Source organism: uncultured Oscillibacter sp., from assembly GCF_900546705.1.
Lineage (GTDB): Bacteria > Bacillota > Clostridia > Oscillospirales > Oscillospiraceae > Oscillibacter.
Map to the genome: position 1 here is coordinate 1 of NZ_URDP01000011.1, position 51,732 is coordinate 51,732.

Here is a 51,732-nt window from a genome sequence, read left to right on the forward strand (position 1 = left end):
CGGGCGCGGCGGTCTGGGAGTGGAAGCCGTGGTTGATGACGGCGCAGCCGTTGTGGCCGGTCTTGTAGATCTCGCCGTTGGCAAAGCCGGCGCCGAAGCCCTGGGGATAGTCGAAGCGATAGAAATACACCTCGGGCTGAGGATGATGGTGCGGCGGATAGGAGGACCACTTGCCGGGGTGGTTCAGCACTTCGCCCAGCACCATGTTGGAAAAGGGCGCGTTGTCGTGGTCGAAGAAGGTCTTGATCTCCCGCTCCATGCAGCCCAGCAGCTCGCCGTTGCAGCCGGCGTGCTGGGTCTGGACGGTCTCGGGGGTGTACATGACCGCCTCGTAGTCACGCTCGTTGACGGTCTTCTGGATATAGAGCTCGCTGTGGTCGTGGGCGGTGAGGGTGATCTTGGTGCCCCGGGGCGCCAAAAGGCAGAAGGCCTCGTGGTGGAAGCAGTCGGGCCGGTCGGCCTCGCAGGTCTTGCCGTTCCACTCGTAGGTGACGCTGCCGGCGAACAGCAGCACGGCGATCTCCTTTTCCGCCTCTTCGAAGGTGAAGGTGTCGCCCTTTTCCATCAGCAGAAGGCCGATGTCCATCTGGGTGCCCATGTCGTCCACGGAGGAGTCGATATAGGCGTTGTACCCGTTTTTCAGTTCCTCGTTTTTGTTAAAATAGGTCATCGGAAACATCTCCTATTTTGAATTGCGGTGGGAAAATGACTTTGCCGCGGGAGCCTCCGCCCCCGGACGGGTCTTACAGGCCCGTGTGCTCCCGGATGTACTTGCGGCCCTTCATGGCGTACTCCAGAGGATTGGCCTTGGCAGGGTCCTGCTCGGCCTCCACCAGCAGCCAGCCCTGGTAGCCGGCGTCGGCCAGGACCTTGAACACGGGGTCGAAGTCCACGTCGCCGTCGCCGGGGACGGTGAAGGCGCCGTTGCGGACGGACTGGAGGAAGGACCAGTTGTTCTTCCGGGCCTCCTCGACTACCGGCAGACGCATGTCCTTCAGGTGGACGTGGCCCACCCGGTCCACATACTTTTTCAGCATGGTCAGGGGGTCCTCGCCGGCGAAGGTGAAGTGGCCGGTGTCGTAGCAGAGGAACACGTACCGGGGATCGGTGTTGGACATCATGCGGTCCGTCTCCTCGCTGGTCTGGACCACGGTGCCCATGTGGTGGTGGTAGCAGAGCTTGAAGCCCCGGTCAGAGGCGATCTTGCCCAGCTTGTTGAGGCCGTCGCAGAAGCGGTCCCACTCGGCGTCGTTCATGACGTGCTTGTGGCCGCCGGTGAGGATGGGGGTGTCCACCTGGCCCTGGATGGAGTAGCTCTGCTCGCTGACGTTGATGTGGTTGGCGCCCACGGCGGCCAGGAAGTCCAGGTTGGCGACAAAGTCCTTCTCCTCCTCCTCAAAGGGGCGGGTCAGGATGAACGAGGAGTACCAGCGGCTGGCGATGCGCATGCCCCGCAGGTCCAGGGCCTTTTTCAGCTCGGCGGGGTCGGTGGGGTACTTGTTGCCGATCTCGCAGCCGGTGAAGCCCGCCAGGGCCATCTCGCTGACAATCTGCTGGAAGGTATTCTCCCCGCCCAGCTCCGGCATATCGTCGTTGCACCAGCCGATGGGTGCGATACCAAGGAATACGTGGTTCTGATCGAACATGGGAAACGTCCTCCTTAATCATGATGATTTTCAGATTCGGCGGCCGCGGAGCGGGCGCCGTGTCCCAACGCTCCGGCACTCTGTGTCCGTTCACACAAATCCGCACACAAAAGGCAAACGCCGCAAGCGTTTTCACTTACTAAAAAGTATCATCGTCTCGTCCAAAAATCAACGCTTTTTCCGGCCGGCGGCGGATTTTTTCCGATTTAGCCAAAGGGCTTCCCCATTTTTTTATGGATATGACAGTCCCCCGTCATTCCCCGGGCTATGGGCAGGCAGTCGATTACCTGTCCTTCATTGGCGTACAAGTGTACGTATTTTTTATTCACCGGCGGCGGTTGTGTAAAATGTGTGTAAAATTTGGGCTCTGTTTTTGTGCCTCCTTTCAGGAAGCTTGTGGTATTACCCAAAAATGCACAACAGCTTTCTGTGAGAATCCACATAAATTGTGCAACCTATTGACTTGAATTTCCGTTTGATGCTACAATCCATACAGATTTACCGGACCGGCCTGTCTGTTTTTTATGCATCCCGCCTCCGGAATTTTGAATGAAAAGGAGAAAGAAGTACATGAAGAAGTTTTTTGCTCTGGCTCTTGCACTGGTCATGGCGCTGTCTCTGGTAGCCTGCGGCCAGAAAGAGGACACTCCCGCTGAAGAAGAAACTCCCGCCACTGAAGAAGAGGGCGGCGCCACCAGCGACATCGAGGTCGCCGTCGTTCTGAAGACCCTGGCCTCCGAGTACTGGGGCTACGTGGAAGCCGGCTGCAAGGCCGCTGAGAAGGACCTGGGCATCAAGGTCACCGTGGTCGGCCCCGGCGCTGAGAGCGACATCGAGGGTCAGGTCGCTATGATCGAGCAGCAGATCGGCGCCGGCTGCGACGCCATCGTCTGCGCCCCCAACGACGCCGGCGCTGCCGCCGGTGCCCTGCAGGCCGCCCTGGACGCCGGCATCCCCGTGCTGTCCGTGGACACCAACGTGGGCATCGAGGGTCAGACCTCCTTCGTGGGCACCTCCAACGTGGACGCTGCCAAGCAGGGCGGCCTGTGGGCTGCTGAGCAGGTCGGCGAAGGCGCCAACGCCGTCATCATCTACGGCCAGGAAGGCGACAACACCTCCAACATGCGCCGTCAGGGCTATGAAGAGGCCTGCGAAGAGGCCGGCGTGACCGTCCTGGCTGCTCTGTCCGGTCAGAACACCACCGACGGCGCCACCAAGACCATGGAGGATCTGCTCAACGCCTATCCCGACCAGATCGACATCGTCCTGTGCCACAACGACGACACCGCCATCGGCGCCATGAACGCCTGCAAGAACGCCGGCGTGTCCGACATGACCATCGTGGGCTTTGACGGCAACCAGTCCGCCGTGGATCTGATCCTGGCCGGCGAGATGGTCAAGGCCACCGTGGCCCAGCAGCCCTATGAGATGGGCTATCAGGTCGTCGAGGCCGCTGTGAAGGCCATCAACGACGAGGATGTGGAAGCGACCATCAACGCCCCCGTTGAGGTGGTCACCGCTGAGAACGGCCAGGAGTACCTGGACAGCCTGGCAGCCATGAAGGGCTAAGCGCTCTGCTTTGAAAACTGCATTGTCGCTGCATAGCTGAAAACGGATAAGATATGGCGGCAGAATCGTTTCTGCCGCCATATCTTCGTCTCCCCCGCCCCAGGGCGGGGAGGTGCACAAATCAGGAAAGAAACGAGGTAATTCCATGAGCGAGTATGTCGTCGAACTGAAAAATATTACCAAACGTTTTCCTGGTGTCGTCGCATTGAAAAATATGTCCATTGGCATCAGACCCGGTGAGATCCACGGTCTGATCGGAGAGAACGGCGCGGGCAAGTCCACCCTCATCAAGGTGCTCACCGGCGTCCACACTCCGGAGGAGGGAGACATCTTCGTAGACGGCCAGAAGGTCGTTTTCAAGAACCCTGTTCAGTCCCGGGAGGCGGGAATCGCCTGTGTGTACCAGGAGCTGAACATTGTCAAGCAACTGCCTGTTACGGATAATGTTTTCATGGGGCGCGCCGTGAAAAAGGGCCTGCTTCTGGACTATCCCAGAATGCACCGGGAGGCCGCCGAGGCCCTCAAAACCCTGGGTCACCCCGAGATCGATGTAAAAATGGAATGCGGCAAGCTGGGCGTTGGCCAGCAGCAGATGGTGGAGATCGCCAAGGCTGTTTCCCTGGACGCCAAGCTCATCATTATGGACGAACCCACCTCCTCTCTGGGAAAAGAGGAGATCGAGCAGCTGATGGAGACGGTCCGGGGCCTGAAGGCCAAGGGCGTGGCCATCTTGTTTGTCTCTCATAAATTGGAAGAACTCTTTGAGCTCTGCGACCGTGTCACCGTCATGCGCGACGGCGAGCACATCGTCACCAAGGACATCGCCGACATGACGGAGGACTCCCTGATCACCGCCATGGTGGGCCGGACGCTGGATAACCTGTATCCCAAGGAATTCGGCGTCAAGGGCGACGTGTGGCTGGAGGCCAAGAATCTCAACGAATTCGGCGTCCTCCACGACGTTTCCTTCCAGGCCCACGCCGGCCAGATCACCGGCTTTGCCGGACTGGTGGGCGCAGGCCGCACCGAGACCATGCGGGCCATTTTCGGCGCCGACAAGCTCGACAGCGGCGAGATCTATGTCAAGGGCGAAAAAGTACATATAAAGACTCCCAAGGACGCCATCAAGAAGAAGATCGCCTTCCTGACCGAGGACCGCAAGGGCCAGGGCCTGGTGCTGTCCCTGGACGTGCGGACCAACCTGATCCTGGCCAACATGAAGGGCTTTTGCAACGGCCCGTTCCTGGACAAGGCCCGCATCGAGAAGGCCGGACAGGACAATGTGGATTCCCTGAAGATCAAGACCCCGTCTCTCGACGAGGTCACCGCCCAGCTTTCCGGCGGCAACCAGCAAAAGGTGGTCATCGGCAAGTGGGTCAACACCGACGCGGACATCTTCATCTTCGACGAGCCCACCCGCGGCATCGACGTGGGCGCCAAGATCGAGGTCTACCACGTGATGAACGACCTGGTCAAGGCGGGAAAGTGTGTGATCATGGTCTCCTCCGAGCTGCCGGAGATCCTGGCCATGAGCGACCACGTGGTGGTCATGCGGGGCGGCCGGGTCATGGCCAACATCGACCGTGACACTCCGCACTTCAACTCTGAAGACATCATGAAAGCGGCCTGGGGAGGAGAGTTAGACTGATATGAAAAAGAACAATTCCGCAAAAGAGCTGCTGCAAAAGCTCAGTACGCTGCTGGCGCTCATTATTCTGGTGGCCATTTTCTGGATCGCCATGCCCGACAAGTTCCCCCGCATCTCCAACATCATGAACATCCTCAAGCAGGCATCCATCAACTGCCTGATCGCCTCCGGTATGCTCTGCGCCCTGATTACCGCCGGCATTGACCTGTCCGTGGGCTCCAACTGCGTGCTGTGCACCTGCACCATCGGCGTGCTCATGCAGAGCTTCGGCATCACCAACGCCTTTTTGCTGGCCGTCTGCGGCCTGGCGGTGAGCACCTTCGCCGGCTTCATCAACGGCACGCTGCTGACCCGGCTGGACCTGCCCCACCCCTTCGTGTCCACCATGGGCATGAAGAACGTGCTGCTGGGCATCGCGCTGGTCATCACCGGGTCCAAGTCCATCGGCTTTACCAACCAGGGCGTGGACACCCTCATGTGGATCGGCGGCGAGTCCCTCTTCAAGACCTATGACGCCGACGGCAAGCTGGACTTCCCCGGCATCCCCTTCAGCTTCATCCTGGTCATCGTGGTGTTCATCCTGTTCGACATCTTCCTGAAGAAGTCCGCCCTGGGCCGTCAGATCTACTGCTGCGGCGGCAACCCCGAGGCGGCCCGCCTGTCCGGCATCCCCTCCAAGAACGTGCTGACCTTCGTGTACACTCTCTCCGGCTTCATGGCAGGTCTTGCCGGTGTCGTGTCCGTGGGCCGTCTGGCCTCCGCCAACGCCAACGCCGGCTCCACCTACGATAACGACGCCATCGCCGCGTGCATCGTGGGCGGCGCCTCCTTCACCGGCGGCAAGGGCACCATCTGGGGCACCCTGATCGGCGCGCTGCTGATGGCCGTCATCCGCAACGGTCTGAACCTGGCCGGCGCCTCCAACGATATCCAGTACATCGTCATCGGCGCCGTCATCATCCTGGCGGTCACCATCGACGTGGTCCGCAACAAGATGGAAGCCAAGGCCCGCAAGATGGCCGCGGCCTGATCCCCCACATACGAAAAGACCGGCCTTCGGGCCGGTCTTTTTCTGCGCTGATTCCGGGCCGCGCCCTGCCTGCGCTCCCCTTCCCGGACGGGTCCCCCGCTCCCCGGGCAAAAAAAGCGCCGGCCCCGGCGGGCCGGCGCTTCGCTGATTCGATCTCCGGGCGGCGTGCCCGGGGTTATTCGATCTCCAGGTGGACGCTCTGGTGATACACCGGCTCCACCAGCCCCGGGATGGACACGGCGTCGGTGAAGTACAGCTCCTGGACGTACTCCCGCAGCAGGGAGATGATGTAGGGGTGGGGCCGCTCGTCGGGCCGTCCCGCCGCCACGGACACCACCGCCGTCTTGGGCCGCAGCAGGTTCAAAAGCTTGCGGGTGGTGGAGGACAGGGACGCGTGGTGGGGCACCTTCAAAATGTCGCAGGGGGTGGACGTGTCCGTCTCCCACATGTGGGCGTAGGCGTCGCCTCCCAGGACGACCTCATGGCCGTGGTAGTAGAGCCGCTGGCGCAGGCTGGACACGTTCATGGACTTGCCCCAGTGCACCAGGCCGTAGCCGTCCCGTGCCCCGGCGAAGGCGGCGTCGTAGAGGGATCGCTGCCGGGGGTAGAGGGCGGGCTCCCCGAAGAGGATGTCCATGCGCAATTGGGGCGTCAGCTGCCAGCACTCCGTCCGCCGGCCGGAGAGCTCCGTGCAGTGGCCCACCCGTCCCGGGTGGTCCGCCAGGGCCCGGGCGTACATCTCCACGCACCGCAGCACGTTCCGGGCGGCCTTGGGAAGGCCGTTGTCCCCGTCCGGGTCCAGCGGTGCCGGGCACAGGGGCGGAATGTAGGGGGCGGCCAGCTCGTCCACCGTCACCCGGTCCAGAAGGCGCCCCAGGCCCCCGATGTGGTCCCGGTGGAAGTGGGTGATGAGCAGCAGGTCCAGCCGCTCCACCCCCAGCCCCGCCAGGAAGTCCCCGGCGTAGATCCGGCAGGAGCGCGCGTCCCCCACCGGCGGATGGTCGTCCCGCTCCAGGGCGTCGTGACCGCAGTCCACCAGCATGGCGTACCGGGTGACGCCGCCCTCCATCTCCCGCACCAGAATGGAATCGCCGTTGCCCACGTTGATGAAGTCCAGTGCCAGCATGTCCATCCCCCCTTATTTGGTTGCTTTTACGATACCACAACCCCCGCCCCCGGGCAACGGAAAGCGGGGGCGCAGGGTACAGATTTTTACCCTGAATTTTTGTGAAGGTGCCCAATTTTTTCCACAGCCCGCCGGGGATTTTTCGGGCAAACTTGATTTATTCACACTTTTCCTGTATCATGGTTGCTATCTTTATGGATCGATCACGGAAAGGAGATGCTCCATGCCCTTCGTATTCAACTTCGGCGGCTTTTCCGGCGGCTTCCGCCCCGGCGCCGACGGTACCCAGCAGCCCCAGCGGCGGCCCCGCAAGGCCCGCAAGCCCATCGGCAACGCCTTCACCCGCACCCTTTTGAACCTGGCGGTGACGGCGGTGTTCGGCCTGGTCTACTTCTACGCAGAGCTCCCCCCCATCAACCTCCACGCCGAGGAGTTCTACGTGTTCCTCTTCCTGCTGTGCGCGGTGTACTGCGTCACCGCCGTCCTCACCTCCGGGTTCCAGGGGGAGGGGGTCAAGGGATACGTGGGCTTTGTGAAAAAGCAGTGCACGGTGCCCTTCTTCGTCTTCATCGCCATGATCGCCGTCATCGCCGTGGGGTCCCTCTCCTCCTGGGTGGTGCTGCGGGCCGGGTCCTACAGTAAGCTCCTGCCCATCGAGAGCGGGGACTTCACCGCCGACATCGAGGAGATCTCCTACGACCAGATCCCCATGCTGGACGCGGACTCCGCCGCAAGGCTGGGCAGCCGGAAGCTGGGCGAGCTGAGCGACATGGTGTCCCAGTTCGAGATCCTGCCCACCTACAACCAGATCAACTACCAGGGCCGGCCGGTGCGGGTCACCTCCCTTGCCTACGGGGACCTCATCAAGTGGTTCACCAACCGCTCGGAGGGCCTGCCCGCCTATATCGTCATCGACATGGTGACCCAGGAGGCGGAGATCGTCCGGCTGGACGAGGGCATGAAGTACACCACCGCCGAGCACTTCGGCCGCAACCTCTACCGGCACCTGCGGTTCCACTACCCCACCTATATGTTCGACGAGCCGGTCTTTGAGATCGACGAGTCCGGCACGCCCTACTGGGTGTGCTCCCGGCTGGTGAAGACCATCGGCCTCTTCGGCGGCACGGACGTACAGGGCGCGGTGCTGGTCAACGCCGTCACCGGCGAGTGCACCTACTACGAGGAGGTGCCCAGCTGGGTGGACCGGGTGTACTCCTCCGACCTCATCATGGAGCAGTACGACTACTACGGCCAGTACCACAACGGCTTTTTGAACTCCATGTTCGGCCAGCGGGACGTGACGCTGACCACCGACGGGTGGAACTATATCGCCATCGACGACGACGTGTACATGTACACCGGCGTCACCTCCGTCACCTCCGACCAGTCCAACATCGGCTTCATCCTCTCCAACCAGCGCACCAAGGAGACCCACTTCTACCCGGTGGCCGGCGCCACGGAGACCTCCGCCATGGCCTCGGCCCAGAGCCAGGTCCAGCAGATGCGCTATGAGGCCACGTTCCCCCTGCTGCTGAACATCGCGGACCAGCCCACCTACTTCATGGCCCTCAAGGGCGACGACGGCCTTGTGAAGATGTACGCCATGGTGAACGTGGAGCAGTATCAGATCGTGGAGACGGGCCAGACCCTGGCCGCCTGCGAGGCCAACTACCGCCAGGCCCTGGCCCACGCGGGCATCATCGCCGCCGGCGAGGCCTCCGTCTCCGGCGGGGAGGCGCGCACCCAGGACGGCGTGGTGGCGGAGATCCGCACCAGCGTCATCGACGGCAACACCCACTTCTATGTGCGCATGCGGGACTCCCTGGGCTATCTGGACTTCGACGCCGCCGAGGTGCCCCGTGCGGTGCTGCTGGACGTGGGGGACCACATCTGGTACGACTTCACCCTGGAGGGCGCCCAGTTCCCGGAAAACGGCATCGTGCCCGCCACCGGCTTCCGGTTTGAGGGCGAGAGCGCCGACGCATCCGTTGCCGGCGCGGCAAGCGACGGTGCCGACGCCGCAGATACCGGCACAGCCTCCTGAGAGAAAAAAGGCAGTCCCGCGGGGGACTGCCTTTTTTTGGATACAACGTCCGTTGACAACGGTTTTTTCCCGTCCTATACTGGATTTCATACCATAAAGGAGCGTGAGAGCCATGAAGCTAACAATGAACAACGCCGTGATGAACGTGGAGCTGTCCGGCATCCGCCAGTTCACCTACCTGGTGCAGGACACCCCCGGCGCCTGCGCACTGACCATCGGCGAGCCGGACCTGGACACCCCCCAGGCCATCCGGGACGCCGCCAAGGCCTCCCTGGACGCCGGCGACACCCACTATCCCCCGGGCAACGGCTACCCCTACCTGCTGGAGGCCATCTCCCGCTTCGAGCGCGAATCCCACGGCCTTTCCTACGACCCGTCCCATGAGATCATCGTCACCGTGGGCGCCACGGAGGGCCTCTACGTGAGCCTGACCGCCATCCTCAACCCCGGCGACGAGGTCATCATCCCCACCCCCGCCTTCGGCCTGTACGACTCCCTGGTGCGGCTCAGCGGCGGCGTGCCGGTGTTTTTGCCCACGGAGGACACCCACTTCCAGATCGACCCGGCGGCCCTGGCGGCGGCCATCACCCCCCGGACCAAGGCCGTGGTCCTCAACTCCCCCAATAACCCCACCGGCTGCGTCTACACCCGGGAGACGTTGGACGGCATCCACGCCGTGCTCCGGGACAAGCCCATCTTCGTGGTGTGCGACGACGTATACCGGACGCTGGTCTACGGGACGGAGTATCACAGCTTTGCCGAGTACGCCGACATGCGGGACCGGGTCATCGTGGTGCAGAGCTTCTCCAAGCCCTACGCCATGACCGGCTGGCGCCTGGGCTACACCATGGCCGACGCCCCCGTTATGGACCGGGTCCAGGTGTTCCACCAGTACGCCGTCACCTCCGTGCCCGCCTTCGTCCAGAAGGCCTGCGTCACGGCCCTGAACACCCCCACCGAGGACGTGCGGGCGCTGTTCCAGAAGCGCCGGGACTACGTCTACGGCCGCCTCAAGGCCATGGGCCTTTCCGTGGAGGAGCCCCAGGGCGCCTTCTACATGTTCATCGACATCCGGCCCTACGGCATGGACTCCACCACCTTCTGCACCCGGATGCTCAAGGAGGGCCTGGTAGGGCTGATCCCCGGCGTCCACTTCGGCGCCGAGGGCTTCATGCGCCTTTCCTACTGCTACTCCGACGCCGACCTGAAAGAGGGCCTGGACCGGATCGAGCGGTTCATCCAGTCCCTGTAAGCCCACAGCAAAACGCTCCGTACCTTTCGGTACGGAGCGTTTTTTTGCCCTCAGGGAAGCCGGGCCAGCTGTTCCAGAAACGCCGCCCCCGCCGGCAGCACGGCCCCGTCGTCAAAGTCGAAGTCCGGCGCGTGGAGGGGCGGGGTGTCCCCGGTGCCCAGGAAGAAGAACACGCCGGGCACGTACTGCTGGTAAAAGGCGAAGTCCTCCGCCGCCAGCACCGGCTGGGGAAGGTCGGCAGGGGCATGGTCCCCCAGTTCCCGGCACACCCGCTCATAGAGGGACTCGTGGTTCCACACGGCGGGGTTGCCCTCGCTCAGCTCCACGGATACGGCGCAGCCGCTCTCCGCCTCCACAGCCCGGGCGATGTCCCGCAGCTGGCGGCCGCAGAAGGCGAACGTCTCCTGGCGGTAGGTGCGCAGGCTGCCCTCCAGCACCGCGCTGCCGCTGATGACGTTGCGGGCGGTGCCGGCGGTCATTTTGCCGAACCGCAGCACCCGGGGGTCCTTGGGGGGGAGCTGGTCCATCATGTCGTAGGCCCGGCGCACGTATTCCATGGCCGCCAGCAGCGCGTCATGGCCCTGGTCGGCCCGGCTCAGGTGGACGCTTCTGCCCTCCACCCGGACGGTCACCTCGCTGGAGCGGGCCATCATGGGCCCGGGCCGGGACCACACACTGCCCGCCGGCAGGCCCGGCCACAGGTGCAGCCCGAAGATCCGCCGCACCCGGTAGCGCTCCAGCACGCCGCACCGGCACACGTCCCGGGCGCCGCCGGAGGTCTCCTCCGCCGGCTGGAAGATGAGCAGCACGTTCCGGGGAAGGCCCTCCGCCCCGGCAAGGCGCGCCGCCAGGTCCAGCACCATGGCCGCGTGGCCGTCGTGGCCGCAGGCGTGCATGGCCCCCGGGTGGGTGGAGGCGTAGGGGGCGCCGGTGGCCTCCCGGACGGGCAGGGCGTCCAGATCCGCCCGAAAGGCCGCCGTCTCGCTCTTCCCCGCGTCAAAGTAGGCACACACGCACCCGCCGATGGGGGAGAACACCTTGCACGGGCGCCCGGCGAGCGCCTCCTTGATATACTCCGTCGTCTTGGGGAGCTGCCGGTCCAGTTCCGGGATGGCATGCAGCGCCCTGCGATGAGAAACCACGTCCATGGTCCTCCCTCCTTTTTCCCATGATGTTCCATTATAGCACATTTGTCCGCCATGGAAAGAACTTTTTTCCCTTGGACTCGCGGCGTCCCTCTGATAGGATGGCTTCGACGCCGGCCGGACACGGCGGCGGGGACATGCCGGCCCTTTATTGTATGCATCCGCCGGGCCGGAAAGCAGGAGGGACGCCTATGAAATTTTCGCATCTGCCCCCCGGGCGGGGCCATGGTTTTTGGAAGGGGGGCGGGCCGCCGTGCGGTATCTGCTGATCGGCCGGGGGCGCATGGGCCGGTGCGTCCGGGACGCGGCCGCCGCCCTGGGGGACCAGGTGGAGGGCATGCTGGGCCGGGACGACCTGGAGCGGCTGGGGCGCATGGGCCGCACGGCGGACGTGGTGGTGGACTTCTCCCGGCCGGAGGCCCTGGCGGAGCTGTGCGCCTACGCCCGCCGCACCGCCACGCCGGTGCTCTCCGGCACCACCGGCTTTACGGACCGGCAGCTGGCGCAGCTGCGGGCCCTGGGGGCACACGTGCCGGTTTTGTGGAGCCCCAACTTCTCCGTGGGGGCGGCCGCCCTGTTCCGGGCGGCGGAGGCGGCGGCGGGAATCCTGGGCCCTGGGTTCGACGTGGAGGTCACGGAGCTCCACCACCGGGGCAAGTCCGACGCCCCCAGCGGCACGGCCCTGCGGCTGATGCGGGCGGCGGACCCGGCGGGCCGGCTGCACCCGGTGTACGGCCGACGGGGAGAGTGCGGCCGCAGCCGGGACGAGGCGGGCGTCCACGCCCTGCGGGGCGGCACGGCGCCGGGCACCCACAGCGTCTACTTCCTGGGCTGCGGGGAGGAGCTGGTGCTCACCCACCGCGCCCTGAGCCGGGACATCTACGCCGCCGGGGCGGTGCGGGCGGCCCGGGCGCTGCCGGGGATGGCCCCCGGCTTTTACGATCTGGAAACCGTTTTGCTGGGAGGGTAAGCCATGGAAGAGCGAAACACGCGGGAGATCATCGACGCCATTGCCGGCGGGGAAAAGCGGACGCCGGTGAAGGTATACGTCAGCACCGACGCCCCGGTGGACTTCGGGGCATCGCAGGTGTTCGGCGGCGCGGGCAGCTATATCGTCTTCGGAGACTGGGACGACCTGGGCCCCATTCTGGAGGCCAACCGGGAGCGCATCACCGACTGCGTGGTGGAGTGCGACCGGCGCCGCTCCGCCGTGGCGCTGCTGGACCTGAAGGACCTGCCCGCCCGGGTGGAGCCGGGGGCGGTCATCCGGGACGGGGCCGAGATCGGCGCGGGGGCCGTCATTTTGATGGGGGCCGTCATCAACCTGGGCGCCCGGGTGGGCGAGGGCACCATGGTGGACATGGGGGCCGTGGTGGGGTCCGGGGCCGCGGTGGGCCGCAACTGCCACATCGGGGCGGGGGCGGTGCTCTCCGGGGTGGCGGAGCCCGCCTGCCCGGTGCCGGTACGTGTGGAGGACGGGGCCTTCATCGGGGCCAACGCGGTGGTGCTGGAGGGGGTGCGCATCGGCGCGGAGGCGGTGGTGGCCGCCGGGGCGGTGGTGACGGCGGACGTGCCGCCCCGGGCGGTGGCGGCGGGGTGCCCGGCCCGGGTGGTGAAGTTCCGGGACGCGGGGACCGACGCCAAGACCGCCCTCACCGAGGCACTGCGGCAGCTGTAAGGCCAGCGCCCCCGCCGAAAGCCGGTACCGTCCCGGGTCCGCGCCGCCGGACGCCGGAGCGCCCCGGAAAACCGTCCGCCGGTACCGTCCCGGCGCGGGCCCCTCCCCCGGCCCGGACGCCGCCCGGGACCGAGCACAAAAAAAAGGCCTGCCGCGTAAGCGGCAGGTCTTTTTGCCTTACTTTTCGATGCAGAGCTTGTCGTCCTCCACCGTCAGGTGGGCGGTATCGCCGGAGGCCAGGGTGCCGTCGAGCATCTTCTCGGCTACAGCGTCCTCCACCTTGCTCTGGATGGCCCGGCGCAGGGGACGGGCGCCGTACTTGGGGTCGAAGCCCTCCTTGGCAAGCTCGGCCACCGCCTCGTCGCTGGCGTCCAGGTGGATGCCCATGGCCTCCATCCGGGCGGACACGCCCCGCAGCATCCTGCGGGCAACCTCCTGGATGTCCGCCTCGCTCAGAGAGCGGAAGACGATGATGTCGTCGATCCGGTTGAGGAACTCGGGCCGGAAGGTCTGGCGCAGCTCCGCCATGACCGTCTCCTTGGCACGCTGGAAGGCGGCCTCGGCGTCGGCGGCGGCGTTCTTGTCCTCCGCGGAGAAGCCCAGCTTCCCTGCGGCGGCGGTCAGGCTCTTGGCGCCGATGTTGCTGGTCATGACGATGACCGTGTTCTTGAAGTCCACGGTGCGGCCCTGGGAGTCGGTGATCCGGCCGTCGTCCAGGATCTGCAGCAGCACGTTCCACACGTCCTCGTGGGCTTTTTCGATCTCATCGAACAGCACCACGGAGTAGGGCTTTCTGCGGACCTTCTCGGTCAGCTGGCCGCCCTCCTCGTGACCCACGTATCCCGGAGGGGAACCGATGAGACGGGAGACTGTGTGGCGCTCCATGTACTCGGACATATCGATCCGGATCATGGCGTTCTCGTCGCCGAACATGGCCTCGGCCAGGGACTTGCAAAGCTCGGTCTTGCCAACGCCGGTGGGGCCAAGGAACAAAAACGAGCCGATGGGGCGCTTGGGGTCCTTCAATCCCACACGGCCCCGGCGGATGGCCCGGGCCACGGCCTTCACGGCCTCGTCCTGGCCCACCACACGGGCATGGAGGGTGTCCTCCATGTGCAGCAGACGCTGGCTCTCGTCCTCGGTCAGACGGGTGACGGGGATGCCGGTCCACCCGGCCACCACGGCGGCGATGTCCTCCGCGGTGACGGGACGGTGCTGCTGCATGTTCTTGCGGCGCTTGTCCCGCTCGATCTCCACCTGCTCCCGGTAGTCCTTTTCGATGTCCCGCAGCTGGGCGGCCTTCTCGTAGTCCTGGGCGTTAATGGCGGCTTCCTTGTCCTTGACCAGGGCGCTGATCTTCTCCTCCAGGCTCTTGAGCTCGGGGGAGAGCTCCTCGGTCTCCATCCGCACCCGGCTGGCGGCCTCGTCCATCAGGTCGATGGCCTTGTCGGGCAGGAAGCGGTCGTTGATATACCGGGCGGAGAGGTTGACGGCAGCCTCCAGGGCCTCGTCGGTGATCTGGAGCTTATGGTGCTGCTCGTACTTCTCCCGCAGGCCCTTCAGGATCTCCAGGGAAGCCTCCCGGCTGGGCTCGCCCACCTGCACCGGCTGGAACCGGCGCTCCAGGGCGGCGTCCTTTTCGATATACTTGCGGTACTCGTTGAGGGTGGTGGCGCCGATGACCTGGATCTCGCCCCGGCCCAGAGCGGGCTTGATGATGTTGGCGGCGTCCACGGCGCCCTCGGCGGAGCCTGCGCCCACGATGGTGTGGAGCTCATCGATGAAGAGGATCACGTCGCCGGACTTCTTCACCTCGTCCAGCAGCTTCTTGATCCGCTCTTCGAATTCGCCCCGGTACTTGGTGCCGGCCACCATGCCGGAAAGGTCCAACGACAAAAGGCGCTTGTCCAGCAGCTCGTCGGGCACGTCGCCCATGGCGATCTTCCGGGCCAGGCCCTCTGCGATGGCGGTCTTGCCCACGCCGGGCTCACCGATCAGGCAGGGGTTGTTCTTGGACCGGCGGGAGAGGATCTGGATGACCCGCTGAATCTCCTGGTCCCGGCCGATGACCGGGTCCAGCTTGCCGGCGCGGGCGTCGGCGGTCAGATCCCGGGTGAACTCAGCGAGGGTCTTGTTCTTGCCGTCGTCCTTGCCGCCGCTGCGGGCCTGGGGCTCCGCGGCGCGGCTGCGGGGGGTCTTGCTGAGCTTTTCCATGAGGGCGGTGTACAGGTGCTTGGCGTCCACGCCGGCGGTGCGCAGGATGCGGACGGCCATGTTGTTGCCCTCCCGCAAAATGCCTGCCAGCAGGTGCTCCGTGCCAACGTAGTTGTAGCCGCCGCGGATGGAGTCCTCCATGGCGATCTCCACCACCCGCTTGGCCCGGGGCGTCAGGCCCTGGGCGGGGTTGCCGCCGGGGAGTCCCGCCCCCACGCTGGTTTTGATGATCTCCACGATCATGTCGTCCGTCAGGCCCGCCTCCGTCAGCACGGTGTGGGCGATGCCCTCGTTTTCCCGGATCAGTCCCAGCAGCAGGTGCTCCGTGCCCACGTACCCGTGGCCCAGTTCACCGGCCGCTTCCTGGGAAAGCCGCAGCGCCTCTTCGGCGCCGGGCGTGAATTTATTTTCATTCATAGATCTTTACCTTCTTTCCTGTGGGAGGGAGGGCGTCACTTGCTCTCCTTTTTCTCCTTGTGCTCGGCCTCCAGGGCCCGGATCTTGTCCCGCAGCTGGGCGGCCTTTTCGAAGTCCTCGTGGTGGACGGCCTTCTTCATCTCCAGCTTCAATGCGTTCATCTCACGCATGTAGGCAAAGCGGCTCTGGTCCTCCTTGCCCACCAGGTCATCCTTCTTCTCCTCCTGGGCGCTCTCCTGGCTGGGTGCCGCGCTCAGGGCGGGCATGGTGTCGAAGAAGTCGTCAAAGGGATTTTCCAGCAGCCGGTTCATGCGGCCGAAGAGGCTGGGCATGGGGCTGAAGAAATCGTCGAAGAAGCTGTCTGAGAAGAAGCTGTCCCCGAAGAAGCCCTGCATCATGCGCGGGGCGCGGGCCGCAGCCTTGTGGGTGTAGCCCAGCTTCTCGGCGCACTCGCTGCAAAGGTGCTTTTCGGTGACCTGTCCGTTGATGTTGCTCTGATAAATAAAGGTAACTTCATTCTTACCGCAATTCTCGCATTTCATAATTGATTCCTCCTATAAAAAAGCCTTGTGTTGTCAAAAATTCTTCCGGTGGCTACACCTGCAGGATGAGCACCTGCTTTAAGATGTCCGCCCGTACCCGGTCCCGGTTTTCCCGGGGCACGGAGGCCAGGGCCTTGTCCCCCACCGCCGCCAGGAACGTGCGTCCCAGGCTCTCGTCCAGGGCGCCGGCGCTGACCAGGTTGGAGAGGATGGCCCGTGCCGAAGCAAGATCCACACTCGCCCCCAGGGAGTTGATGACGTGCATCATCAGCGTCTGGCGATCCACCTGCACCCGGGTGATCCGGATGTATCCGTTGCCGCCCCGGCGGCTTTCCACGATGTAGCCCCGCTCCGGGGAGAACCGGGTGCTCATCACGTAGTTGATCTGGCTGGGCACGCAGTTGAAGCGCTGGGCCAGGTCGCTGCGCTGGACCTCCAGCACACCGTCCTTCGCCTCTTCCAGGCCCTCCTGGAGGAAGCTGGCAATCAAATCCGAAATACCCACGCTGCAACCACCCTTTCCGTCTTGTCGTTTGTTTGACTTTGACTTTCTTTAACCTTTCGTTCTGACGCTAGTATACCACCCTTCGAAAAATTGTCAAGGGGTAATTTTTGACTTTCTTTGACCAATTTGAAAACAATTTGTGAACGGGAAATTTTCCGGCGGCGGTCCGGGAAAGTCCCCGTTCAATTTTGATAAAATTCCCGTCGGCGGCGGAAGCTGCCTCTTGCATTTTCAAAAATGTATGCTACAATAAACGTACAATTCTAATGGAGGTGCTTCCCAATGGCTTACAAGATTACTTCTGCCTGCGTGAGCTGCGGCTCCTGCGCGGACGTTTGCCCCGCCGGTGCTATCAGCCAGGGTGATGACCAGTACGTCATCGACGCTGCCGCCTGCCTGGACTGCGGTTCTTGCTGCGACACCTGCCCCAACGGCGCCATCGTCCCCGAGGAATAATCGAGGATACATAAAAGCACCGCGAGCTTTGCTCGCGGTGTTTTTTGTTGCCCTGGGCCGGTTCATCCGGTATAATGGGAGCCATGGAACGGAGGTGAGGGGCATGGAGCACTGGGAGGCCATCCGGCCCGGCGGCTGCCGCTTCGTCTGGGACGAGGACTGCTTCCGCCCGGGGACGGACACGTTCGCCCTGGCGTCGGTGCCCCGGCTGCGTCCGGGGATGCGGGTGTGCGACCTGGGGTGCGGCACGGGGCTTCTTTCGTTGCTGCTGCTGGAGCGGGAGCCGGATCTGGCGGTGACGGGGGTGGAGCTCCAGCCCTACGCGGCGGCGCTGTGCCGTCGGGCGACGGCGGAGAACGGCCTGGAGGGCCGCCTGACCGTCCTGGAGGGGGACATCCGCCGCATCCGGGAATTGCTGCCCGCCGGCAGGTTCGATCTGGTGGTGTCCAATCCCCCCTACTATCCCGTAGGCAGCGGACGTCTTCCCGCCGGCGACGCCCTGCGCCGTGCCCGCAGCGAGGATGGGTGCACGCTGGCCCAGGTTTGCGCCGCGGCGGCGTACCTTCTCCGCTGGGGCGGGAAATTCTGCCTGGTCCACAAGCCGGAGCGGCTGACGGACGTTTTTTGCGCCCTGCGGGAGGCGGGGCTGGAGCCCAAGGGACTGCGGAGTGTGTGCCCCCGGCCGGAGCGGCCCCCGTCCCTGGTGCTCATCGAGGCCGCCCGGGGCGGCCGTCCGGGGCTGGACTTCCGGGCACCGCTGATCTTGCAGACAGATTCCGGCGCCCCCACGGCGGAGGCGGACGCCATCTATTTCAGACAACAGGAGGACATGCCATGAGCGGCACCTTGTATTTGGTGGCCACCCCCATCGGCAACCTGGGGGACTTCTCCCCCCGGGCGGTGGAGACGCTGGAGCGGGTGGACTTTATCGCGGCGGAGGACACCCGGGTGTCCATCAAGCTGCTCAATCACTTTTCCATCAAAAAGCCCCTGGTCAGCTACCACGAGCACAACCACGTCACCGCCGGCCAGGCGGTTTTGCAGCGGCTTTTGAACGGGGAGAGCTGCGCCCTGGTGACGGACGCGGGCACCCCCGCCGTCTCGGACCCGGGGGAGGACCTGGTGCGGCTGTGCGCCGAAGCGGACGTGCCGGTGGTGTCCATCCCCGGCTGCTGCGCGGCGGTGAACGCCCTGGCGGTCAGCGGACTGCCCACGGGCCGCTTCACCTTCGAGGGCTTCCTCACCGTCAACAAGAAAAGCCGCCGGGCCCACCTGGACTCCCTGAAGGGCGAGACGCGCACCATGATCTTCCACGAGGCGCCCCACAAGCTCCTCACCACCCTGGAAGATCTCCGGGACACCTTCGGGGCCGACCGCTCCGTGGCTCTTTGCCGGGAGCTGACCAAGCTCCACGAGCAGGTGCTCCGGTGCACCCTGGGCCAGGCGGCGGACTACTACCGGGAAAACGCCCCCAAGGGGGAGTTCGTGCTGGTGGTGGCCGGCGCGCCGGAGCCGGAGGCGCCCCCCGTCACCCTGGACGAGGGCGTGGGGCAGGTGCTCTCGCTGGTGGCCCAGGGCCAGCGGCTCAAGGACGCGGCCCGGGAGGTGGCCGCCCACACGGGCCTTTCCAAAAACGAGCTCTACGCCGCGGCCATCGCCCGGCAGGAGCCGCAGTAAAAACAAAAAGGCGCTCCGGTCAGATCTGGCCGGAGCGCGAATTTTTGTCGTCTGTTGTTGTTTACAGTCCTTTGAGTTCCTTGAGACACTTGGGGCAGATGTTTTTTCCTTTGAACACCGTGATGTCCTTGGTGCCGTCACAGAAAATACAGCTGGGCTTATATTTTTTCAGAATGACGGACGACCCTTCCACATAGATTTCCAATGCGTCCTTCTCCGCAATGTCCAGGGTGCGGCGCATTTCGATCGGAAGGACGATGCGACCTAACTCGTCGACTTTTCTTACAATTCCGGTAGCTTTCACAGTCGTTCTCCTTTTCTTGCAGCTTCTCTCTCTCTTCCGTCCGTTAAGAATATCACACTCTGTCATATTATGTCAATTCATCTGATAAAATTTAAAAATTCATTCACAATTTTCTATATTTTGTATCGGGAGGGATTTTGTGACAATGACGTGGCTGTGGAGCGGCATGGTGGTGCTCTCCGTTCTCTTCGGCCTTGCCACCGGAAAAATCGACGCGGTGTCCGACGCGGCGCTGGACGGCGCGGCCTCCGCCGTGGAACTGAGTTTGACCATGGCCGGGGTGCTGTGCCTTTGGTCGGGGGTCATGGAGATCATGAACGTGTGCGGGGTGTCCGGGCGCCTGGCGGGGCTGTTCCGGCCACTTTTGCGGCGGCTGCTGCCCCGGGCCAGCCGGGACGATGAGACGCTCTCGGCGGTGTCGGCCAACGTGTCGGCCAACCTGTTGGGTCTTGGGAACGCGGCCACGCCCCTGGGCATCCAGGCGGCCCGGCGGATGGCGGCGGGGTGCGACGGGGTGGCCAGCGACGAGCTTTGTTTGCTGGTGGTGCTCAACACCGCCTCCATCCAGCTGCTGCCGGCCACCATCGCCTCCGTCCGGGCGGCGGCGGGGTGCGCCACCCCCTTTGACATCTTGCCGGCGGTGTGGCTTTCCTCGGCGGCGTCGGTGGCGGTGGGTCTGACGGCGGCGAAGCTCTTTTCCCGGGTGGGAAGGAGGCGGCCATGAACGTATCGTCCCTGGTGGTGCCGCTGCTGCTGGCGGGACTGGCTGCCTACGGCGCCGGCCGGCGGGTGGACGTGTACAGCGCCCTGACCCACGGGGCCGAGGAGGGGCTGACGGTGCTGCTGCGGATCGTGCCGTCCCTGGTGGGGCTGCTGACCGCCGTGAGCATGTTCCGCTCCTCCGGGGCCATGGAGTGGTTTTCCGATCTCTTCGCCCCGGTGCTGGCCCTTCTGGGCATCCCGGAGGAGACGGCGCCGCTGCTGCTGATCCGGCCCGTGTCCGGCAGCGGGGCGCTGGCGGTGGCCACGGACCTGCTGCAAACCTACGGCCCCGACAGCTACATCGGCCGGGTGGCGGCGGTGATGCTGGGCAGCACGGAGACCACGTTCTACACCATCGCCGTCTACTTCGGCGCCGCGGGCATCGTCCGCACCCGCCACGCGGTGCCCGCCGCATTGATGGCGGACCTGACGGGCTTCGCCGTCTCGGCCCTGGCGGTGCGGCTGCTGTTCGGCGCATAGGCAGAAAAAAACGAGGAGGTCTCCCTCCTCGTTTTTTCTGTTTCACTCCGTAAAGGGCGCCCGGACGGCGGCGGGGCCGTAGGTGTCGGCGTACTCCCCGTCCACCAGGAACTGCACCTCCTCCACCGACTCCAGGGAGCACAGCGACCGGGCCAGGGCCTCCAGGGCCAGCGGCACGCCGTCGGTGCTCTCCAGCTCTCCCAGCACGGCGGAGGACAAGTTCACGTAGCACACGGCCTGGTCCTGCCACACGGACCGGACGGCAAAGCCCTCCGGGCAGGGCGAGGCCAGTCCCTGGTCCGGGGCGCCGGACTCCACCGCCGCGGCCACGGCGGCGGCCTGGGTGTCCCCCTCGTAGAGCTCCAGGGTGGTCTGCCAGGCGGTCAATGTCCCGTCGGGCCCCAGCAGGTACACGTCGGCGTCCACGGTGCCCACCACGTCCTCGGCGGAGGAGAAGAGCACGTCCCCGGCGGTAAAGAGCTGGCTGGGCCGGTAGCCCAGCTCCCGGCCCCGGACGGTGACGCTGACGGAGGAGATGCCCGGCAGCTGGGTCAGCGTCAGCGTCACGGCGTAGTCCGCCAGGGTCAGCGCCACGCCGGAGAGGGACCCGTACCCGGCGGACATGTCCACCACGGCCCGCCGCCCCTCCACCTGCACCGACTCCACCTCGGTGCCGGCGGGGATGGCGGAGCGGAGCGTCTCGTCCGTGGGACCACGGAGCAGGGCCTCCATAAGGGCCAGGGCCGCCTCCTCCGGCTCCAGCTCGTCCACGCCCTCCAGCACCGTCTCCTCGGATCGCAGCGCGTCGCCGCCGGCGGCGGCGGTCAGGTCGGCCTCCCGGAAGTAGAGCAGGTAGGTGTCGCTGCGGCGGGCGGCGGTGACGGCCGCGTAGGTGCACCCGCCCAGCAGGCACGCCGCCGTCACCAGGGCGCAAAGGGCCATGGCTGTGCGTCTCACGCTTCCTCCTCCCCCTTCCAGGGCCAGCGGACGGTGAACACCGCACCGCCGCCGGGGCGGTTGGCGGCCCGGGCGGTGCCGCCCCGCTTGTTCACCATGTCGCTGACGATGCTCAGTCCCAGTCCCGTGCCGCCGGCGGCCCGGGAGCGGGCCTTGTCCACCCGGTAAAACCGCTCGAACACCCGGTCCAGGTCCTCGGCCGGGATGCCGGGTCCGTTGTCCGCCACGGACAGCACCACCCACGCCCCCTCCCGGCCCAGGCTCACCTGCACGGCGCCGCCGGTACCGGTGTACTTGACGCCGTTTTCCGTCAGGTTGTAGATGACCTGGTGGATCTCGTCGGGACTTGCCGACACGGTGCACGTTCCGGCGGCGCTCCAGGTCAGCTCCACCTGCTTTTCCTGTGCCACCAGGGTCATCATCCGCATGACCTGCTCCAGTACCGCCGTCACGTCCACCGTCACCGGCGGGGGCAATACGCTGTTGTCCAGCCGGGTCAGCCGCAGCAGATCCTCGGTGATGCGGCTGAGGCGCTCGGCCTCGGCGCCGATGTCGGAGACGAACTCCCGGGCGGTGGCCCGGTCGATGTCCTCCGTCTGCAAAATGGAGTCGGTGAGCAGCCGGATGGCGGCCAGGGGGGTCTTGAGCTCGTGGGAGGCGTCGGAGACGAACCGGCGCCGGGCGCTCTCCGTGGTCTGGAGCCGGTCAGTGAGGCTGTTGAACTCCTGGGCGATCTGGGCGATCTCGTCATGGCCCCGGATCTCGGCCCGGTGGCTGTAAGCCCCCTCCCGCACCTGGCGGATGGCGTCGAGCAGCTGGCCGATCTTCCTTGTCAATGCCCGGGAGAGGAGCACGCTCAGCCCCGCCACCACCACGGCGATGACGCCGGACAATCGCAGCAGGTTGCTCCGGAGGCCCTCCAGCAGCGACGCCTGCTCCGTGTCGTACTCGTAGGCGTACACGGCGCCGATGATCTGGTTCTGGTAGAGCACCGGCGAGGCGGCCCGGGACCGGAACGCCTCCTTTTCGTAGCGGCAGGTGAAGGCGTCGTTGCCCAGCAGGGCCTGGACGATCTCCGTGTAGAAGGCGTACTGCCCCACGGCGCTGTCGGTCTCCCGGGTGTCGTAGAGCACCTTCCCGGCCCCGTCGGTGACCAGGATGCGGCTCAGGCCCGTATCCTCCGCCACGGCCATGGTCTGGGCCACGTTCTCCTCGCTCAGATTGTCCAGCCCGGACAGCGACCCCACCAGCACGGACACGCTGGACTGGAGGGTGGAGGCCTTGGAGCGGAACACCAGGTCCTCGGACACCAGCAGCGGGTAGGTGTTGAGCAGCAGCAGCACCGCCGTGATGACCAGGATGTAGCTCAGGCCGAACTTGAATTGCAGGCTGCCCACCAGCCGCCGCTTACCCTTTGAAATAGTACCCCACTCCCCACTTGGTCATAATGTGATCCGGCTCCGCCGGGTTTTTCTCCAGCTTTTCCCGCAGCCGCCGGATGTGCACGTCCACGGTGCGGTAGTCCCCGGCGTAGGTGTAGCCCCACACCACGTTCATCAGGTTCTCCCGGCTGTACACCCGCCGGGGGTTGCGCATCAAAAGCTCGATGAGGTCGTACTCCTTGGCGGTCAGGTCCACGGTCTTGCCGTCCCGGATGGCCACCCGCTCCTCGGTGTTGAGGCTCAGATCCCCCACGGTGAGCACGGCCCCCCGGCTGCGCTGGACCCCGGCGGCCCGCCGCAGCAGGGCCCGGACCCGGGCCTTGAGCTCGAGAATGTTGAAGGGCTTGGTCAGGTAGTCGTCGGCGCCGCACTCAAAGCCCATGAGCTTGTCCGCGTCCTCGCTTTTGGCAGTGAGCATGATGATGGGCACGTTGGAAAACTCCCGGATGCGCATGCACGCCTCCAGTCCGTCCACTTCCGGCATCATCACGTCCAGGATCAAAAGGTCGAACTGCCCCGTCCGGGCCAGCTCCACGGCGGCGGCGCCGTCGTAGGCGCACTCCACCGTGTAGCCCTCGTTTTCCAGATTGAACTTCATGCCCTTGACCAGCAGCTTCTCGTCGTCGACAACCAGGATTTTCATTCCGCTTCCTTTCCTTCCACGCCGGGTCCGCCGGGAGAAATTTCCTCTCTCCGGCGCCGTTTCCCGGCTCCATACCTGTTGAACTTCCGGGTATTTTTTGCTATACTGAGGATATCCGACAAAACGCGCCGCACCGGCGGCCGTTTTTTTCCACACACGGTCAGTATAGCACAGTTTACAGGAGTTGAATATGAAAGGGACGCGTTTTTTCTCTGTTTTTTTGCTGCTCGCCCTGCTGGCGAATTTGCTGGTCCTCCCCGCCGCCGCGGCGGAGCTGCCGGAAGACCCGGACATCCAGGCCAAGGCGGCGCTGCTGGTGGACCAGAATACCGGCAACATCGTCTACGCGAAAAATGAGCACGACGAGCTCTACCCGGCCAGCCTCACCAAGATCATGACGGCGCTGCTGGTGCTGGAGGCGGTGGACAGCGGCAAGCTGTCGCTGGACCAGCAGCTCACCGCCTCGGACACCATCACGCAGCTGGACGCCGACGGCAGCTCCGCCGGCATCCAGGTAGGCGAGGTCATGACGGTGGAGCAGCTTTTATACTGCATGCTGGTGGTCTCGGCCAACGAGGCCTGCGTCATTTTGGCGGAGGCGGTCAGCGGCGACGTGGACACCTTCGTGGAGGCCATGAACGCCAAGGCCCAGGCCCTGGGCTGTGAGAACACCCACTTCGTAAACCCCACGGGCCTCCATGACCCCCAGCACTACACCTCCGCCTGGGACCTGTACCTCATCACGAAAGAGGCCATGACCCACGAGGACTTCATGCGCATCTGCGACACCGGGGACATCACCCTGCCGGCCACCAACCTCTCCCCGGCCCGGTCCCTCCACTCCACCAACTACCTCATCTCCGTCTGGCGCTCCCGGGGCTACTACAACACGGACGCCCACGGCATCAAGACCGGCTCCACCGACGCCGCCGGCCACTGCCTGGTCTCCTCCGCCACCCGGGGCAGCCTGAGCTTTGTCAGCGTCATGCTGGGGTGCGAGCAGCTGCAGCTGCCGGGCAACGAGATCCGCACCATGAGCTTCTACGAGACGAATCGCCTCTTCAACTGGGCCTTTGACAACTTCTCCTACCAGACGGTGCTTACCTCCGACGAGATCTTGAAGGAGGTGGCCGTGTCTCTTTCCAAGGTGGACCATGTGACCGTCCACCCGGCGGAGGATGTGGAGGTACTGCTGCCCAAGGGACTGAAGGCGGAGGACCTGGAGCGCAAGATCACCCTCACCTCCGACCCGGTGGAGGCGCCCATCTCCGCCGGCGACGTGCTGGGCACTGTGACCCTCTCCTATGACGGCACGGACTACGCTACCGTGGACCTGCTGGCCCTCAACGACGTGGAGGCCTCCCGCCTGCTGACCTTCTGGCACAACGTGAAGCTGTTCTTCAGCCAGACCGCCGTGAAGGTGGTGGGCATCGTGGTGCTCATCGCCGTGGTGGCGCTGCTCCTCTGGAAGCTGATCTTCGGCCGCCGGCGCTACCGCTACGGCCGCAGCGTCAGCAGCCACGGCCGCCGGGGCGGATACCGGGGCCGCCGGAGAAGATAAGAAAAAAAGACTGCCCGTCCGGGCAGTCTTTTTTTTGCTTACAGGTACCGCACCAGCTCGTCCATGGGCTTGCGGTCGGCGTGGAGCCGGGAGGGGTGGGCCCCCTCGGCGCCGTAGCCCAGAGGCAGCAGGGCGATGGGCACCAGGCCCGCCATCTCGGGGAAGGCGGCCAGGAGCTTCTCCGGCTCGAACATGCCCACGTAGGTGGTGCCAAGGCCCAGGTCCGCCGCCTGGAGCATCATCTGGGTGGCGGCGATGGCGGCGTCGATCTCGCCGTGGTTCTTGCCGTCGGTCTCCCGCTTCCAGGCCTCCTCCGGGTCGTAGGCCACCACCAGCATCACCGGGGGATGGAAGTGGGCGGCGGTGCAGCCGTCGGCCTTTTCCAGGGCCTCGGGGCTCTGGAGCACGAAGATGCGCTGGGGCTGGAGGTTGTGGGCCGTGGGGGCGTTGCGGCCCGCCTCCAGCACCGCCGCAAGCTTCTCCGGCTCCACGGGCCGGTCACTGAACTTGCGCAGGGAATACCGCGCCTGGGACAGTTGTGCAAAATCCATGGGATCGTCTCCTTTGCAGTTTTTCTTTCCCGGATTGTAGCACACTTGTCCCCGCGGCGCAATCCCCTCTTACCGGACGGTCTGGCTCTGCCAGCCGTTTTCCCGCAGCAGGGCGTCGCACACGGCCCGGCGCTGGGTGTCGTAGAACTCCAGGTACTTCAAAGAGTAGATGTCGCTGACGATGTAGCGGTCCCGGCCGGACTGGTAGATGGTCATGTAGTCGTTACCCACATCGTAGAGCACCCCCTCGAAGGACACGGTGGACTGGGTGCCCACCAGGAACGTGGCCACGATGTAGTTGCCCACGTTCCGGGCCAGCATGGCCCTGAGGGAGCCCTTGTAGGCCTCCTGGACGGTGGTGGGGGACTCCAGCACCTCCTGGGGGAGGTTATTCTTCATGTCCAGATGGGCCCCGCCGGTCATGACGTTGTCGGCGGCAGCCACCCCTGTCTCCACGGGCACGGTGACAAAGGGGGCCCGGGACGGCGGGGTCTGGGGGGTCACTTCGCCGGACCAGTCGGTCCGGGGCGCGCCGTAGGCGCCGTTGGAGGCGGCGGCAGCACTGGGATATTGGGTCATAGAGCACCTCTCAAGTCTTGTAATACGCGTCGGTTGGATTGTAGAAGCAGTGGTCGCCGATCCGGGTCTGCCAGTAGCCCACCTGGGACGGGAAGAAGGACCGGCATGTGGGGCCGAATGGGTTGTAGAACCACAGCGACTCCGCCACGTCCGGCAGCCGGTTTCCCGCGATGGCCCAGTCGGCGATGTCGTAGTGGATCTGCTCGGGCCGCATGTTGTAGATGTTCTGGGGGTTGTAGGCCCCGTTTTCCGTCTCGCTGGCACAGACGAACTGGTAGGGCTGGAAGATGATCTTGCGGATGCTGCCCTGGCCCACCCGGGCGTACTCGCCGCCCTTGGCGTTGACCCGGTTCATCACCACCCCCGCCACCGCCTTCATGCCGTTTTCCCCTTCCCCGCCCGCCTCGCACTGAATGAGCCGGGCCAGCAGCTCCCGGTCGGAATATGCCATGTACCTTACCTCACTTCCTCTGCTGACCCATTGTATGCAGCAGGGCCGCCGCGGGTGAACCGCGGCGGCCCTTTTGTCTCGTATTTACTTGGCGGGGGTACCGGCGGCGCGCTGCTCGGCGATGGCCTGGCGGAACATGTCCTCGGTGAGCTCGATGGACCGGTCCAGGGCGTAGAGCTTGGCGTGGTCGGCGTAGCGGTGCTCCATCTCCGCCCGGTGCTCCGGGTGCTCGATCCACCAGTCGATGCGCGCGGCCAGGGCGTCGCTGTCCCCGGCGGGGAACAGGCTCTGGTCCTCCAGGGCGAACTGGGGGGTGGCGGAGCGGGGGGAGTTTGCGATGACGGGCACCAGCCCGCAGGCGAAGGCCTCCATGCAGCTCATGGCCTCGATCTCCGCGTCGGAGGTGTGGACGTACAGGTCCGCCATGTGGAGGATCTCCAGCAGCCGCTCCGGCTCGTAAAACTCCATGACGATGGGGTTGGGGAGCTTTTTGGCAAGGCGGCGGTACTTGCCCTCCAGGGGCCCCTTGCCCGCCAGGATCACCTGGATACGGTCGGCGTAGCGGCTTTTGGCGCAGGCGTCGATGAGCACGTCCTGGCGCTTTTCCCCGGCGTAGCGGCCCACCATCAGCACGTTGAAAAACCCGTCCATCCACGGCTCCTTGTCCCGCTTTCCGTACTGGTACTGGGGGCTGATGCCGTTGGAGATCACGTGGAGCTTGGCGGTGTAGCCGTGGCGGCGGAGCTGGTCGGCAATCATGTTGCTGGGGCAGTGGATGTGGGTGAAGCGGTTGAAGAAGCTGTCCCGGAAGCGGTTGTAGACAAAGTCGTTGACCCGCTTGCTGTTGCCCATGTGCAGCGTGAAGGTGATGTTCTCCGGCTGGCAGTGGAACGCCGCCGTGTGGGGGATGCCCAGCTTTTCCACGTGCTTGAGGCCCGAGATGCCCAGGGGCGAGGGCATCATGAAGTGCACCACGTCCGCCCAGGCGGCGGCCTTTTCAAACACGTGCTTATTGGGGATGGCCAGGCGCATGCCCTGGCTGGTAATCAGGTGCTCCACGATGGGGAAAAAGCGCATCTGCCGCACAGCGTACTTGTAATCCGCCGGCTTTCCCGTGGCGATGACGCGCACCTCGTTGCCGTGCTCTCGCAGCGCCATGGCGAAGCGCCGGGCGCTGATGGTCGTGCCGTTGTTGGCATCGTCGAACTGGTCAATGACCAAAACGATCTTCATAACGTGTTGATTCTCCCTCGGCGCAAAATTTGTTTCCAGCCCTTTAATATACCACTTTTTCGGGTGCTTGTCCAGAATGGGGTGGAAAACCCAAGAAAAAAAAGCCATGCCGGAGCATGGCTTTTTTCCGCTCTTACTGTGCCTGCTGGGCCAGGATCTGCTCCAGGCCCCGGGCCAGCTGGTCCGGGCAGGACGTGGGCTTGCCGCCGCAGCGGATGCCCTTGATGCGGCTGATGGCCTCCTGAGCGGACATGCCGCGCACCAGGGCGCTGATGCCCTGGAGGTTGCCGCTGCAGCCCCCCACCACTTCCAGGTTCTCGATGATGCCCTGGTCGCTCAGCTCCACCCGCATTTCCCGGGAGCACACGCCCTGGGGACGGAACGAATACGTCATAGCCTTTTTTCTCCTCTTTTCTTGGTTTTGACCAACAGCATAGCATGACCGGGAAAAAAAGGCAAGTCCTCCCGTCCGCCTCTTGACAATATCGAATATCGGTATTATAGTGAAAGCAGAGAATAACGATATTCGATATTCAGGAGGGAGGCGCCCCATGGCCCGGGAGAAATTCCACACCCTGACGGAGCAGATGTTCTACATTCTGCTGTGCCTGACGCGGGAGCAGTGCGGCACGGACATCATGGCCGCCGTGTCGGCCCTCACCGGCGGGCGGGTGAGCGTGGGCCCCGGCACGCTCTACAATCTGCTGGAGCAGTTCCAGACCGCGGGCATGATCGAAGAGACGAAGGTGGAGGGCCGCCGCCGCAGCTACCGCATCACGGCGGCGGGGCGGCAAGCCCTCAGCGAAGAGTACCGGCGTCTTCTGACGCTGGCGGAGGACTACCGGCGGGTGGTGCCGGAGGAAGGAGCCCCGACATGAAGCAAAAACGGATGTACCGGCCGGCCTTCTATTCCTTCTACGACGGAGCGGGCATCGCCGCCCACCTGGAGCGCATGGCGGCCCGGGGCTGGAGGATCGACTCCCTCTCCGGCGTGCTGTGGCGCTACCGGGCCGCGGCGCCGGCCGCCCTTCATTTCGCCGTCACCTACTTCCCCAAGGCGTCGACCTTTGACCCGGGCCCCACGGAGGGACAGCAGGTGTTCGCCGACTACTGCGCCCAGGCCGGGTGGGAGCCGGCTGCCCGGTGGGGCCAGATGCAGATTTTCTGTACGGACCGGCCCGACCCCGTCCCCCTGGAGACGGACCCGGTGACCCAGGTGGAGAACATCCGCTCGGCCATGGTCCGCAATTTCCTGCCGGGCATGCTGGCCATGCTGGCCCTGGCCATATTCCAGCTGGTGTTCCTCCTCTGGCGGCTGTACACCGGCCCTCTGGACGTGCTCGCCTCCCCCATGACGCTGCTCTCGTCGGCCATCTGGCTGCCCATCGCCCTCATGGCGCTATTGGAGCTTCTCTCCTACGCCCGGTGGCTGCCCCGGGCCCGGCGGGCGGCCCAAGAAGGGCGCATGCTCCACCTCCGCACCTGGCGCTATGCCAGCTTCGCCTTTGTCACCGTCCTGCTGGCGGTGGAGCTTTTGTTCCTGCTGACCTCCTCCCGGCGGGAGCTGGTGTACTTCCTCTTCGGCGCGGTGCTGGTGGTGGGGGTGTGCATGCTCACCGCTGCCGCCACCCGTGCCCTCCGGGGCCTGGGGGCCTCCCGGCAGGTGAACCGGGCCGTGTCCATCGGCATCTGCGTGGCCGTCACCCTGGCGGGATTGTCGGCGCTGGCGGCGGGGGTCATCACCCTGAGCCGCCGGGGACTTTTGAACCAGTCCCCCCCGGTGGACACCTACACCGTCTCCGGCATCACCTGGCAGGTCTACGCCGACCCCATCCCGCTGCGGGTGGAAAGCCTCACCGGCGAGCCGGAGGACGGCCGCTACTCCACGGAGGCCCGGGTTCAGTCCTCCCCCCTGCTGACCCAGGCGGACTACAGCCAGGACCGGCGGCTGGACTGCGGCGAGGACCTGCCGGACCTCGATTACACGGTGGTGGACGTGAAGGTGCCCCTGTTGTACGGCCTTTGCCGGGACTACCTGCTGGAGCAGTACGCCCGCCGCTCCCCGGAGGTGCCGGAGGAGTACCGGGACCACGCGGTGCGCCAGGACTGGGCCCCGGCGGGGACGGACGCCCTCTACCGGCACTATACCGGCGACGAGCCACGGAACCGATACGTCTTTTGCTGGGAGGGGCGTCTGGCGGAGGTGCGCTTTTCCGGCATGGAGCCCACCCGGGCCCAGCTGGAGCAGGCGGCAGCAGCCCTGTCCCCGGCGGCGCTGGAGCTGCCGTAAGGCGGCGGCGCCCGGCCCGGCACAGCCCCGGCGGCAGTTACGCCCGGCGGCAGTTGACGCCCGGCCCCAGCCGCTCCCCGGCGGCGCATCCCCGCCCCGGGGCATCTCCCGCGCCCCGTCCCGAAGCGCAAAAAAAAGAGAGGCAATGCCTCTCTTTTTTCTTATGTCCTCACGCCCGCAGCAGCGACGCATTTTTCCGCTGGAGCACCAGCCGGTCGGCGATCATGGCGATGAACTCGGAGTTGGTGGGCTTGCCCTTGGAGTTGGAGACGGTGTAGCCGAAGTACTTTTGCAGCGTCTCCAGGTCGCCCCGGTCCCAGGCCACCTCGATGGCGTGGCGGATGGCCCGCTCCACCCGGGAGGCGGTGGTGCCGAACCGCTTGGCCACCTCGGGATAGAGCACCTTGGTGACGGCGTTGATGACGTCCATGTCCTCCACGGCGATCATGATGGCCTCCCGCAGATACTGGTAGCCCTTGATGTGGGCGGGCACGCCGATCTCGTGGATGACGGCGGTGACCAGCGTCTTGAGCTCCGGCGCCTGGGTCTGGGGCTCCGCCGGGGCCGCCGGGGCGCACACCACGCTCATCCGCTCCAGAAGGGACTCCGTCTCGCAGGGCTTGGAGAAGAAGTACGACGCTCCCAGGCTCACCGCCTCGCCCACCGCCTGCTCCGTGCACAACGCGGACAAGACGATGACCTTGGGCGCTCCCTCCTCCTGGAGATGCAGCCGCTTCATGACGCCGAAGCCGTCCATCCCCGGCAGCACCAGGTCCATCAAAACAAGGTCGGGATGGAGTCCCTCACAAAGGCGCAGCGCCTCGGCGCCGTCCCCGGTGTCCCCCGCCACGGTGAATCCCTCCGTCCCGTCGATCACACTCCGCAGCATGCCGCGGAACTCTTCATTGGCATCTGCCAGCAATACAGTTCTCCTGCTGTCCATGTTTTCCCTTATCCTTTTCCACAGTTTTTCACACCGGAGGCCGCCAAGTCCCCGCTGCGACGGATTCATGAAGCTTCAAATCACGTTTTCTATAAATTACCATAAACGGACAGGATTTGCAACGGGAAACTGTAAATAAATTCCAAGAATCATTCGACGCTTTTCCCATTGCTTCCGCCGCGGCCGAAAAAATTCCTCTTTTTTCAACGGCCAAATTGTGGTATTCTGGGGAAAAGAGGTGAAAAAATTGGAACTTTTGCAGCAGCTTTTGTCCTTCCGCCCCTGGAACGAGCAGGAGGCGCGGGACCGGGACGAGATGGTCCGGCGCATCCGCAGCGGAGAGGCCCTCTACACCCGGGATAACCCCGCCGCCCACTTCACGGCCTCGGCCTGGGTGGTGAGCCCGGACCGGCGTCAGGTGCTCCTGGCTTTCCACAATCTCTACCGCTCCTGGGCCTGGCTGGGGGGCCACGCCGACGGGGAGCGGAACCTTCTGGCCGTTGCCATGCGGGAAGTACGGGAGGAGAGCGGCCTTGCGTCCGTATCGCCGGTGACGCCGGAACTCTACTCCCTGGAGATCCTGACGGTGGACGGCCACGAAAAGCGCGGCCGCTACGTCTCGTCCCACCTGCACCTGAACGTGACGTACCTGCTGGAGGCGGACCCGTCCCAGTCCATCCGCCCCAAGGCCGACGAGAACAGCTCCGTGGGATGGTTCACGCCGGAGGGGGCGGTGGAGGCCTCGTCGGAGCCCTGGTTCCGGGCGCGGATCTACGCCAAGCTCAACGAAAAGCTCGCCCGCTTCCCGCCCCGGTGAGGGCTGTATAGGCCATCAGACTCTGATTCTGCGGATGGTTTCCTCCGAAATCCATCGCAGAATTATTTCGCTGACAAACGCCCCTGCCAAAAATACCAGCAGCTGCATCGGTACAGGAATTGGCAAACTGCTTATGTAAAGCGGGCCTACTAAAAACATATAGTGCGTCATGTATAGATAGAGAGAATTTTTGTCCAGCCAGACCATCCCCCGGCTCTCCGCACACATCTTTATAACGCCCGGTGCACACCGGGCCGCAAATTGAATGGTTCCAAAAATCCAGAGTGCCAGTACCATATGGGTAAATGGTACAACCAAGTCATTGTATAAAACTGTGCCATCGACCCAGCTCCTGCATAAAAGTCTGACTGCCATAGCACAAATCATAGCGGCTGTCATGAGCCCATATTGTTTCCTTCCCAGTCTTTGCGCACAGTCCCCCAGCGCATATCCAAGAAAAAACGTAATAAAGTAGTTCAGCTGTACCCTGAGCGTATATGCAAGGAATATATCTGCCAGGAAAAGCATAGCAAATATAAACGGTGCATGCACCTTCCGGTCTCCGGTCCCTCTCTTTTCCAGCTTTTTGACCGGTATCAGCAAAAAATAGCAGATCATGATGGCAGTCAGGAACCACAGCTGTCCCAATCCGTTCATTTGGTAGGGCTTCCATCCGGAAACGATAAATTCCATGCCCTGAAGATCAAGCAAATACGTAGGGATAGACCATAGCACCTGCGGTCTGCCATTCAAAATGTTGAAAATCAGCAAAAACGCAGCCAGGTAATACATGGGAATGCATAACCTGATCCATCGCTTTTTTATGAATCCGACACCATCCACTATTGTTTTTTTCGCGTACAGCATCCCCGAGATTAGCAAAAAAACATAGACCCCAACATTGAGGATCATGGTAAGCGCCGGAATTGCAAGCCAACTTGATACATGACACCCAATGATCATCCACATTGCAATTACACGGACAACCGTAATGACAGGATTTCGCTCTCCCCTGGGAACTACACAAGAGTCTGAAATCAATTTGCTATTTTCCACACACAATTTCCCCCAGCAATCTCAGTTTTTAATCGTTGAAAGGATGAATCGCTTCTCTTTTTTTACGGCCATCTCGCCCGCTTCCCGCCCCGGTGAGGGCTAGCCGGCGCGCTTTTTCCCGAAGGGGATGAACAGCAGCGGCGCAAAGCAGGCGGCGATGGCGGAAAATGCAAGGTGATCGGTCAGCCGCAACAGCCAGGAGGAAACCGTCCCCGTCCAGTTGAAAAACATGGCCAGCTGCATGCTGAGGGGAAGGGGAAAGGACGGGACCGCCAGCTGCAAAACCACCACAATGAGGTAGCAGGCGGAAATGATTCCCGCAGAGACGGCGATCTCCGCCCGGGTCATGGAGCGGAAGGCCCACAGTCCCCCCAGGGCCAGCACGATCAAAAACAGCGCCCCGTCAAAGATCGCGGCGCGGACCGGGTCGGCGGACACGTTGGTGACCCCGTCGGCCCCCACAGTCCGAACCACGAAGAAGGCGCCGCCCAGGTATGCGGTCGCATAAAAGCTCAGGTAACTGGAAATGAGACAAAAAACCGGGACTCTCCAAAGGGTGCGCGGACGAATGTGCATCGTGATCCCTCCTTATTTTGTTCTCTTCTTTTATTACAGCATACGTACAACGGAGACGGCAGGAGCATTTTGTTCCTGCCGTTGGCTGTTTTGGCCTCTTTTCCCATGGGTTCTGGGAAACTCCCACACGCCCGGTCCTCCATCTCCCCGGATTGATGTCAGTCCGAGTCCTCCCCGAAGAAATCCACCCGGACCAGATAGACGAAGGCCCCCGGGTCCCGGACGGCCCGGGCCCTGCCCTTCCACCAGACGGTGGTCTCGTCGGCGGCCACTGTCACCGTCTCTCCGCTGCGGAGGGTGTATGTAATCTCCACGGCGCCGTCCCGGTCGCCCTGGGGCGTCTCCAGCAGGGAGTACTTCAAAAATCCGGTCAGCTCCACGGCAAGGTCGATGGTCTCCGGGTCGGTGTACGCCCGGACGCCGTCCGTGACGCCGGGACAGGAGACGGTGACCTTGCTGACGTCCCCGGCGCTGGGCACGCCCAAAAGCCACATGCCGTCCTTGACGATGGAAATGAAGGCAACCAATATGGCAAGACGGACCAAGTCCAGCCCCCAGGCTTTTATTCTGGACTTCCAGCTGCGCTTCATCCGCGTCCCTCCTTCCATCCTTTGCCTTCATCCTATCACACCCTCCCACCCCTGTCACGGACTTTTTCAAAGAGATGTAAGGGCAGCCCGCAGGCTGCCCTTTTTGCGTTTATTCGGCTGCTTTGAGCATAGTTTCGAGGAAAATTCCATATCCTTTGGTTGGATCACTGAGCAGCACGTGGGTCACGGCGCCCACAAATTTCCCGTTTTGCACAATGGGGCTGCCGCTCATGCCCTGGACGATGCCGCCGGTGGCGGCGATCAATTCCGGGTCGGTGACGGAGAGCACCATGTCCCGGCCGTCGCTGCCGCCCACCGACAAAATCTCAATGTCGTAGGTGCGGATCTCGTCGCCTTCCACATTGGAGAGGATCTGCGCCGGACCGGGGGCCACCTCCTCGGCGGAGGCCACCTCCAGGGGCTGCCCCACGTCCCAGGCGTCGGGGGCGTCGCCGGTCAGTTCTCCGAACACGCCGCACTCCGTGTTTGCGTACAGCGTGCCAAGGTCGCCGGTCAGGTCAAAGTCGCCCCGCAGCTCGCCGGCACTGCCCGCCTCTCCCTTTTTCACCGCCTTCACCGTGGAGGGCAGGATGGAACCGGAGGAGAAGGGCATCAGCAGCGCGGTGTCCACGTCGGCGATGCCGTGGCCCAGGGCGCCGAAGGCCCCGGTGGCGGGATCATAATAGGTGACGGTGCCGATGCCGGCCATGGAGTCCCGGATCCAGGCGCCGATGGAGTAGGTGCCCGCCTCGTTTTTCTCCGGGGACACGCTCAGCGCCATCTGCCGCCCGTTCCGGCTGATCTGCAGGTCGGTGGCCTCGCCGCCGCCGTCTTGCAGCAGCGCCTGGAACTGCTCCGTGGACCGGACGGAGGTACCGCCGCACTTGACGATCACGTCGCCGGTCTGCAAGCCGCACGCCCGGGCGGGCGTGGGGTCGTCGGGAAGGCGGACCACCAGGACGCCCCGGGCAAAGAGCTTGATGCCGACGGTATGGCCCACGGGCACCAGGGTCTTGGGAAGCGCGCCGGCGTCACTTGCTTCCACGGCGCCGGCAGGGATGGAGGCGGTCAGCATCAGGGCCAGGAGCAGCGCCGCTCCGCCCCGCAGCAGCCGCCTTGCCGTTTGCGATGGTTCATGCAAAAAAAATCACCCCTTCCAAAAAGCCGCCGGCAGTCCTGTGACGGTGCCGGCGAGCATAGTTTATCCGGTGCGGAGCGACCGCGGCCATGCAAAAAGCGGCAGCGCCGCCATGGTTGGGATGCCCAAACGGCGGCGCTGCGGGCAGAAAAAAGCGCCCCGCAGGAAAAACCTGCGGGGCGCGGCGGATTTTGTCAATCCCGTTTGTTGAAAATTTTCAAAATGTCGCCGAACATATCGTCGTCGTCCTCCTCGGGCTTGGGCACGTCGGCCTCCTCCAGAGGCACGGGGGCCGGGGCGGTGCCGGCATGGGCGGCGCTCTGTCCGGCCTGGGCGGCCGGGGCGGCCTGGCCGTTGGTCTGGACGTTCTGGACCTTGGGCAGCTCCTGCTGGGCAGGGGCCTTGTCGAAGCCGGTGGCGATGACGGTGACCCGGATCTCGTCGTCCAGCGTCTCGTCGAAGGTGGCGCCGAAGATGGTGAGGGCGTCGGGGTGGACGGCCTCCTGCACCAGGGAGGCGGCCTGCTCCACCTCCTCCAGACCGATGTCCATGGAGCCGGTGATGTTGATGAGCACGCCCTTGGCGCCGGCGATGGAGGTCTCCAGCAGCGGGCTGGAGATAGCCATGCGGGCGGCCTCCTCGGCCTTGCCCTTGCCGGCGGCCCGGCCCACGCCCATGTGGGCCATGCCGGCGTTTTTCATGACGGCGGTCACGTCGGCGAAGTCCAGGTTGATAAAGCCGGTGTCCCGGATCAGGTCGGAGATGGACTGCACCGCCTGGCGCAGCACATCGTCGGCGATCTCGAAGGCGTTGGCGAAGGTGATCTTCTGGTCGGTGGCGTGCTTGAGCCGGTCGTTGGGGATGATGACCAGGGAGTCCACCCGGTCCTTGAGCTCGGCAATGCCCGCCTCGGCGGCCCGCATGCGGCGGGGTCCCTCGAAGCCGAAGGGCTTGGTGACCACGGCCACGGTGAGGATGTCCATCTCCTTGGCGATCTCCGCCACGATGGGCGCGCCGCCGGTGCCGGTGCCGCCGCCCATGCCGGCGGTGATGAACACCATGTCGGTGTCCTCCAGGGCCTTGGCGATCTGCTGACGGCTCTCCTCGGCGGACTTGCGGCCCACCTCCGGGTCGGAGCCGGCGCCCTGGCCGTGGGTGAGCTTCTCGCCGATCTGGATTTTGTAGGTGGCGCTGGAAACGTTCAGCGCCTGCTTGTCGGTGTTCACCGCCACAAAATCCACGCCCTTGGTGCCGGAGCGGACCATGCGGTTGACCACATTGTTTCCGCCGCCGCCCACGCCGATCACTTTAATATTGACAACGGTATCGGGACCGGTCTCCAATCCAAACGCCATAGTGGTGTGCCTCCTACTATCATTTGTGCAAAAGGGCGTCCGCGCCCTTCAATTTCTTCAAGATGCTGTGGTTGCCGGAATTCCGGATTTAGTTTATTGTATGACACTTTGCCGCCGCGGTCAAGTAGCCCTCTGCCTTTTCCGGGAGTTTTTTCACGGCGGACAAAGGCGCCTCGCCGCCGTGCGACGGCCTTCGTCAGTTTTCGATGAAATGCACCTCGCCGTTGTCCCAGGTCATCTGGATGGTGCCGGTCTGGTTGGTCTCCAGCTGGTCCACCACCTGCACCAGGGCCCGCAGCTTGCGGGGGTAGTCGGCGCTGTAGGGCAGCTCCACGGAAAAGCGCCCGGCGTAGCCCATGACCATGACGCTCAGGTCGCTCAGGTCGATGCTGTCCACCTGGTCCATGAGGCCCGCGTCCTCCAGGGCCCCCAGAAGGTCCAGCAGGCTCTGCTGCTGGGTGGCGTACTCCGTGGCCAGGGCCAGGCTGGTACCCACGGAGGGGGCCAGCAGCTGGCAGCCGGTAAGCGCGGCGTAGCCGGAGGCCTCGTCGGCACTCAGCTGCTCGACGATGCGGCCGCTGGGGCTCACCAGCCAGGCGTAGCCGTCCTGGACGGCCGCCACCGGCGTGCCGCACTCCTTGATGTCGATGAGCAGCGTGTCTGGCAGCTTGCGGCTGATGCGGATCTCGTCCACGTAGGGCAGCGCCGTGCGGATGGCGGCGGCCACGTCGTACTTGTTGAGCAGGAACAAATTGTCCCCCGCCGTCACGCCGGAGGCCTCCGTCACCTGGTCCTGGGTGTAGCGCTGGGTACCGGTGACGACAATGGTGTTCACCCGGAAAAACAGCGTCAGCGCCGCCACCAGGCACCCGCAGATCACCAACATGGACAGCACCTTGTAGAGGAAGCCAAAGCTTCCCCTGTGCCTTCGGTTGGAATGTCTGCGTCGTGCCATGGTATCATGCTCCCGTCGTCAGTTTGTCGCCCGCTTTGCCCGAGCCCCCAGGGCCGTCAGGTCCCGGACGATGTCCTCGTAGCCCCGGTCGATGTGCTCCGTCTCGTCCACCCGGGTCCGGCCCCGGGCTCCCAGGGCCGCCACGCACAGGGCCGCCCCGCCCCGCAGGTCCGTGCACCGGACGGCGGCGCCGCTGAGCCGCTCCACCCCGGTGACCACCGCCGTCCGGCCGGACACCCGGATGCAGGCCCCCATGCGCACCAGCTCGTCGACATGGCGGTAGCGGTTTTCGAAGATGTTCTCCTCGAAGACGGTGGTGCCCCGGCCCCGGCACACCGCCGCCATGAGCACCGCCTGGGCGTCGGTGGGAAAGCCGGGATAGGGGGCCGTGCGCACGTGCCCGGCGGACCCGGGACGGCCGGGGCAGCGGCAGGCGATGCCCGCGGCGTCGGATGTAATGGCGCAGCCCGCCCGGCGCAGCGCGGCGGTGACGGTGGCCAGGTGTCTCTCCCGGGCCCGCCGCAAAAATATGTCGCCGCCGGCGGCGGCCGCCGCGCAAAGGTACGTGGCCGCCACGATCCGGTCGCTCATGCACCCGTAGCGGCAGCCGTGGAGCTTCCTGCCGCCCCGGACGGTGACGGCGGAGGAACCGGCCCCCGCCACGTCGGCGCCGCAGGCGTTGAGGAAGTCCTGCAAGTCCACGATCTCCGGCTCCCGGGCGGCGTTGGCGATGACCGTCACGCCCTCGGCGCCGCAGGCGGCCAGCATCAGATTCTCCGTGGCCCCCACGGACGGCAGCGCCAGCACGATCTCCCGGCCCGTCAGCCGGGGGGCTTCGCACCGGAGCATGCCCCCCTCCTCCCGGATGACCGCCCCCAGATCCCGGAGGCCGGAAAGATGTAAGTCGATGGGACGGGGGCCCAGCTCGCAGCCGCCGGGGTAGCTCATGTCCGCCCGGCCGCACCGGGCCAGCACGGCCCCCAGGAAGATGGCCGACGAGCGCATCCGGCGCATGAGGGCGTCGGAGATGGCGCAGCCGGACATGGAGGCGGTGTCCACGCTCAGGGTGTCCCCCTCCCACCGGGCCCGGCAGCCCAGAGACTCCAGGATCTCCACGGAGGCGTCCACGTCCCTGAGGTGGGGACAGCCCTCCAGGGCCACCTGGTCCCCGGTGAGGATGGTGGCCGCCAGGATGGGCAGCACGCTGTTCTTCGCCCCCTGGACACTCACCTCGCCCTCCAGGCGGACGCCGCCGTCTATGATGATTTCACCCATGGTTCTCCCTCCGCTTCAAAAAATGGCTCATCAGTCCATCCTATGGAGGGAGCAGGGCGCCGGTTACCGGCAGATGCCCAAAATCGTCTGGTAAATGCGCTCGGTGGCGTCGGGCAGGCCCAGCGAGGCCATGGCCGACTCCATGCGCTCACGGGCCGCGTCGTCGTGGAGGATGGAGCAGGCGGTGCGGAAGAGGGTGGGCCCGTCGGCGTCCTTTTCCAGCACCACCGCCGCGCCGCCGGCCTTCTCCAGCACCCGGGCGTTTTTCTCCTGGTGGTTGTTGGTCACGTAGGGGGAGGGCACGATCACCGCCGCCACGCCCAGGGCCGTCAGCTCGCTGATGGTGGACGCGCCGGCCCGGCAGAGCACCAGGTCCGCCGCCCGCATGACCGTGGCCATGTCGTAGATGTACTCCCGCACCTGCAGGGCCGGGTGCTCATCCAAGTTCACGCCCTTTTCCTTCAAAAGGGAGAGCACCTGGCCGTAGCCGCTTTTTCCCGCGCCGTGGATGTGGTGGAAGGGCTCTTTGGCCGCCTCCAGGGCCAGGAAGTCCGCCATGCACCGGTTCATGCCGGCGGCGCCCAGGGACCCCCAGAAGGAGACGATGAGGGGCCGTCCGTCGTCCACGCCCAACGCGGCCTTGGCCTCCTGCCGGGTCATGGAGAAAAAGTCCCCCCGCACCGGCGTGCCGGTGACGATCACCTTGTCCGGGTGGCGGTAGTGCTCCCGGCAGGCCTCGAAGCCCACCATGATCCGGTCGGCGTAGGGCTCCAGCAGCTCCGTGGTGAGGCCCGGCACCATGTTGGACTCGTGGACGGCGGTGGGGATGCCCGCCTTGGCGGCGGCCTTCACCATAGGGAAGCTGGCGTAGCCCCCCGTGCCCACCACCACGTCCGGCCGGAAGGCGCGCAAAATGGCCCGGGCCTCCGCCGGGGAGCGGACCAGGTTATAGAGGGAGACGAGGTTGTGGCGGATCTCCGCAGGCTTTAAAGAGCGGTGGAAGCTGGAGATGTGGACGGTTTTAAAGTCGTAGCCCGCCTGGGGGATCAGGTCCTTCTCCAGCCCCCGGTCGGCGCCCACGAACAAAAATTGAGTCCGCGGGTTCTTTTTTGCCATCAGCTGGGCCAGGGCAATGGCGGGGTTCACGTGGCCGGCGGTGCCGCCGCAGGTGAAGAGCACCCGCTCCAGGGGTTTGGTCATAGGAAAACTACCTCGATTCTTGGGCCTATCCGGCCTTGGTGGGCTTCATCTGCCGTGACACCGACAGCACCACGCCCATCTCCGCCAGCTGGATGGAAAGGGCGGTGCCGCCGTAGCTGAAAAAGGGCAGCGAGATGCCGGTGGTGGGCAGCAGGCCCGTCACCACGCCGATGTTCAAAAAGGTCTGCAATCCGATGAGAGTCACGATGCCCACCACCAGGAGGCTGCCGAAGCGGTCCCGGGCGTGGAGGGCGATCCAGTACCCCCGCAGGATGAGGGCGGCGAAGAGCAGCATGATGATGCCCGCGCCGATGAGTCCCAGCTCCTCGCAGACGATGGCGAAGATGAAGTCGTTGTGCTCCTCGGGCAAAAAGAGGAACTTCTGGCGGCTGCGGCCCAATCCCACGCCCAAAAGGCCCCCGGAGCCGATGGAGATCAGGCTCTGGGAGAGCTGGTAGCCCTTGCCCTGGGCGTCGGCCCAGGGGTTGTGCCACATCTCGATGCGGGAGGTGTTGTAGCCGATGACGAACAGCACCACGTACATCAGCGCCCCGGCGGCGCCCAGTGCGCCGCCCACCCAGGCCCAGTTGATGCCGCCCACCAGCATGAGCACGGCGCCGGCGCCCAGAATGAGGATGGCGCCGGAGAGGTGGGGCTCCAGGCCCACCAGGGCGGCCAGCACCACCAGGATGATGGCGTAGGGCACGATGCCGTGGCGGAAGGTGCGCATCAGGTCCTTCTTTTTGGAGATGCTGTCGGAAAAGTAGAGCACCACCGCCGCCTTGGCCACCTCCGAGGGCTGGAACTGGAGCGAGGTGCCGGGGATGCCCAGCCAGCGGGTGGCGTTGTTGCGGGTAATGGCGATGGGGTTGTGGGGGATGAGCACCAGCACCAGCAAAATGACCGACAAAAAGAGCAGCGGCTGGGCCAGGGCCCGGAAGCGCTGGTAGTTGGTCCTGCCCACGATCAGCATGGCGGCCACGCCCATGATGGCGAACACGCCCTGGCGGGTGAAGTAGAACAGGGGGTTTTCCCCGTCGGTTTCGTAGTAGGCGGAGGGAAAGCTGGCGGAGAGCAGCATAATGAGGCCGATGGCCGTCAGCAGCATCACCAGCACGAAAAAGGGCAGGTCGATGGGGCCCCGGGCCAGCTCCCGGCTCTCCTGTTCCTTCTCCCGCTGCCGGGCCTTGCGCTGCTGCAGCCGCAGCGCCTCCTCCCGGGACAGGGGACGCCGTCTTCTCTCAGGCGCCATGGTGGACCTCCCTCCTCGCGCGCGCGTCCGGGTCGTCATGTTACCAGCGGCCCCGGACGGCAAAATAGGCCAGCAGGCAGCACACCAATGTGATGGCGGAGAACACCGTCACCAGCTTCGCCTCGCTCCAGCCGGACAGCTCCAGGTGGTGGTGCAGCGGCGCCATTTTGAAAAAGCGCTTGCCGTGAGTGGCCTTGAAGTAGGTCACCTGGATGATGTCGGAGAGGGTCTCGGCGATGTAGATGATGCCCACGGGAATCAAAATGAGCGGCATATCCAGCGCAAAGCCCATGGCCGCCACGGCGCCGCCCAGAAAGAGGCTGCCGGTGTCGCCCATGAAGGTCTTGGCGGGATGGTGGTTGTAGACGAAAAAGGCGGCCAGGCCCCCGGCCAGAGCCGCGGGGAACAGCGCCAGGTCCAGCACGCCCCAGGTCAGGGACGTGACGGTGAAGAACACCATCACCACGAACGTGACGCTGCACGCCAGGCCGTCGATGCCGTCGGTGAGGTTGACGGCGTTGACGCAGCCGACGATGACGAAGGCGGCGAACACCAGGTAGACGATCCAGTTGACCTCCACCGTGGCGGAGACGAAGGGGATGAAGAGCCGGTTGGTCAGCAGCCCCTCATAGCGCATGAGGCACAGGAACACCACCGCCGCCAGCAGCTGCAAAAGGAACTTCTGCCGGGCGGTGAGGCCCTCGTTCTGGTGCTGGCGCACCTTGCGGTAGTCGTCCACGAAGCCGATCAGGCCGAACACCAGGGCAAAGAGGTAGACGTAGAGATGGGTGAACTCCCCGGCGAGCATCATGCTCCAGCCCATGGCGAACACGGCAACGCCCGCCCCCAGGATGAACATGATGCCGCCCATGGTGGGCGTGCCCGCCTTGCCGGCGTGCCAGGTGGGGCCGTCGGCGCGGATCTCCTGCCCCGCCTTGAGCTTATGCAGCTCCGGTATCAGAAATTTGCCGATGACCAGCGTCAGCACGAAGCTGATGGCCACCACGGCCAGCACTTGTGTCGTCATGGTGATTCTCCCTTTCCTTTGCCGGCCACACCGCCGGCTCCTTCATTTCTTTTGCGCTTTGCCGTCTCTCCCGGCGTTATTTCCCAGCCAGGTAATCGGCCACGATCTCCCGCTCATCCATGTGATACTTCACATGATTGATGCCCCACAAAGCGAGATGCTTTGCGGGGACCCCGCATTGGACTCAAACCGGCCGAAGTGAATCCGGCCGGTTTCAAGGGTTTGCCTGAGGCAAACCGCTTGACGCCGGACTCCCGGCGTTATTTCCCGGCCAGGTAATCCGCCACGATCTCCCGCTCATCCATGTGGTACTTGACGTGGTTAATCTCCTGGTACGTCTCGTGGCCCTTGCCGCAAAGGACGATCACGTCGTCGGGCTCGGCGTGGTCCATGGCGTAGTGGATGGCCTCCACCCGGTCCTCCACCACCACGAAGGGCGCGCCGGTCTCCTGTACGCCCGGCAGGATGTCGGCGATGATGTCGGCGGGCTTTTCCGTGCGGGGGTTGTCGGTGGTGACCACCACGAAGTCGGCGATGTCGCCGGCGATCCGGCCCATCTTGGGCCGCTTGGTCTTATCCCGGTCGCCGCCGCAGCCGAACAGGGCCACCGTGCGGCCCTTGGCGAAGTCCTTCACGGACCGCAGCACGTTTTCCAGTCCGTCGGGGCTGTGGGCATAGTCGATGAGGATGGTGTAGTTCTTGCCGGGGGTGGGCACCACCTCCACCCGCCCCTTCACGTGGGGCACGGCGGCCAGAACGGCGGCGCTTTCGGCCAGGGGGATGCCCAGCGCCAGGGCGGCCCCCAGCACATCCAGCGTATTATATACCATAAAACGGCCGGGAATGCCAACCCTTACGGGAACTTTTTCCCCTTTGTACACGGCGGTGAAGGCAATGTGGTCGGACTCGAGACAGATGTCCTCCGCCCGCAGATCCGCCGCCGCCTCCTCCGCGTAAGAGAGCTTGCGGCAGGTGGCGTGGGCCATGAGCCGGGGGGCCCAGGGATCGTCGGCGTTGTAGACGCCGCTGTCGCACCGGGTGAAGAGCATGGCCTTGGTGTCGCAGTAGTTTTCCATGGTCTTGTGGAAATCCAGGTGGTCCTGGGTCAGGTTGGTGAACACGCCCACGGCGTAGTGGACGCCGTAGACCCGGTCCAGCGCCAGGGCGTGGGAGGACACCTCCATGACCACGTGGGTGCACCCGGCATCCCGCATCCGGGCGAACAGGCCCTGGAGCTCGAAGGACTCCGGCGTGGTGCGCTCGGTGGGCACCACCTCGCTGCCGATCATGTTCTGGTTGGTGCCGATGAGGCCCACCTTGGCCCCCGCCGCCTGCTCCAAAATGGCCTTGAGCAGATAGGTGGTGGTGGTCTTGCCGTTGGTGCCGGTGACGCCCACCATGGTCATGGCGTCGGCGGGGTGGCCGTAGAAGTTGGCGCCCAGCACGGCCAGGGCCCGGCGGGAGTTCTCCGTCCGCACCCAGGGGACCTCCACCGCCGGGACGCGCTCGCACAGCACCGCCGCCGCGCCGGCAGCGACGGCCTTTTCGATGAAGTCGTGTCCGTCGGCGGCAAAGCCGGTCATGGCCACGAACAGATCGCCGGGCCGGGTGGTGCGGGAGTCGTAGCTGACGCCGGTGATCTCCAGATCCAGATTCACCGTAGCGTCCAGCACGGGGATTCCTTCCAAAAGCGCGCGCAGTTTCATTCGTATCTTCTCCTCTAAGCAGTTTGGGCCAAAGGCCACCCTTCATTATAAGCAGATGATTTTGCGAAATATACGGCAGAACGTGCCGATTTCCTTGCAGAAAGTGCGGTGGAGCTCAGTCCAGCACGGAGCTGTCGCCGAACTGGACGGTGACTACGCTGCCCGCCTCCAGCTTGGAGCCGGCGGCGGCGCTCTGGCTGATGGCCCGGACGCTGCCGGAGCTGACGGTGGTGGCGCCGGAGACCTTCATGATGAGGCCCGCGTTGGTCAGGGCCTCGTTGGCCGCCGAGGCGGTCTTGCCCACCACGTTGGGCACGGTGCACGGCTCGTCGGACTTCTCCGCCCCCAGGTAGAGGATGATGGTGGCGTTGTTGGGCACGATGGCGCCGCCGGCGGGGGTCTGGTCGGTGACGGTTGCGCCGTCGCCCACGGTCCGGCAGGCAAAGCCCACGCTCTCCAGCTTCTCCTTGGCCTCGGCGGCGGTCTTGCCCACCACGTTGGGCACGGTGGCGTCGGCGCCCACCAGCTCTTCGGCGGTGTAGTCGGGCTCGATGCCAAGGTAGGGCAGAATTTCGCTCATGATGGAGCTGGCGGTGGGGGCCACCATGGTGCCGCCGAACACGGCGGTGCCGGTGGTGCGGCTGGGGGTGTCCATGGTCAGCAGCATGATGATCTGCGGATCGTCCGCCGGAGCAAAGCACATGAAGGACACCACCACGTCGCCGGTGCCGGTCTTGTCGGCGGTGCCGGTCTTGCCGCCGATGCGGTAGCCGGCCACCTGGCCGTTGCGGCCGCCGCCGCTGGCGACCACGTACTCCAGGCACTCCCGGACGGTGGCGGACGTCTCCTCGCTGATGACCTGGCGGACGGTGTCGGTGGTGTGCTGGAAGACCACGTTGCCCTCGTCGTCGAGGATCTGGTTGACGATGTAGGGGGTGTAGAGGTAGCCGCCGTTGATGCAGGCGGCCTGGGCCCGGATCAGCTCCAGGGGGGTGACGTTGAAGGTCTGGCCGAAGGAGTAGGAGGCCAGGGACACCACGTTGGAGTTGAAGCTGTCCTCGTCGGCGAAGATGCCGGACACCTCGCCGATCATGTCCACGCCGGTCTTTTCCATGAGGCCGAAGGACTTGAGGTACTGGTAGTAAGTCTCAGTGCCGATCTTGAGGCCCATGGTGATGAAGGCGGGGTTGCAGGAGTTGCCCACCGCCTGTTCCAGGGTCTGGAGACCGTGGCCGGAGTGGTTGGAGCAGTTGATGGGCTTGCTCCAACCCTGGACCCGGATGGAGCCGGTGCAGTTGAAGGTGGTGGACATATCCACCAGGTCCTCCTCCAGGGCGGTGGCCAGGGTGATGGGCTTGAAGGTGGAGCCGGGCTCATAGGTGGAGTCGATGCACTTGTTGCGCCACTGGGCGCTCATGACGGAGCTGGTGGCCTGGCTGACGGCGGCCTGGTAGTCCTCCTCCGTTTTGTAGGACCCCCGGTCGGCGGCCAGGGCCTGGAGCTTTTCCTCCAGCTGGGCCTTGAGCTTTTCGTCGTAGACGGTGCCGTAGTCGTTGGGGTCGTAGTTGGGGTAGGAGGCCATGGCCAGAATGGCTCCGGAATTGACGTCCATGACGATGCCGGTGGCGCCGTTGGCGGCGTCGTACTTGGTGGCCATGCTCTCGATGCCCTTTTCCAGGTAGTACTGGATGTTGCTGTCCAACGTGAGCACCAGGTTCTTGCCGTTTTCGGCGTCGTAGTACTGCTCGTACTGGTAGAGCAGGTCGCTGCCCACGGCGTTTTTGGCGGTGACGGTGAGTCCGGCGGTGCCGGTGAGGACGGAGTCGTACTTGGCCTCCAGTCCCACGCCGCCCACGTTGTCGCCGTTGACGAAGCCCAGCACGTTGGCGGCCAGGGTGCCGTAGGGGTAGTAGCGCTTGGAGCCGGGCTCCATGTAGACGCCCCGGATCTTCACCGGGCTCCGGGAGGGGTCCTCCTTGAGGACGGTCTTGCCGGCGGCGGTCTCCATGGTGATCTCGTTGCCCTCGGTGTCGATCTCGCCGTTGATGAAGCGGCGCACCTCGTCGGCCACCTCCTGGTCCACCCGCTTTTTGATGATCTCATACATGGACGAGGTCTTTTCCATCTTCTCGAGAATGGTGGCCGGGTCCACATCCAGGATGCGGCCCAGGCCCTCGGCGATGTAGTCCTTGTCGCGGACGATGGGGGGCGTGTAGGCGGTGCCCTTCTCGGCGGCCTCCTGGGCGGCCTCCTCGGCGCTCTTTTCCGCCTCGTCCAGGTAGTTCTGGATCTCGTAGGGGGAGATGAACACGGTCTCCGCCGTGGCGGAGATGGCCAGGGGCAATCCGTTTGCGTCGTAGATGGTGCCTCGGGAGGCGGTGATGACGGTGCTGCGGGTCTGCTGGGCCACCGCCTTTTCCTGCAAGTCGTCGTGCTGGCGGATCTGCAGGTCGAAGAGCTTCCAGAACAGCAGTACAAAGGTGACCACGCCCAAAAGCGCCATCATCAGCACCGTCCGGCTGCGGACCACCTGGTTGGCCCGGCGGGCGGCGTCACTTTTTCTGCGGGATACGTTTGCCATGCTATGCCTCCGTTTTGTCGCAAACGGGGAGTAAGAAAGCATCACCCTTCTTACTCCCCACTGTCAATGCATTATAGTGCCCGGTCAGTCAAAATATTCCACCACTGCGTAGACCCCGTGGTGCAGCGAGTCGAGGATCTGGCTCAGGAGGCCGGGCTCCTTCTGCTCGTAGACCACGGCGCTGTCCCCCTCGCTCAGGTCGATGTAGGAGACCTGGCTGCTGCTGGGCTTGCTCATTCCGGCGGCCTCGGCGGCCTCCTTGATGGTGTTGAGATCAAACATCCGCTCGTACTGGGCCGTGAGGACCACGTTCTCCTCCTGGAGCTGGGAGAGCTGGCTTTGCAGCTCCACCGTCTGGGAAGAGAGGGCCGTGAGCTGTACATAGTTCAAAAGCACCAGCACCGCCAGCACGGCCACCGCGGCGAAGCCCACCACGGAAAAGACGGACAGCGACTGCTTTTGGCGCACCTGTACCTTGGAGATGCTGCGGACCTTGGGTGTTTCCAGCGCCTGCTCCCGCCGCCGGGGCAGCTCCCCCGCGTGGCGCAGCTCCCGTTCCCGAAGCTCCCGGTCCAGATCATATGCCAGATTCCCGTAGACCGCGCCGCTTTGCCGGTAGCGCAGTTCTTTTGTTGCAGAAGACAACCAGAGTCCCTCCTCTTTTCATCACACGCAGCGCCGTCAAAACGAGGGCGCGTTCACTTCCGTCGTCCCGCAGGCCTCCGCCACCCGCAGCTTGGCGCTGCGGGCCCGGGGATTTTCCTCCAGCTCTTGGGCGCCGGAGACAATGGGCTTGCGGGTCAAAATCCGTATCCGCGGCTTTTTCCCGCACACACACACGGGAAATTCCGGCGGGCAGGTGCATCCCCTGGCCATCTCCTGCATGGACCGCTTGACGATGCGGTCCTCCAGAGAGTGGAAGGTGATGACGGCCAAATGTCCGCCGGGGCGGAGGTTGTCCACCGCCGAAGAGAGCATGGGGGGCAGCTCGTCCAGCTCGCCGTTGACGGCGATGCGGATGGCCTGAAAGCTGCGCTTGGCCGGGTGCTGCTTTTCCCGCAGCGCCGCCGGCGGCATGGCCCCCTTGATGATGTCCACTAATTCCAAAGTCGTCTCCACAGGCTTTGTCTCCCGGGCGCGGACGATGGCCCGGGCGATGGCGGGGGCGTAGCGCTCCTCACCGTAGTCGTAGAGGATACGGCGCAGCTCGTCGCCGCTCCAGGTATTGACGATCTCATAGGCCGTCAGGGCCGCGGAGCGGTCCATGCGCATGTCCAGGGGGGCGTCGTGCATGTAGGAAAAGCCCCGGGACGCGTCGTCCAGCTGGGGCGAGGAGACGCCCAGGTCGAAGAGCATGCCGTCGGCCCCTTCCACGCCGCACTCCTTCAGCACCTCCCCCAGCCGGGAGAAGTTGCTGTGGACCAGCGTCACGCGGTCCAGGTAGGGCGCCAGCCGGACGCGCGCCGCGTCGATGGCGGCCATGTCCCGGTCGATGCAGATGAGCCGGCCGCTCGTCAGCCGTTTTGCGATCTCCAGGGAGTGGCCGGCCCGGCCCAGGGTGCCGTCCACATAGATTCCGTCCGGGCGGATGTGCAGGGCCTGGATGCACTCTTCCAGCAGCACAGGCCGATGGGTGTATTCCACGTGCCCTCACCCCCGGTTCCGGCGGACACGGGCCAGGGCATCCATGGCCGCCGCCATATCGTTGTTTTCCAGCATGGACTTCTCCCGGGCCGACCAGGTATCCTCGTCCCAGATCTCGGCAAAGGTATTCATGCCCACGATGGTTGCCGTCTTTTTCAGCCCCGCGTACTTGCGCAGCGTGGCGGGGATCAGCACCCGCCCCTGGCCGTCGGGCTCGCAGGGCACCGCGTTGGCGTAGAGGAGGGTCAGGGCCCGGGCCTCGGTGTAGGGCAGCTCGTCCATGTCCTCGGACATCTGCTCCCACTTGGCCTCCGGGTAGATGGTCAGGCACCCCTCGGCGCCGATGGTGATGTAAAACAGGCTTCCCAGGGCCTCCCGCATGGCGGAGGGGATCACCAGGCGGCCCTTGGAGTCGATGCTGTTGTTGGATTTTCCCATCAGCCGCGCCATGGCCGCGCCCCCCTTTTGCCCGTTTTCGGGGGCAACTTTGGGCGCGAATGCCACTTTGCTGCCTCAACTACCCACAATTCCCCACCGTTAATTTCGAGTATAAGCGATCTAATTCAGGATTGCAAGGATTTTTTTCCGACCTGAAACCGGGAAAAACGGGAGATTTTCCCTAAAAACCTGTCTAAATTCGGCATTTAAAACAGGTGTTCGATTGTCCTGTGGGAAGTTTACGTAAAATCGCAAACGGCCTCCGGCACAAGATCTTGTGCCGGAGGCCGTATTTTCTGCACTTTTTTCTCAACATTTCGGAAAACGGAAAAAAGTTTCCCCAAATGTTTCGTCGTTTTTTACAAAATTTTTTCCGTTATGGTCGACCCCGCTCAGGTCTCGTCGGCGTCGTCGGAACGCTCGGTCTTTCCGTCCAGCTTGTCCCGCTGCTCCTGCATCTTGGCGGCAGAGGCGGAGCGGAACCGGACCCGGGACTGCTTGACCTCGTCCAGAGCGGCCTGGACGGCCTCCTCCGTGCGGGCCAGGGCGTCCTCGGCGTACTCGTTGGCCACCTGGTAGAGCTGGCGGGAGCGGTCCTCGGCCCGGGCGATGATCTGGCGGGCCTTCTCCTTGGCGGCGTAGAGCACCTCGCTTTCGGAGACCTTGGTCTTGGCCTCCAGCTCCGCCTGGCGCATCATGCGGTCCACGTCCCGCTTGGCGTCGTCCACGAACTTCTCCCGGGCGGAGAGGAGCTCCTGGGCCCGCTTGATCTCCACAGGCAGCTGGGCCCGCAGCTCATCCAGCAGGTCCAGCATCTCGTCCCGGTCCACCATGCTCATGTTGGGCTTGAGGGCGGGGGACTTGGCGTCCTCGATCCGCTCGTAGATCATGTCGATCAGTCGGTTGATATCATTGGCCATTTGGCTCATCCTTCCTTTTCTCTGTCAGCTCCCGCACCAGGGGAATGATGGACGCGGGGAGATATTTTTCCAGGGGCTGGCCGTAGCGGATCATCTCCCGGGCCATGGAGGAGCTGAAGTGCTGGTAGGCCGGGGAGGCGGGCAGCAGCATGGTCTCCAGCCCCGGCTGGATGTCCTGGTTGATCTGGGCCAGCTGGTATTCCACGTCGAAGTCCGACGTGTTGCGCACGCCCCGGACGATGGCGGCGGCGTGGCGGCAGACGGCGTAGTCCGCCAGAAGGCCGGAGAAGAGCTCCGCCTCCACGTTGGGCAGCTCCGCCACGGCGGTGCGCACCAGCAAAAGCTTTTCCTCCGGGGTGAACATTTGGTTTTTCTTTTCCGCGTTGGGGCTGACGCACACATACACCTTGTCGAAGCAGGCGGCGCTGCGGCGGATGATGTCCAGGTGGCCCAGGGTGATGGGGTCAAAGCTGCCCGAGCAAACGGCTGTTTTCATGGGGTCATTCCTCGTTTTGTTCGTTTCCGCCCCGGCGGTACATGGTCACGGCGATCTTGCCGTAGCGGTAGGTCCGCTGGAGCCGGTAGGGCGCGGAGAGGGCGGGAAGCGCCTTCTGCGCCGGGTGTTCCGCCATTATTATACCATGCGGGGAGAGAATGTCAAACCTGGCGATGTGGGCAATGGCGGGCTCCAGGAGGCCGGCGGCGTAGGGCGGGTCCAGGAAAATAATGTCAAACTTCTCCCGCAGTCCCTTCAAAAATTCCATGGAGTCGGCGCTCACCACCCTTGCCCTGTCGGCAAGGTCCGTGACCTTCAGGTTGTCCCGGATGAGCTTCACCGCGTCGGGCCGCCGGTCCACGAACACGGCCTGGGCGGCGCCCCGGCTCAGGCACTCGATGCCCAGCTGGCCGGTGCCGGCGAACAGGTCCAGCACCCGGCGGCCCTCGATGTCGAATTGCAGGGCGTTGAACATGCCCTCCTTGACCCGGTCGGTGGTGGGACGGGTCTCCATCCCCTCCAGCTCTCCCAGGCGGCGGCCTCTGGCCGTGCCGGTAATCACGCGCATTCCCTTTCCCCTTTCCCGGGGGGCACAAGGGGCCCCGCCGCATAAACTGTCCCCTATTTTACGGCAAAGGCGGCCGCATTTCAATAGCCCCAGGCAGGTTTTGCCGGTGTTTTTAGGGCTTGTGCTTTCCGGCGGTATCGTTTATAATATACTTCTAAAAGTGTATACTGCTTTTGGCACGGTCAAGGCAACCGGCGCGGCCTCTCCCGCGCCGTGACAATACTGGGAAAGAAAGGACGTTCTCATGATTCAATTCAAATCCGATCAAGGTGAGATCTCCGTCAGCAGCGCCGTATTTTCCAACATCACCGGCATTGCCGCCACCAACTGCTTCGGCGTCAAGGGCATGGCCTACCGCTCCATGACCGACGGCCTGGTGCACCTGCTGCGCCGGGAGGCCATGAGCAAGGGCGTGAGCATCACCTATCACGACGACAACTCCATTTCCATCGAGCTCCACATCATTGTGGAAAACGGCGTCAACCTCCCGGCTGTGTGCAGCTCCATTATGAATGAGGTGCGCTATGTCGTCACCAAGAACACCGGCGTCACCGTGAAGGCTGTGGACGTGTGTGTGGATTCCATGACGCTGTGAGGGAGGAAACGAACGAATGAACGAACAGATCACCGGCGCGGTGTTCAAGCGGATGGTGCTCCACGGCGCCGCCGCCATCACCGCCCAGAAGCAGGCCATCAACGACCTGAACGTGTTCCCTGTGCCTGACGGCGACACCGGCACCAACATGTCCATGACCATCGGCGCCGCCGTCACGGAGCTGGGGAAGGCCGCCCCCGCCACCGTGGACCAGGCGGCCTCCGTCACCGCCTCCGCCCTGCTGCGGGGCGCCCGGGGCAACTCCGGCGTCATTTTGTCCCTTTTGTTCCGGGGCCTCTCCAAGGCCCTCAAGGGCCACGAGAGCGCGGACGCCGCCACGTTTGCCGCCGCCATGCAGGAGGGCGTCTCCGCCGCCTACAAGGCGGTGATGAAGCCCG

At 64.5% G+C, this 51,732-nt stretch carries 53 protein-coding genes; 18 read left to right on the forward strand and 35 right to left on the reverse strand.

Annotation, left to right across the window (positions count from 1 at the left end; genetic code table 11):
• A partial coding sequence (locus QZS13_RS03815; RefSeq protein ID WP_295585686.1) for a 5-deoxy-glucuronate isomerase occupies positions 1-670 on the reverse strand: 670 nt, incomplete at its 3' end.
• A 73-nt stretch (positions 671-743) separates the two neighbouring features.
• Positions 744-1,646, reverse strand: coding sequence for a myo-inosose-2 dehydratase (iolE, locus tag QZS13_RS03820; RefSeq protein ID WP_295585688.1), 903 nt, complete (start codon positions 1,644-1,646; stop codon positions 744-746).
• A gap of 570 nt (positions 1,647-2,216) precedes the next feature.
• Between iolE and QZS13_RS03825 the strand changes: the two genes are divergently transcribed.
• The 3 genes from QZS13_RS03825 (at position 2,217) to QZS13_RS03835 (ending at position 5,893) form a co-directional block, all read left to right on the forward strand.
• The gene (locus QZS13_RS03825; RefSeq protein ID WP_295585690.1) at positions 2,217-3,215 is read left to right on the forward strand and encodes a sugar ABC transporter substrate-binding protein; all 999 of its coding nucleotides are present in this window, start codon (positions 2,217-2,219) and stop codon (positions 3,213-3,215) included.
• Between the two features lie 145 nt (positions 3,216-3,360).
• The gene (locus QZS13_RS03830; protein ID WP_295585692.1) at positions 3,361-4,863 is read left to right on the forward strand and encodes a sugar ABC transporter ATP-binding protein; all 1,503 of its coding nucleotides are present in this window, start codon (positions 3,361-3,363) and stop codon (positions 4,861-4,863) included.
• Position 4,864: 1 nt separating this feature from the next.
• Entirely contained in the window at positions 4,865-5,893 is a 1,029-nt protein-coding gene (locus tag QZS13_RS03835; protein ID WP_295585694.1) for an ABC transporter permease, read from the forward strand.
• Between the two features lie 175 nt (positions 5,894-6,068).
• Here QZS13_RS03835 and QZS13_RS03840 read toward each other — a convergent pair whose 3' ends face one another.
• Positions 6,069-7,019, reverse strand: coding sequence for a ComEC/Rec2 family competence protein (locus tag QZS13_RS03840; RefSeq protein WP_295585696.1), 951 nt, complete (start codon positions 7,017-7,019; stop codon positions 6,069-6,071).
• Positions 7,020-7,242: 223 nt separating this feature from the next.
• Between QZS13_RS03840 and QZS13_RS03845 the strand changes: the two genes are divergently transcribed.
• Positions 7,243-9,063 (forward strand): CvpA family protein, encoded by a 1,821-nt coding sequence (locus QZS13_RS03845; RefSeq protein WP_295585698.1) that lies wholly within the window; start codon positions 7,243-7,245, stop codon positions 9,061-9,063.
• Between the two features lie 112 nt (positions 9,064-9,175).
• Complete coding sequence (locus QZS13_RS03850) at positions 9,176-10,315, forward strand: pyridoxal phosphate-dependent aminotransferase (protein ID WP_295585699.1); 1,140 nt, start codon at positions 9,176-9,178, stop codon at positions 10,313-10,315.
• Positions 10,316-10,365: 50 nt separating this feature from the next.
• Here QZS13_RS03850 and QZS13_RS03855 read toward each other — a convergent pair whose 3' ends face one another.
• On the reverse strand, positions 10,366-11,463 hold the full coding sequence (locus QZS13_RS03855; RefSeq protein WP_295585701.1) for a M20 family metallopeptidase: 1,098 nt from the start codon (positions 11,461-11,463) through the stop codon (positions 10,366-10,368).
• Positions 11,464-11,713: 250 nt separating this feature from the next.
• Here QZS13_RS03855 and dapB point away from each other — a divergent pair, with 250 nt between their 5' ends.
• A complete protein-coding gene (gene dapB, locus QZS13_RS03860; protein WP_295585703.1) occupies positions 11,714-12,430 on the forward strand; it encodes a 4-hydroxy-tetrahydrodipicolinate reductase in 717 nt (238 codons plus the stop codon).
• A 3-nt stretch (positions 12,431-12,433) separates the two neighbouring features.
• On the forward strand, positions 12,434-13,138 hold the full coding sequence (gene dapD, locus QZS13_RS03865) for a 2,3,4,5-tetrahydropyridine-2,6-dicarboxylate N-acetyltransferase (protein ID WP_295585705.1): 705 nt from the start codon (positions 12,434-12,436) through the stop codon (positions 13,136-13,138).
• A 177-nt stretch (positions 13,139-13,315) separates the two neighbouring features.
• On the opposite strand, the gene QZS13_RS03870 is transcribed toward dapD, so the two are convergent.
• From QZS13_RS03870 to QZS13_RS03880, 3 genes are read right to left on the reverse strand one after another with little or no spacing between them, the layout of a single operon-like run.
• Complete coding sequence (locus QZS13_RS03870) at positions 13,316-15,769, reverse strand: ATP-dependent Clp protease ATP-binding subunit (protein ID WP_295585708.1); 2,454 nt, start codon at positions 15,767-15,769, stop codon at positions 13,316-13,318.
• A 35-nt stretch (positions 15,770-15,804) separates the two neighbouring features.
• Positions 15,805-16,311, reverse strand: coding sequence for a UvrB/UvrC motif-containing protein (locus QZS13_RS03875; protein WP_295585712.1), 507 nt, complete (start codon positions 16,309-16,311; stop codon positions 15,805-15,807).
• Between the two features lie 52 nt (positions 16,312-16,363).
• Entirely contained in the window at positions 16,364-16,816 is a 453-nt protein-coding gene (locus QZS13_RS03880) for a CtsR family transcriptional regulator (RefSeq protein WP_295585715.1), read from the reverse strand.
• A gap of 282 nt (positions 16,817-17,098) precedes the next feature.
• On the opposite strand from QZS13_RS03880, the gene QZS13_RS03885 reads away from it, so the two are divergent.
• From QZS13_RS03885 to rsmI, 3 genes are all read left to right on the forward strand, one after another.
• Positions 17,099-17,272, forward strand: coding sequence for a DUF362 domain-containing protein (locus QZS13_RS03885; protein WP_295585718.1), 174 nt, complete (start codon positions 17,099-17,101; stop codon positions 17,270-17,272).
• A 103-nt stretch (positions 17,273-17,375) separates the two neighbouring features.
• The gene (locus QZS13_RS03890) at positions 17,376-18,110 is read left to right on the forward strand and encodes a tRNA1(Val) (adenine(37)-N6)-methyltransferase (protein ID WP_295585722.1); all 735 of its coding nucleotides are present in this window, start codon (positions 17,376-17,378) and stop codon (positions 18,108-18,110) included.
• Positions 18,107-18,949 (forward strand): 16S rRNA (cytidine(1402)-2'-O)-methyltransferase, encoded by an 843-nt coding sequence (gene rsmI / locus QZS13_RS03895; RefSeq protein ID WP_295585725.1) that lies wholly within the window; start codon positions 18,107-18,109, stop codon positions 18,947-18,949. Before QZS13_RS03890 ends, rsmI begins: the two co-directional genes overlap by 4 nt.
• A 61-nt stretch (positions 18,950-19,010) precedes the next feature.
• Here rsmI and QZS13_RS03900 read toward each other — a convergent pair whose 3' ends face one another.
• On the reverse strand, positions 19,011-19,253 hold the full coding sequence (locus QZS13_RS03900; RefSeq protein ID WP_295585726.1) for an AbrB/MazE/SpoVT family DNA-binding domain-containing protein: 243 nt from the start codon (positions 19,251-19,253) through the stop codon (positions 19,011-19,013).
• Positions 19,254-19,398: 145 nt separating this feature from the next.
• Between QZS13_RS03900 and QZS13_RS03905 the strand changes: the two genes are divergently transcribed.
• Positions 19,399-19,977, forward strand: coding sequence for a spore maturation protein A (locus QZS13_RS03905; RefSeq protein ID WP_307986751.1), 579 nt, complete (start codon positions 19,399-19,401; stop codon positions 19,975-19,977).
• Positions 19,974-20,495 (forward strand): spore maturation protein, encoded by a 522-nt coding sequence (locus QZS13_RS03910; protein ID WP_295585732.1) that lies wholly within the window; start codon positions 19,974-19,976, stop codon positions 20,493-20,495. The genes QZS13_RS03905 and QZS13_RS03910 overlap by 4 nt, the downstream gene beginning before the upstream one ends.
• 42 nt (positions 20,496-20,537) lie before the next feature.
• Here QZS13_RS03910 and QZS13_RS03915 read toward each other — a convergent pair whose 3' ends face one another.
• Genes QZS13_RS03915 through QZS13_RS03925 form a run of 3 tightly spaced genes read right to left on the reverse strand, consistent with a single transcriptional unit; the run spans position 20,538 to position 23,537 of the window.
• A complete protein-coding gene (locus tag QZS13_RS03915; protein ID WP_295585734.1) occupies positions 20,538-21,452 on the reverse strand; it encodes a GerMN domain-containing protein in 915 nt (304 codons plus the stop codon).
• Positions 21,449-22,849, reverse strand: coding sequence for a cell wall metabolism sensor histidine kinase WalK (locus tag QZS13_RS03920; protein WP_295585736.1), 1,401 nt, complete (start codon positions 22,847-22,849; stop codon positions 21,449-21,451). Before QZS13_RS03920 ends, QZS13_RS03915 begins: the two co-directional genes overlap by 4 nt.
• A 10-nt stretch (positions 22,850-22,859) precedes the next feature.
• Positions 22,860-23,537: a response regulator transcription factor gene (locus QZS13_RS03925; RefSeq protein ID WP_295585738.1), complete on the reverse strand. Its 678-nt coding sequence runs from the start codon at positions 23,535-23,537 to the stop codon at positions 22,860-22,862.
• Between the two features lie 190 nt (positions 23,538-23,727).
• Here QZS13_RS03925 and QZS13_RS03930 point away from each other — a divergent pair, with 190 nt between their 5' ends.
• Positions 23,728-25,098: a D-alanyl-D-alanine carboxypeptidase family protein gene (locus tag QZS13_RS03930; protein WP_295585741.1), complete on the forward strand. Its 1,371-nt coding sequence runs from the start codon at positions 23,728-23,730 to the stop codon at positions 25,096-25,098.
• A 38-nt stretch (positions 25,099-25,136) separates the two neighbouring features.
• On the opposite strand, the gene QZS13_RS03935 is transcribed toward QZS13_RS03930, so the two are convergent.
• The 5 genes from QZS13_RS03935 to QZS13_RS03955 form a co-directional block, all read right to left on the reverse strand.
• Positions 25,137-25,649, reverse strand: a complete 513-nt coding sequence (locus QZS13_RS03935) for a nitroreductase family protein (RefSeq protein WP_295585743.1) — start codon at positions 25,647-25,649, stop codon at positions 25,137-25,139.
• Between the two features lie 69 nt (positions 25,650-25,718).
• Positions 25,719-26,228, reverse strand: a complete 510-nt coding sequence (locus QZS13_RS03940; RefSeq protein ID WP_295585745.1) for a hypothetical protein — start codon at positions 26,226-26,228, stop codon at positions 25,719-25,721.
• 10 nt (positions 26,229-26,238) lie between these two features.
• On the reverse strand, positions 26,239-26,679 hold the full coding sequence (locus QZS13_RS03945; protein WP_295585747.1) for a cell wall hydrolase: 441 nt from the start codon (positions 26,677-26,679) through the stop codon (positions 26,239-26,241).
• Between the two features lie 84 nt (positions 26,680-26,763).
• A complete protein-coding gene (locus tag QZS13_RS03950) occupies positions 26,764-27,912 on the reverse strand; it encodes a glycosyltransferase (protein ID WP_295585749.1) in 1,149 nt (382 codons plus the stop codon).
• 133 nt (positions 27,913-28,045) lie between these two features.
• Positions 28,046-28,306: a TIGR03905 family TSCPD domain-containing protein gene (locus QZS13_RS03955; protein WP_295585751.1), complete on the reverse strand. Its 261-nt coding sequence runs from the start codon at positions 28,304-28,306 to the stop codon at positions 28,046-28,048.
• A 157-nt stretch (positions 28,307-28,463) separates the two neighbouring features.
• Here QZS13_RS03955 and QZS13_RS03960 point away from each other — a divergent pair, with 157 nt between their 5' ends.
• Both QZS13_RS03960 and QZS13_RS03965 read left to right on the forward strand, forming a co-directional pair.
• Positions 28,464-28,790 (forward strand): PadR family transcriptional regulator, encoded by a 327-nt coding sequence (locus tag QZS13_RS03960; protein WP_295585753.1) that lies wholly within the window; start codon positions 28,464-28,466, stop codon positions 28,788-28,790.
• Positions 28,787-30,202: a DUF2812 domain-containing protein gene (locus QZS13_RS03965; protein ID WP_295585756.1), complete on the forward strand. Its 1,416-nt coding sequence runs from the start codon at positions 28,787-28,789 to the stop codon at positions 30,200-30,202. Before QZS13_RS03960 ends, QZS13_RS03965 begins: the two co-directional genes overlap by 4 nt.
• Before the next feature lie 169 nt (positions 30,203-30,371).
• Here the strand turns inward: QZS13_RS03965 and spo0A are convergent, their stop codons facing one another.
• Positions 30,372-31,145: a sporulation transcription factor Spo0A gene (gene spo0A, locus QZS13_RS03970; RefSeq protein ID WP_295585759.1), complete on the reverse strand. Its 774-nt coding sequence runs from the start codon at positions 31,143-31,145 to the stop codon at positions 30,372-30,374.
• Positions 31,146-31,383: 238 nt separating this feature from the next.
• On the opposite strand from spo0A, the gene QZS13_RS03975 reads away from it, so the two are divergent.
• Positions 31,384-31,962 carry an NUDIX hydrolase gene (locus QZS13_RS03975; RefSeq protein ID WP_366557937.1) on the forward strand — a complete coding sequence of 193 codons (579 nt, stop codon included), beginning with the start codon at positions 31,384-31,386 and terminating at the stop codon, positions 31,960-31,962.
• 15 nt (positions 31,963-31,977) lie between these two features.
• On the opposite strand, the gene QZS13_RS03980 is transcribed toward QZS13_RS03975, so the two are convergent.
• The 18 genes from QZS13_RS03980 to rsmD form a co-directional block, all read right to left on the reverse strand.
• Entirely contained in the window at positions 31,978-33,018 is a 1,041-nt protein-coding gene (locus QZS13_RS03980) for an acyltransferase family protein (protein WP_295585764.1), read from the reverse strand.
• 99 nt (positions 33,019-33,117) lie between these two features.
• Positions 33,118-33,594, reverse strand: a complete 477-nt coding sequence (locus QZS13_RS03985) for a hypothetical protein (protein ID WP_295585767.1) — start codon at positions 33,592-33,594, stop codon at positions 33,118-33,120.
• A gap of 158 nt (positions 33,595-33,752) precedes the next feature.
• Complete coding sequence (locus QZS13_RS03990; protein ID WP_295585770.1) at positions 33,753-34,184, reverse strand: hypothetical protein; 432 nt, start codon at positions 34,182-34,184, stop codon at positions 33,753-33,755.
• 109 nt (positions 34,185-34,293) lie between these two features.
• Positions 34,294-35,325 carry a SpoIVB peptidase gene (gene spoIVB / locus QZS13_RS03995; RefSeq protein ID WP_295585772.1) on the reverse strand — a complete coding sequence of 344 codons (1,032 nt, stop codon included), beginning with the start codon at positions 35,323-35,325 and terminating at the stop codon, positions 34,294-34,296.
• A 191-nt stretch (positions 35,326-35,516) separates the two neighbouring features.
• Complete coding sequence (gene ftsZ, locus QZS13_RS04000) at positions 35,517-36,677, reverse strand: cell division protein FtsZ (protein WP_295585774.1); 1,161 nt, start codon at positions 36,675-36,677, stop codon at positions 35,517-35,519.
• A 196-nt stretch (positions 36,678-36,873) separates the two neighbouring features.
• Positions 36,874-37,632: a cell division protein FtsQ/DivIB gene (locus QZS13_RS04005; RefSeq protein ID WP_295585777.1), complete on the reverse strand. Its 759-nt coding sequence runs from the start codon at positions 37,630-37,632 to the stop codon at positions 36,874-36,876.
• 18 nt (positions 37,633-37,650) lie between these two features.
• The gene (gene murA / locus QZS13_RS04010; protein WP_295585779.1) at positions 37,651-38,907 is read right to left on the reverse strand and encodes a UDP-N-acetylglucosamine 1-carboxyvinyltransferase; all 1,257 of its coding nucleotides are present in this window, start codon (positions 38,905-38,907) and stop codon (positions 37,651-37,653) included.
• A 63-nt stretch (positions 38,908-38,970) separates the two neighbouring features.
• A complete protein-coding gene (murG, locus tag QZS13_RS04015; RefSeq protein WP_295585783.1) occupies positions 38,971-40,107 on the reverse strand; it encodes an undecaprenyldiphospho-muramoylpentapeptide beta-N-acetylglucosaminyltransferase in 1,137 nt (378 codons plus the stop codon).
• A 25-nt stretch (positions 40,108-40,132) separates the two neighbouring features.
• Complete coding sequence (gene ftsW, locus QZS13_RS04020; RefSeq protein WP_295585786.1) at positions 40,133-41,359, reverse strand: putative lipid II flippase FtsW; 1,227 nt, start codon at positions 41,357-41,359, stop codon at positions 40,133-40,135.
• 40 nt (positions 41,360-41,399) lie between these two features.
• Positions 41,400-42,386: a phospho-N-acetylmuramoyl-pentapeptide-transferase gene (mraY, locus tag QZS13_RS04025; RefSeq protein ID WP_295585789.1), complete on the reverse strand. Its 987-nt coding sequence runs from the start codon at positions 42,384-42,386 to the stop codon at positions 41,400-41,402.
• Between the two features lie 260 nt (positions 42,387-42,646).
• The gene (locus QZS13_RS04030; RefSeq protein WP_295585792.1) at positions 42,647-44,092 is read right to left on the reverse strand and encodes a UDP-N-acetylmuramoyl-L-alanyl-D-glutamate--2,6-diaminopimelate ligase; all 1,446 of its coding nucleotides are present in this window, start codon (positions 44,090-44,092) and stop codon (positions 42,647-42,649) included.
• A 115-nt stretch (positions 44,093-44,207) separates the two neighbouring features.
• A complete protein-coding gene (locus tag QZS13_RS04035) occupies positions 44,208-46,673 on the reverse strand; it encodes a penicillin-binding transpeptidase domain-containing protein (protein WP_295585795.1) in 2,466 nt (821 codons plus the stop codon).
• 84 nt (positions 46,674-46,757) lie between these two features.
• Positions 46,758-47,318: a hypothetical protein gene (locus tag QZS13_RS04040; protein WP_295585797.1), complete on the reverse strand. Its 561-nt coding sequence runs from the start codon at positions 47,316-47,318 to the stop codon at positions 46,758-46,760.
• Between the two features lie 36 nt (positions 47,319-47,354).
• Positions 47,355-48,317, reverse strand: a complete 963-nt coding sequence (gene rsmH, locus QZS13_RS04045; protein ID WP_295585799.1) for a 16S rRNA (cytosine(1402)-N(4))-methyltransferase RsmH — start codon at positions 48,315-48,317, stop codon at positions 47,355-47,357.
• Positions 48,318-48,323: 6 nt separating this feature from the next.
• Entirely contained in the window at positions 48,324-48,767 is a 444-nt protein-coding gene (mraZ, locus tag QZS13_RS04050) for a division/cell wall cluster transcriptional repressor MraZ (RefSeq protein WP_295585802.1), read from the reverse strand.
• Positions 48,768-49,147: 380 nt separating this feature from the next.
• Positions 49,148-49,675 carry a hypothetical protein gene (locus QZS13_RS04055; protein ID WP_295585805.1) on the reverse strand — a complete coding sequence of 176 codons (528 nt, stop codon included), beginning with the start codon at positions 49,673-49,675 and terminating at the stop codon, positions 49,148-49,150.
• A complete protein-coding gene (gene coaD / locus QZS13_RS04060) occupies positions 49,665-50,171 on the reverse strand; it encodes a pantetheine-phosphate adenylyltransferase (protein WP_295585808.1) in 507 nt (168 codons plus the stop codon). The genes QZS13_RS04055 and coaD overlap by 11 nt, the downstream gene beginning before the upstream one ends.
• Positions 50,172-50,175: 4 nt before the next feature.
• Positions 50,176-50,739 carry a 16S rRNA (guanine(966)-N(2))-methyltransferase RsmD gene (rsmD, locus tag QZS13_RS04065; RefSeq protein ID WP_295585810.1) on the reverse strand — a complete coding sequence of 188 codons (564 nt, stop codon included), beginning with the start codon at positions 50,737-50,739 and terminating at the stop codon, positions 50,176-50,178.
• A 244-nt stretch (positions 50,740-50,983) separates the two neighbouring features.
• Between rsmD and QZS13_RS04070 the strand changes: the two genes are divergently transcribed.
• A complete protein-coding gene (locus QZS13_RS04070) occupies positions 50,984-51,334 on the forward strand; it encodes an Asp23/Gls24 family envelope stress response protein (protein ID WP_295585814.1) in 351 nt (116 codons plus the stop codon).
• 16 nt (positions 51,335-51,350) lie between these two features.
• Positions 51,351-51,732, forward strand: a 382-nt coding sequence (locus QZS13_RS04075) for a DAK2 domain-containing protein (protein ID WP_295585817.1), incomplete at its 3' end; no start/stop codon positions are given.

Coding starts and splice junctions, on each gene's coding strand:
- iolE (WP_295585688.1), bottom strand. CDS start 1,646: ATGTTCGATCAGAACCACGTATTCCTTGGTATCGCACCCATCGGCTGG.
- QZS13_RS03825 (WP_295585690.1), top strand. CDS start 2,217: ATGAAGAAGTTTTTTGCTCTGGCTCTTGCACTGGTCATGGCGCTGTCT.
- QZS13_RS03830 (WP_295585692.1), top strand. CDS start 3,361: ATGAGCGAGTATGTCGTCGAACTGAAAAATATTACCAAACGTTTTCCT.
- QZS13_RS03835 (WP_295585694.1), top strand. CDS start 4,865: ATGAAAAAGAACAATTCCGCAAAAGAGCTGCTGCAAAAGCTCAGTACG.
- QZS13_RS03840 (WP_295585696.1), bottom strand. CDS start 7,019: ATGCTGGCACTGGACTTCATCAACGTGGGCAACGGCGATTCCATTCTG.
- QZS13_RS03845 (WP_295585698.1), top strand. CDS start 7,243: ATGCCCTTCGTATTCAACTTCGGCGGCTTTTCCGGCGGCTTCCGCCCC.
- QZS13_RS03850 (WP_295585699.1), top strand. CDS start 9,176: ATGAAGCTAACAATGAACAACGCCGTGATGAACGTGGAGCTGTCCGGC.
- QZS13_RS03855 (WP_295585701.1), bottom strand. CDS start 11,463: ATGGACGTGGTTTCTCATCGCAGGGCGCTGCATGCCATCCCGGAACTG.
- dapD (WP_295585705.1), top strand. CDS start 12,434: ATGGAAGAGCGAAACACGCGGGAGATCATCGACGCCATTGCCGGCGGG.
- QZS13_RS03870 (WP_295585708.1), bottom strand. CDS start 15,769: ATGAATGAAAATAAATTCACGCCCGGCGCCGAAGAGGCGCTGCGGCTT.
- QZS13_RS03875 (WP_295585712.1), bottom strand. CDS start 16,311: ATGAAATGCGAGAATTGCGGTAAGAATGAAGTTACCTTTATTTATCAG.
- QZS13_RS03885 (WP_295585718.1), top strand. CDS start 17,099: ATGGCTTACAAGATTACTTCTGCCTGCGTGAGCTGCGGCTCCTGCGCG.
- QZS13_RS03890 (WP_295585722.1), top strand. CDS start 17,376: ATGGAGCACTGGGAGGCCATCCGGCCCGGCGGCTGCCGCTTCGTCTGG.
- rsmI (WP_295585725.1), top strand. CDS start 18,107: ATGAGCGGCACCTTGTATTTGGTGGCCACCCCCATCGGCAACCTGGGG.
- QZS13_RS03905 (WP_307986751.1), top strand. CDS start 19,399: ATGACGTGGCTGTGGAGCGGCATGGTGGTGCTCTCCGTTCTCTTCGGC.
- QZS13_RS03910 (WP_295585732.1), top strand. CDS start 19,974: ATGAACGTATCGTCCCTGGTGGTGCCGCTGCTGCTGGCGGGACTGGCT.
- QZS13_RS03925 (WP_295585738.1), bottom strand. CDS start 23,537: ATGAAAATCCTGGTTGTCGACGACGAGAAGCTGCTGGTCAAGGGCATG.
- QZS13_RS03930 (WP_295585741.1), top strand. CDS start 23,728: ATGAAAGGGACGCGTTTTTTCTCTGTTTTTTTGCTGCTCGCCCTGCTG.
- QZS13_RS03935 (WP_295585743.1), bottom strand. CDS start 25,649: ATGGATTTTGCACAACTGTCCCAGGCGCGGTATTCCCTGCGCAAGTTC.
- QZS13_RS03940 (WP_295585745.1), bottom strand. CDS start 26,228: ATGACCCAATATCCCAGTGCTGCCGCCGCCTCCAACGGCGCCTACGGC.
- QZS13_RS03945 (WP_295585747.1), bottom strand. CDS start 26,679: ATGGCATATTCCGACCGGGAGCTGCTGGCCCGGCTCATTCAGTGCGAG.
- QZS13_RS03950 (WP_295585749.1), bottom strand. CDS start 27,912: ATGAAGATCGTTTTGGTCATTGACCAGTTCGACGATGCCAACAACGGC.
- QZS13_RS03955 (WP_295585751.1), bottom strand. CDS start 28,306: ATGACGTATTCGTTCCGTCCCCAGGGCGTGTGCTCCCGGGAAATGCGG.
- QZS13_RS03960 (WP_295585753.1), top strand. CDS start 28,464: ATGGCCCGGGAGAAATTCCACACCCTGACGGAGCAGATGTTCTACATT.
- QZS13_RS03965 (WP_295585756.1), top strand. CDS start 28,787: ATGAAGCAAAAACGGATGTACCGGCCGGCCTTCTATTCCTTCTACGAC.
- spo0A (WP_295585759.1), bottom strand. CDS start 31,145: ATGGACAGCAGGAGAACTGTATTGCTGGCAGATGCCAATGAAGAGTTC.
- QZS13_RS03985 (WP_295585767.1), bottom strand. CDS start 33,594: ATGCACATTCGTCCGCGCACCCTTTGGAGAGTCCCGGTTTTTTGTCTC.
- QZS13_RS03990 (WP_295585770.1), bottom strand. CDS start 34,184: ATGAAGCGCAGCTGGAAGTCCAGAATAAAAGCCTGGGGGCTGGACTTG.
- ftsZ (WP_295585774.1), bottom strand. CDS start 36,677: ATGGCGTTTGGATTGGAGACCGGTCCCGATACCGTTGTCAATATTAAA.
- QZS13_RS04005 (WP_295585777.1), bottom strand. CDS start 37,632: ATGGCACGACGCAGACATTCCAACCGAAGGCACAGGGGAAGCTTTGGC.
- murA (WP_295585779.1), bottom strand. CDS start 38,907: ATGGGTGAAATCATCATAGACGGCGGCGTCCGCCTGGAGGGCGAGGTG.
- murG (WP_295585783.1), bottom strand. CDS start 40,107: ATGACCAAACCCCTGGAGCGGGTGCTCTTCACCTGCGGCGGCACCGCC.
- ftsW (WP_295585786.1), bottom strand. CDS start 41,359: ATGGCGCCTGAGAGAAGACGGCGTCCCCTGTCCCGGGAGGAGGCGCTG.
- mraY (WP_295585789.1), bottom strand. CDS start 42,386: ATGACGACACAAGTGCTGGCCGTGGTGGCCATCAGCTTCGTGCTGACG.
- QZS13_RS04030 (WP_295585792.1), bottom strand. CDS start 44,092: ATGAAACTGCGCGCGCTTTTGGAAGGAATCCCCGTGCTGGACGCTACG.
- QZS13_RS04035 (WP_295585795.1), bottom strand. CDS start 46,673: ATGGCAAACGTATCCCGCAGAAAAAGTGACGCCGCCCGCCGGGCCAAC.
- mraZ (WP_295585802.1), bottom strand. CDS start 48,767: ATGGCGCGGCTGATGGGAAAATCCAACAACAGCATCGACTCCAAGGGC.
- QZS13_RS04055 (WP_295585805.1), bottom strand. CDS start 49,675: ATGGCCAATGATATCAACCGACTGATCGACATGATCTACGAGCGGATC.
- coaD (WP_295585808.1), bottom strand. CDS start 50,171: ATGAAAACAGCCGTTTGCTCGGGCAGCTTTGACCCCATCACCCTGGGC.
- rsmD (WP_295585810.1), bottom strand. CDS start 50,739: ATGCGCGTGATTACCGGCACGGCCAGAGGCCGCCGCCTGGGAGAGCTG.
- QZS13_RS04070 (WP_295585814.1), top strand. CDS start 50,984: ATGATTCAATTCAAATCCGATCAAGGTGAGATCTCCGTCAGCAGCGCC.